At 44.7% G+C, this 55976-nt stretch carries 60 protein-coding genes and 1 pseudogene (2 of these 61 cut by a window edge); 27 read left to right on the top strand and 34 right to left on the bottom strand.

Translation table 11 applies throughout. The features are described from left to right. Positions 1 to 165: the end of an SDR family oxidoreductase gene (locus UJ203_RS08130; RefSeq protein ID WP_322009795.1), read on the top strand. 735 nt of this gene lie to the left of the window's left edge; only the last 165 of its 900 coding nucleotides appear in the window; the start codon falls outside the window, past its left edge; the stop codon is at positions 163 to 165. Positions 166 to 210: 45 nt separating this feature from the next. On the opposite strand, the gene comK is transcribed toward UJ203_RS08130, so the two are convergent. After that, on the bottom strand, positions 211 to 789 hold the full coding sequence (comK, locus tag UJ203_RS08125; protein ID WP_227598301.1) for a competence transcription factor ComK: 579 nt from the start codon (positions 787 to 789) through the stop codon (positions 211 to 213). 292 nt (positions 790 to 1081) lie between these two features. Between comK and UJ203_RS08120 the strand changes: the two genes are divergently transcribed. Further along, entirely contained in the window at positions 1082 to 1315 is a 234-nt protein-coding gene (locus tag UJ203_RS08120; RefSeq protein WP_010333637.1) for an IDEAL domain-containing protein, read from the top strand. A 28-nt stretch (positions 1316 to 1343) separates the two neighbouring features. On the opposite strand, the gene UJ203_RS08115 is transcribed toward UJ203_RS08120, so the two are convergent. Continuing rightward, a complete protein-coding gene (locus UJ203_RS08115) occupies positions 1344 to 2201 on the bottom strand; it encodes an SDR family oxidoreductase (protein WP_059293097.1) in 858 nt (285 codons plus the stop codon). A gap of 111 nt (positions 2202 to 2312) precedes the next feature. On the opposite strand from UJ203_RS08115, the gene UJ203_RS08110 reads away from it, so the two are divergent. The 7 genes and pseudogenes from UJ203_RS08110 to UJ203_RS08085 all read left to right on the top strand — a co-directional run bounded on the left by UJ203_RS08110 (position 2313) and on the right by UJ203_RS08085 (position 9163). Next, the gene (locus UJ203_RS08110; protein WP_322009789.1) at positions 2313 to 3842 is read left to right on the top strand and encodes an FAD-dependent oxidoreductase; all 1530 of its coding nucleotides are present in this window, start codon (positions 2313 to 2315) and stop codon (positions 3840 to 3842) included. Between the two features lie 257 nt (positions 3843 to 4099). After that, positions 4100 to 4477: pseudogene (locus UJ203_RS20895) on the top strand (protoglobin domain-containing protein); the annotation flags it as partial. Between the two features lie 288 nt (positions 4478 to 4765). After that, the gene (locus UJ203_RS20890) at positions 4766 to 5281 is read left to right on the top strand and encodes a methyl-accepting chemotaxis protein (RefSeq protein WP_369810943.1); all 516 of its coding nucleotides are present in this window, start codon (positions 4766 to 4768) and stop codon (positions 5279 to 5281) included. Between the two features lie 135 nt (positions 5282 to 5416). Further along, on the top strand, positions 5417 to 5974 hold the full coding sequence (locus UJ203_RS08100; RefSeq protein ID WP_059293099.1) for a biotin transporter BioY: 558 nt from the start codon (positions 5417 to 5419) through the stop codon (positions 5972 to 5974). 6 nt (positions 5975 to 5980) lie between these two features. Further along, positions 5981 to 7420 carry an acyl-CoA synthetase gene (locus UJ203_RS08095; protein WP_322009784.1) on the top strand — a complete coding sequence of 480 codons (1440 nt, stop codon included), beginning with the start codon at positions 5981 to 5983 and terminating at the stop codon, positions 7418 to 7420. After that, on the top strand, positions 7417 to 8511 hold the full coding sequence (locus tag UJ203_RS08090; RefSeq protein WP_322009782.1) for an acetyl-CoA C-acyltransferase: 1095 nt from the start codon (positions 7417 to 7419) through the stop codon (positions 8509 to 8511). Before UJ203_RS08095 ends, UJ203_RS08090 begins: the two co-directional genes overlap by 4 nt. A 70-nt stretch (positions 8512 to 8581) precedes the next feature. Beyond that, a complete protein-coding gene (locus UJ203_RS08085; protein ID WP_322009780.1) occupies positions 8582 to 9163 on the top strand; it encodes a histidine phosphatase family protein in 582 nt (193 codons plus the stop codon). 28 nt (positions 9164 to 9191) lie between these two features. Here UJ203_RS08085 and UJ203_RS08080 read toward each other — a convergent pair whose 3' ends face one another. From UJ203_RS08080 to UJ203_RS08070, 3 genes are all read right to left on the bottom strand, one after another. Further along, positions 9192 to 10163, bottom strand: coding sequence for an ABC transporter substrate-binding protein (locus UJ203_RS08080; protein WP_322009778.1), 972 nt, complete (start codon positions 10161 to 10163; stop codon positions 9192 to 9194). A gap of 224 nt (positions 10164 to 10387) precedes the next feature. Continuing rightward, on the bottom strand, positions 10388 to 11380 hold the full coding sequence (locus UJ203_RS08075; protein WP_103672343.1) for an NADPH:quinone oxidoreductase family protein: 993 nt from the start codon (positions 11378 to 11380) through the stop codon (positions 10388 to 10390). Between the two features lie 71 nt (positions 11381 to 11451). Next, a complete protein-coding gene (locus UJ203_RS08070; RefSeq protein WP_322009774.1) occupies positions 11452 to 11901 on the bottom strand; it encodes a GNAT family N-acetyltransferase in 450 nt (149 codons plus the stop codon). Positions 11902 to 12342: 441 nt separating this feature from the next. Between UJ203_RS08070 and aprE the strand changes: the two genes are divergently transcribed. Then, entirely contained in the window at positions 12343 to 13488 is a 1146-nt protein-coding gene (gene aprE / locus UJ203_RS08065) for a subtilisin AprE (protein WP_024120806.1), read from the top strand. 40 nt (positions 13489 to 13528) lie between these two features. Here aprE and UJ203_RS08060 read toward each other — a convergent pair whose 3' ends face one another. Then, a complete protein-coding gene (locus UJ203_RS08060; protein WP_322009772.1) occupies positions 13529 to 14821 on the bottom strand; it encodes a M48 family metallopeptidase in 1293 nt (430 codons plus the stop codon). Positions 14822 to 14963: 142 nt separating this feature from the next. Between UJ203_RS08060 and UJ203_RS08055 the strand changes: the two genes are divergently transcribed. Next, positions 14964 to 15359 (top strand): hypothetical protein, encoded by a 396-nt coding sequence (locus UJ203_RS08055; RefSeq protein WP_024120804.1) that lies wholly within the window; start codon positions 14964 to 14966, stop codon positions 15357 to 15359. A gap of 41 nt (positions 15360 to 15400) precedes the next feature. Here UJ203_RS08055 and UJ203_RS08050 read toward each other — a convergent pair whose 3' ends face one another. From UJ203_RS08050 to UJ203_RS08035, 4 genes are all read right to left on the bottom strand, one after another. After that, positions 15401 to 16942 (bottom strand): fatty acid--CoA ligase family protein, encoded by a 1542-nt coding sequence (locus tag UJ203_RS08050; protein ID WP_322009770.1) that lies wholly within the window; start codon positions 16940 to 16942, stop codon positions 15401 to 15403. Between the two features lie 117 nt (positions 16943 to 17059). Further along, positions 17060 to 17704 carry an SDR family oxidoreductase gene (locus UJ203_RS08045; protein WP_322009769.1) on the bottom strand — a complete coding sequence of 215 codons (645 nt, stop codon included), beginning with the start codon at positions 17702 to 17704 and terminating at the stop codon, positions 17060 to 17062. A 63-nt stretch (positions 17705 to 17767) separates the two neighbouring features. Continuing rightward, a complete protein-coding gene (lplJ, locus tag UJ203_RS08040) occupies positions 17768 to 18763 on the bottom strand; it encodes a lipoate--protein ligase LplJ (protein ID WP_322009767.1) in 996 nt (331 codons plus the stop codon). Between the two features lie 12 nt (positions 18764 to 18775). After that, complete coding sequence (locus UJ203_RS08035) at positions 18776 to 19510, bottom strand: MBL fold metallo-hydrolase (RefSeq protein ID WP_322009766.1); 735 nt, start codon at positions 19508 to 19510, stop codon at positions 18776 to 18778. A gap of 157 nt (positions 19511 to 19667) precedes the next feature. Here UJ203_RS08035 and yhfH point away from each other — a divergent pair, with 157 nt between their 5' ends. After that, entirely contained in the window at positions 19668 to 19802 is a 135-nt protein-coding gene (gene yhfH, locus UJ203_RS08030) for a protein YhfH (RefSeq protein WP_024120799.1), read from the top strand. A 270-nt stretch (positions 19803 to 20072) separates the two neighbouring features. After that, positions 20073 to 21362, top strand: a complete 1290-nt coding sequence (gene gltT, locus UJ203_RS08025; RefSeq protein WP_105955326.1) for a glutamate/proton symporter GltT — start codon at positions 20073 to 20075, stop codon at positions 21360 to 21362. A 41-nt stretch (positions 21363 to 21403) separates the two neighbouring features. On the opposite strand, the gene UJ203_RS08020 is transcribed toward gltT, so the two are convergent. From UJ203_RS08020 to UJ203_RS08005, 4 genes are all read right to left on the bottom strand, one after another. Next, a complete protein-coding gene (locus UJ203_RS08020; protein ID WP_322009760.1) occupies positions 21404 to 21811 on the bottom strand; it encodes an ASCH domain-containing protein in 408 nt (135 codons plus the stop codon). A 14-nt stretch (positions 21812 to 21825) separates the two neighbouring features. Next, positions 21826 to 22866 carry a M42 family metallopeptidase gene (locus UJ203_RS08015; protein ID WP_322009757.1) on the bottom strand — a complete coding sequence of 347 codons (1041 nt, stop codon included), beginning with the start codon at positions 22864 to 22866 and terminating at the stop codon, positions 21826 to 21828. 133 nt (positions 22867 to 22999) lie between these two features. Further along, the gene (locus tag UJ203_RS08010; protein ID WP_081638270.1) at positions 23000 to 23182 is read right to left on the bottom strand and encodes a hypothetical protein; all 183 of its coding nucleotides are present in this window, start codon (positions 23180 to 23182) and stop codon (positions 23000 to 23002) included. 97 nt (positions 23183 to 23279) lie between these two features. Next, on the bottom strand, positions 23280 to 24056 hold the full coding sequence (locus UJ203_RS08005; RefSeq protein ID WP_322009755.1) for a YhfC family intramembrane metalloprotease: 777 nt from the start codon (positions 24054 to 24056) through the stop codon (positions 23280 to 23282). A gap of 121 nt (positions 24057 to 24177) precedes the next feature. Between UJ203_RS08005 and fabHB the strand changes: the two genes are divergently transcribed. Further along, positions 24178 to 25155: a beta-ketoacyl-ACP synthase III FabHB gene (gene fabHB, locus UJ203_RS08000; RefSeq protein ID WP_322009753.1), complete on the top strand. Its 978-nt coding sequence runs from the start codon at positions 24178 to 24180 to the stop codon at positions 25153 to 25155. Positions 25156 to 25197: 42 nt separating this feature from the next. On the opposite strand, the gene UJ203_RS07995 is transcribed toward fabHB, so the two are convergent. From UJ203_RS07995 to UJ203_RS07970, 6 genes are all read right to left on the bottom strand, one after another. After that, positions 25198 to 27525: a YhgE/Pip domain-containing protein gene (locus UJ203_RS07995; RefSeq protein ID WP_322009751.1), complete on the bottom strand. Its 2328-nt coding sequence runs from the start codon at positions 27523 to 27525 to the stop codon at positions 25198 to 25200. Between the two features lie 70 nt (positions 27526 to 27595). Next, a complete protein-coding gene (locus UJ203_RS07990; RefSeq protein ID WP_248338398.1) occupies positions 27596 to 28171 on the bottom strand; it encodes a TetR/AcrR family transcriptional regulator in 576 nt (191 codons plus the stop codon). 151 nt (positions 28172 to 28322) lie between these two features. Next, on the bottom strand, positions 28323 to 29735 hold the full coding sequence (hemY, locus tag UJ203_RS07985; protein WP_322009747.1) for a protoporphyrinogen oxidase: 1413 nt from the start codon (positions 29733 to 29735) through the stop codon (positions 28323 to 28325). A 14-nt stretch (positions 29736 to 29749) separates the two neighbouring features. Next, positions 29750 to 30682, bottom strand: a complete 933-nt coding sequence (gene hemH, locus UJ203_RS07980) for a ferrochelatase (protein WP_322009745.1) — start codon at positions 30680 to 30682, stop codon at positions 29750 to 29752. A gap of 74 nt (positions 30683 to 30756) precedes the next feature. Continuing rightward, a complete protein-coding gene (hemE, locus tag UJ203_RS07975) occupies positions 30757 to 31818 on the bottom strand; it encodes a uroporphyrinogen decarboxylase (RefSeq protein WP_322009743.1) in 1062 nt (353 codons plus the stop codon). 120 nt (positions 31819 to 31938) lie between these two features. Next, positions 31939 to 34083 (bottom strand): PBP1A family penicillin-binding protein, encoded by a 2145-nt coding sequence (locus UJ203_RS07970; protein WP_322009741.1) that lies wholly within the window; start codon positions 34081 to 34083, stop codon positions 31939 to 31941. A gap of 121 nt (positions 34084 to 34204) precedes the next feature. Here UJ203_RS07970 and hmoB point away from each other — a divergent pair, with 121 nt between their 5' ends. From hmoB to UJ203_RS07950, 4 genes are all read left to right on the top strand, one after another. Next, positions 34205 to 34705 (top strand): heme-degrading oxygenase HmoB, encoded by a 501-nt coding sequence (gene hmoB, locus UJ203_RS07965; RefSeq protein ID WP_044156545.1) that lies wholly within the window; start codon positions 34205 to 34207, stop codon positions 34703 to 34705. 49 nt (positions 34706 to 34754) lie between these two features. Next, positions 34755 to 35069, top strand: a complete 315-nt coding sequence (locus UJ203_RS07960) for a hypothetical protein (protein WP_322009736.1) — start codon at positions 34755 to 34757, stop codon at positions 35067 to 35069. A 79-nt stretch (positions 35070 to 35148) separates the two neighbouring features. Beyond that, complete coding sequence (locus UJ203_RS07955; protein WP_322009735.1) at positions 35149 to 36537, top strand: hypothetical protein; 1389 nt, start codon at positions 35149 to 35151, stop codon at positions 36535 to 36537. A 72-nt stretch (positions 36538 to 36609) separates the two neighbouring features. Beyond that, entirely contained in the window at positions 36610 to 37800 is a 1191-nt protein-coding gene (locus UJ203_RS07950; protein WP_105990523.1) for a M20 family metallopeptidase, read from the top strand. A gap of 16 nt (positions 37801 to 37816) precedes the next feature. On the opposite strand, the gene UJ203_RS07945 is transcribed toward UJ203_RS07950, so the two are convergent. Genes UJ203_RS07945 through ecsA form a run of 3 tightly spaced genes read right to left on the bottom strand, consistent with a single transcriptional unit; the run spans position 37817 to position 40509 of the window. Next, entirely contained in the window at positions 37817 to 38524 is a 708-nt protein-coding gene (locus UJ203_RS07945) for an EcsC family protein (protein WP_106020623.1), read from the bottom strand. A gap of 22 nt (positions 38525 to 38546) precedes the next feature. After that, complete coding sequence (locus UJ203_RS07940; RefSeq protein WP_322009728.1) at positions 38547 to 39773, bottom strand: ABC transporter permease; 1227 nt, start codon at positions 39771 to 39773, stop codon at positions 38547 to 38549. Next, positions 39766 to 40509 carry an ABC transporter ATP-binding protein EcsA gene (ecsA, locus tag UJ203_RS07935; RefSeq protein ID WP_024120782.1) on the bottom strand — a complete coding sequence of 248 codons (744 nt, stop codon included), beginning with the start codon at positions 40507 to 40509 and terminating at the stop codon, positions 39766 to 39768. The genes UJ203_RS07940 and ecsA overlap by 8 nt, the downstream gene beginning before the upstream one ends. A gap of 491 nt (positions 40510 to 41000) precedes the next feature. Here ecsA and UJ203_RS07930 point away from each other — a divergent pair, with 491 nt between their 5' ends. The 3 genes from UJ203_RS07930 (at position 41001) to trpP (ending at position 43307) form a co-directional block, all read left to right on the top strand. After that, positions 41001 to 41438 (top strand): HIT family protein, encoded by a 438-nt coding sequence (locus UJ203_RS07930; protein WP_003327743.1) that lies wholly within the window; start codon positions 41001 to 41003, stop codon positions 41436 to 41438. A gap of 147 nt (positions 41439 to 41585) precedes the next feature. Next, positions 41586 to 42665: a 3-phosphoserine/phosphohydroxythreonine transaminase gene (gene serC / locus UJ203_RS07925; protein WP_202852698.1), complete on the top strand. Its 1080-nt coding sequence runs from the start codon at positions 41586 to 41588 to the stop codon at positions 42663 to 42665. Between the two features lie 123 nt (positions 42666 to 42788). Beyond that, the gene (trpP, locus tag UJ203_RS07920; protein ID WP_105955310.1) at positions 42789 to 43307 is read left to right on the top strand and encodes a tryptophan transporter TrpP; all 519 of its coding nucleotides are present in this window, start codon (positions 42789 to 42791) and stop codon (positions 43305 to 43307) included. Between the two features lie 74 nt (positions 43308 to 43381). On the opposite strand, the gene UJ203_RS07915 is transcribed toward trpP, so the two are convergent. Further along, positions 43382 to 43573, bottom strand: a complete 192-nt coding sequence (locus UJ203_RS07915) for a hypothetical protein (RefSeq protein WP_024120779.1) — start codon at positions 43571 to 43573, stop codon at positions 43382 to 43384. Between the two features lie 127 nt (positions 43574 to 43700). Between UJ203_RS07915 and UJ203_RS07910 the strand changes: the two genes are divergently transcribed. After that, entirely contained in the window at positions 43701 to 44057 is a 357-nt protein-coding gene (locus UJ203_RS07910; RefSeq protein WP_024120778.1) for a YtxH domain-containing protein, read from the top strand. 177 nt (positions 44058 to 44234) lie between these two features. After that, positions 44235 to 44846 carry an HTH-type transcriptional regulator Hpr gene (locus UJ203_RS07905; protein ID WP_024120777.1) on the top strand — a complete coding sequence of 204 codons (612 nt, stop codon included), beginning with the start codon at positions 44235 to 44237 and terminating at the stop codon, positions 44844 to 44846. Here the strand turns inward: UJ203_RS07905 and UJ203_RS07900 are convergent. Then, positions 44843 to 45184, bottom strand: coding sequence for a YhaI family protein (locus UJ203_RS07900; protein ID WP_305935157.1), 342 nt, complete (start codon positions 45182 to 45184; stop codon positions 44843 to 44845). The two genes, UJ203_RS07905 and UJ203_RS07900, sit on opposite strands and share 4 nt — an antisense overlap. 207 nt (positions 45185 to 45391) lie before the next feature. Here UJ203_RS07900 and UJ203_RS07895 point away from each other — a divergent pair, with 207 nt between their 5' ends. Beyond that, a complete protein-coding gene (locus UJ203_RS07895) occupies positions 45392 to 45910 on the top strand; it encodes a DUF3267 domain-containing protein (RefSeq protein WP_024120775.1) in 519 nt (172 codons plus the stop codon). Positions 45911 to 45981: 71 nt separating this feature from the next. Next, the gene (locus tag UJ203_RS07890) at positions 45982 to 46200 is read left to right on the top strand and encodes a hypothetical protein (RefSeq protein ID WP_081638266.1); all 219 of its coding nucleotides are present in this window, start codon (positions 45982 to 45984) and stop codon (positions 46198 to 46200) included. A gap of 70 nt (positions 46201 to 46270) precedes the next feature. Here the strand turns inward: UJ203_RS07890 and yhzE2 are convergent, their stop codons facing one another. Next, a complete protein-coding gene (yhzE2, locus tag UJ203_RS07885) occupies positions 46271 to 46357 on the bottom strand; it encodes a sporulation protein YhzE2 (protein ID WP_003155248.1) in 87 nt (28 codons plus the stop codon). A 125-nt stretch (positions 46358 to 46482) separates the two neighbouring features. Then, a complete protein-coding gene (yhzE1, locus tag UJ203_RS07880; RefSeq protein ID WP_003327753.1) occupies positions 46483 to 46569 on the bottom strand; it encodes a sporulation protein YhzE1 in 87 nt (28 codons plus the stop codon). Between the two features lie 158 nt (positions 46570 to 46727). On the opposite strand from yhzE1, the gene UJ203_RS07875 reads away from it, so the two are divergent. Further along, on the top strand, positions 46728 to 47603 hold the full coding sequence (locus UJ203_RS07875; RefSeq protein ID WP_322009711.1) for a peptidylprolyl isomerase: 876 nt from the start codon (positions 46728 to 46730) through the stop codon (positions 47601 to 47603). A 44-nt stretch (positions 47604 to 47647) separates the two neighbouring features. Here the strand turns inward: UJ203_RS07875 and UJ203_RS07870 are convergent, their stop codons facing one another. From UJ203_RS07870 to UJ203_RS07845, 6 genes are all read right to left on the bottom strand, one after another. Further along, the gene (locus UJ203_RS07870; RefSeq protein ID WP_010333590.1) at positions 47648 to 47860 is read right to left on the bottom strand and encodes a sporulation YhaL family protein; all 213 of its coding nucleotides are present in this window, start codon (positions 47858 to 47860) and stop codon (positions 47648 to 47650) included. Between the two features lie 124 nt (positions 47861 to 47984). Continuing rightward, a complete protein-coding gene (yhaM, locus tag UJ203_RS07865; protein ID WP_322009708.1) occupies positions 47985 to 48929 on the bottom strand; it encodes a 3'-5' exoribonuclease YhaM in 945 nt (314 codons plus the stop codon). Between the two features lie 73 nt (positions 48930 to 49002). After that, on the bottom strand, positions 49003 to 51900 hold the full coding sequence (locus UJ203_RS07860) for an ATP-binding protein (protein WP_322009706.1): 2898 nt from the start codon (positions 51898 to 51900) through the stop codon (positions 49003 to 49005). A 4-nt stretch (positions 51901 to 51904) separates the two neighbouring features. Continuing rightward, complete coding sequence (locus UJ203_RS07855; RefSeq protein WP_322009703.1) at positions 51905 to 53131, bottom strand: DNA repair exonuclease; 1227 nt, start codon at positions 53129 to 53131, stop codon at positions 51905 to 51907. Between the two features lie 116 nt (positions 53132 to 53247). After that, entirely contained in the window at positions 53248 to 54507 is a 1260-nt protein-coding gene (locus UJ203_RS07850; RefSeq protein ID WP_322009701.1) for an ABC transporter permease, read from the bottom strand. Further along, positions 54500 to 55396, bottom strand: coding sequence for an ABC transporter ATP-binding protein (locus UJ203_RS07845; protein WP_044156564.1), 897 nt, complete (start codon positions 55394 to 55396; stop codon positions 54500 to 54502). The genes UJ203_RS07850 and UJ203_RS07845 overlap by 8 nt, the downstream gene beginning before the upstream one ends. A gap of 127 nt (positions 55397 to 55523) precedes the next feature. Between UJ203_RS07845 and UJ203_RS07840 the strand changes: the two genes are divergently transcribed. Beyond that, on the top strand, positions 55524 to 55709 hold the full coding sequence (locus UJ203_RS07840) for a YhzD family protein (RefSeq protein WP_059336506.1): 186 nt from the start codon (positions 55524 to 55526) through the stop codon (positions 55707 to 55709). Positions 55710 to 55729: 20 nt separating this feature from the next. On the opposite strand, the gene UJ203_RS07835 is transcribed toward UJ203_RS07840, so the two are convergent. Next, positions 55730 to 55976, bottom strand: partial view of an enoyl-CoA hydratase gene (locus UJ203_RS07835; protein WP_322009694.1) — the 3' portion only. 521 nt of this gene lie beyond the right edge of the window; only the last 247 of its 768 coding nucleotides appear in the window; the start codon falls outside the window, past its right edge; it ends in the stop codon at positions 55730 to 55732.

Raw genomic sequence — 55976 nt, 5'->3', positions numbered from 1 at the left:
ACTGAAAACATTCCGAAATTCGGCAAAGGGACGCCGCCGTCATCATTAAACCGCGCGGGACAGCCGGCGGAACTGGCAGATGCTTATGTATTCTTAGCTTCAGAGAATTCAAGCTATGTGACATCTCAAATATACGGCATCACCGGCGGAATTCCGACGGCCTAGCGTTTTAGAAGGAGCTGCCCTGTTTGGTCAGCTCCTTTCTATTTTCTAATACCGCTCCCCGAGCTCACGCAAAATAAAATCATAAATCATCTTCGTCCGCTCTTCCTTCGGATACAGCATAAATTCCTGCCGTTTCGGGACACGGTGTTCGATTCTGTCCTGAAATTTGGTTCTGAGCCAGGCTGTCCGGTATACCTGATTCTCGAACGAATTGCAGGAGACCGGCAGTTCCATCGTTTTTCCGTTTGAAAACGTCACTTCCGTATCGTCGAATTCAGTCGGTTTGAATTCTTTTACATGCACATGGGAAATCCAGCCGCATTGGGGTCTAGTCGAAGAAAGTGTAGGGAATAAAAAGATTTGGTTCGAAGGGTCCACCATGATTGGCGGTTTGTGAGAAATTTTTGTCACTTCATAAGTTCCCGCTTTTCTTCCCGCGTAGCTTGATCCGAAAAATCGGCAGCTTCGGTCGACAATTTGCAGCGGCTTCATACTGACGTAAAACATACAGTCTTTTTCAATGATTTTTGAACAGATTTTGCCGTCGATTTCTTCTGGCAAAATGGCAATTGTTGCGCTGTTTACTTCATACGATTCTAATGGTGCGTCAGTTTTCTGACTCATGTTATGGCCTCCATCCTTTTTCTGCAAAATTTATACTAATAATCTATCATCTGTGTTTATAAAACGACAGGATTTTTTAACAAATGAACTAAAATCATCTTTTATTTATATTTTTTAGTTCTATTTTACTAGTAATAACCCGATTTTATTTTACTGCATGATTTCAGATCACAGCATTTCGCAGGATATGTCGATAGATTGCCAAGTATTAGTTGTCTAAAGATTATAAAAATTTATTGATTTTTTCGACCGTTATCCATATACTATAAAAAAGGCATTGGGGGGATTCTTTATGAAAGAGAAAAAGTCGTACACTGAGCTCATGAAGTCCCGCAACACGCAAAAAACAAAAGAATTTGATGTAACAATGATGGATATTTACATTCAAATGGTGCTCGATGAATCCTTGTTTAAGCGTCGGTTGACCATGCTGACTGACCAAATCAACAAAGCCTTGGACGAAAAAGATAAAGATGCGTTTCTTACGCTCTCTAAAGAATATGCAGCGCTCAAACAGAGCGAATAAGCCAATCCTTAAGGATTGGCTTTTTTAATTACCCATTTACAATCGTTCCCCCGTTGACATGAATGGTCTGGCCGGTGACGTAAGTAGAATCATCGCTGGCAAGATATAAATAGCTCGGCGCCACTTCCACCGGCTGGCCCGGCCGTTCCATCGGCACATCCGAACCAAACACTTCCACATCTTTTGCAGCAAAGCTGGCCGGAATGAGCGGTGTCCAGATTGGCCCCGGCGCAACCGCATTGACTCGAATGCCTTGCTGAACAAGCGATTGGGAAAGGGATCTTGTAAAAGTGACAATGGCTCCTTTTGTCGCTGAGTAATCGATCAGTGTTTTATTGCCTTTGTACGCGGTGATCGATGCTGTATTGATAATACTGCTTCCTTTTTTCAAATGAGGCAGCACAGCCTTCGTTAAATAAAACATAGAGAAAATGTTCGTCTGGAAGGTTCTGATCAGCTGGTGGCTAGTGATTTTTTCAATGCTCGGCTGCACATGCTGCTCAGCGGCATTATTAACCAAAATATCTATGGTTGGAAAAGCCTGACTGGCCTGTCTTACCACTTCATTACAAAAAGCTTCATCGCCGACATCTCCTGCAATCAGCAGGCACTTCACCCCTTCTTTCTCTACATACTCCTTTGTTTCTTCGGCGTCCTGATGTTCATTAAAATACACAATGACCACATTCGCCCCTTCTTTTGCGAATAACACCGATACAGCGCGTCCGATCCCGCTGTCTCCGCCTGTAATAATGGCCGTTTTGCCCGCTAGTTTTTTTGCCTTCTTCGGCTTATCAAATACCGGACGGGGATCCATCAGATATTCGAATCCCGGCTGCTGGTCCTGATGCTGCGGCGGCAATGTTTTCTTTTTCTCATTCGCCAATGCAATCACTCCTTTTCAACCCTATTATGGTATGAACAAAGCCTGCTTCCTATGTATGAAAAGATAGAAAATGGAAAAATTAAGAATAAATGATATTGGAGGTACAATGGTTTGGCTAATCAACCTTTTTCAAAAGAAGCTCCCGAAACATATTGGAGAACATCGGCGGACTTGCCTTCTTTTCCGGCGCTGCAAGAAGATACGGAATGTGATGTCACCATAATTGGAGGAGGCATTACAGGAATCACGACGGCCTATGAGCTGTCCAAAAGAGGCTTCCGTGTCGTTCTGATTGAAGCGAATCAGGTTCTCAATGGCACAACGGCCCACACAACGGCAAAAATTACAGCGCAGCACGACATGATTTATGATGAATTTATCCGCAATTTCGGACTGAACCACGCAAGGCTTTATTATGAAGCGAACCAGAATGCAATTGATTATATAAAAGGAATTGTTGATGAACTTCAGATCGATTGCGAATGGACCGAACAAGACGCTTACCTTTACACAACAAGTGAAGATGCTGTACAAAAAATCCGCACTGAGCATGAGGCATACACAAAACTCGGGATTGAAAGGGATCTCATAAAAGATCTTCCGCTTCCCGTCGGCTCTAAGCTGGCGCTCGTGATGAAGAATCAGGCCCAATTTCACCCGCTTCACTTTTTAACCGGGCTCCTTAATCAGATCGTGCAAAAGGGCGGACGGATTTATGAAGAGACTGTTGCGCTTGATATTAAAAAAGGAGAAATGCCTGAAGTTGTTACAAAAAGCCGGCACGCCATTAAAAGCCGATTTATCATATGCTGCTCCCATTTCCCTTTTTATGACGGGGGCGGATTATATGCAACAAGAATGTATTCTGACAGATCCTATGTCCTCGCCGTCAAGCCAAAGATCGACTATCCTGAGGGCATGTATTTAAGTATAGACCAGCCGTCAGTTGCGCTTCGCTACACCATTGTAAACGGAGAAAAGCTGATTCTCTTCAGCGGAGTAAGCCATAAAACAGGCCAAGGCAAAGACATGTCGACCCATTACGAAACGCTGAGACAATTGGCAGAAAGCACAATTGGAATCGAAAGCATTCCCTATTACTGGTCCACACAGGATCTCGTGACAATCGATAAAATCCCATTCATCGGGCCTATGTCTGAAAACGAAGACAATATTCTCGTTGCGACCGGCTTCAAAAAATGGGGTATGACATCATCAGCTGTCGCAGCTCAGCTTTTGTCAGACCTTGTGGAGAAAAAAGACAATCCATATGAGAGCATTTTTACACCGTCTCGTTTCCATCTGAATCCCGGCTTGCAAAAGGTGATTTCTTACAATGCAGATGTGGCTAAGCATTTCATTAAAGGGAAGCTTGAAAAACCGGACGTCGAGTTTGAAGAGATCGCGCCAGGTGAAGGAAAAGCCGTCACCATTAACGGCAGACGCGCGGGGGCATTCAGAGATGAAACGGGCTGCCTGCATCTTGTTGATACAACCTGCACCCATTTAGGCTGTGAAGTGGAATGGAACGATGGAGAGCACACATGGGATTGTCCGTGCCACGGATCACGCTTTAAACCAACTGGCGAGGTAGTCGAAGGACCGGCCATCAAACCACTAAAACAAATTGACCTTGATTAAACCGTTCATATAACTGAACGGTTTTTTTATGAATAATTTCTATCTGTCGTCTTCATTCGTGCTTCCCTTGACCGATAAAAAAGAAAAAGGCTTAAAAAGCCAAAAGATAAAATTATATTTTCCCAAGGGGGATCACTGTATTGTTATTTAAAAAAGATAGAAAAAAAGAAACGGCTTATTTTTCAGATTCAAACGACCAGCAAAAAAACCGCATTCAGCTCACAAACAAGTTCTCAGATGTGAAAAAACAGCTCAAAATGGTCAGACTGGGAGATCCAGAGCTGCACGTGCTGCAGGAGCTACAGCCCTTAATCCAAGAAAACATTGTTTACATTGTTGACGCTTTCTATAAAAATCTCGATCATGAAAGCTCATTAATGGATATCATTAACGACCACAGCTCAGTTGACCGCTTAAAACAAACGTTAAAACGGCATATTCAAGAAATGTTTGCCGGTGTCATTGATGATGAATTTATTGAAAAACGAAATAAAATTGCTTCTATCCATTTACGAATCGGCCTTCTGCCAAAATGGTACATGGGGGCGTTTCAGGAATTGCTTCTATCAATGATTGACATTTATGAAAAATCAATTACAGATCACCAGGAACTACTGAAAGCAATAAAAGCAACAACTAAAATCTTGAACTTAGAACAGCAGCTTGTCCTTGAAGCGTTTCAGAATGAGTACAACCAAACCCGCGATGAACAAGAAGAAAGAAAAAATCTTCTGCATCAGAGAATCCAAGAAACCTCCGGGTCGATCGCAAATCTGTTCTCAGAAACGAGCCGATCCGTTCAAGAGCTTGTTGACAAATCTGAAGGCATTTCCGAAGCATCCAAAGCCGGCACAGTGACATCCAGCACCGTTGAAGAAAAGTCGATCGGCGGGAAAAAAGAGCTTGAAATTCAGCAAAAACAGATGAACCAGATCGATACAAGCCTCGTCCAAATTGAAAAAGAAATGGTCAAGCTGGATGAAATCGCACAGCAAATTGAAAAAATCTTCGGCATCGTCACAGGCATCGCCGAACAAACGAATCTTCTGTCGCTAAACGCATCTATTGAATCAGCCCGTGCAGGCGAACACGGCAAAGGCTTTGCCGTTGTGGCAAATGAGGTGCGAAAGCTGTCTGAAGATACGAAAAAAACCGTTTCTACAGTGTCCGAGCTTGTGAACAACACCAATACACAAATCAACATCGTGTCGAAGCATATCAAAGACGTGAACGGGCTTGTCAGCGAAAGCAAAGAAAAAATGACACAAATTAACCGTTTATTCGATGAAATCGTTCACAGCATGAAAGTCAGCAAAGAACAATCAGGAAAAATTGACGTCGATCTGCAGGCCTTTCTCGGAGGGCTGCAGGAGGTCAGCCGCGCCGTTTCTCACGTGGCTGCTTCTGTTGATTCGCTTGTCATTCTTACAGAAGAATAATCATCAAAACCGGCCGACCGCAGGGCCGGTTTTTTTGCGCTTCTATTTGTAAACCTTCATTAAAATTAAGTTGACATAAAAGCTGTCTGCATTTATTGTATAACCATATTTTATTCGTTAGTTGGAGGATTTCATATGAAATTACTAGACATGATGCACATTGCAATCTTTACTGCACTGATGGCAGTGCTTGGTTTTATCCCCCCTCTTTTCTTATCCTTTACACCTGTTCCCATTACACTGCAGACGCTCGGTGTCATGCTGGCCGGCAGCATTCTCAGACCCAAAGCCGCTTTTTTAAGCCAGCTTGTCTTTTTGCTGCTCGTCGCCTTTGGAGCGCCGCTATTGCCCGGCGGCCGCGGCGGGTTTGGCGTTTTTTTCGGACCGAGTGCGGGTTTTCTGATTGCTTATCCGTTCGCCTCGTGGCTGATCAGCCTAGCCGTTCACAGACTGCGTAAGGTGACAGTGTTTCGTCTCTTTTTCATTCATATTGTGTTCGGCATCATCTTTATTTACCTGCTTGGCATTCCTGTACAGGCTTTTATCATGCATATTGATCTGTTACAGGCCGGTTTTATAAGTCTTTCATTTGTGCCCGGCGATTTATTAAAAGCGGCAGCATCTGCACTGCTTGCCATTAAGATCACCCAAGCCTTGTCTCTTTCTGATACGATGTATACAAAAGGAGGCTGACATTCTGTGACCATTACACATACATATCTATCCTTTGCCAATAAAAATCCAAGCCGGATTGCGATCCAGACTGAATCTGAACATATTACATATCGGGATTGGAACCGGCTCGTCACCCAAACTTCCAATTGGCTGCGGGCGCAGCCAAACGTTCCAAAACGTGTAGCCATCCTGCTCCCAAACAGCCTTGCCTTTTTACAGCTGTTTGCCGGAGCTGCCGCGGCCGGATGTACGGCGGTTCCCATTGATACACGCTGGAGTGCGGCTGAATGCGGTGAGCGGCTGGCATTAAGCGGTGCTGATTTTGTGGTGGCTTCATCTCTTTTTAAAAACAAACTGACAGATTGTCTGACACCCGTAGTTTGGCTGGAAGACTGTATGGCGCATATCGCTGAGACATCCGCTGCCCCGGCCCCAGCCATTGATCCGGAGCTTCCCTTTTATATGGGTTTTACGTCAGGCTCAACAGGCAAGCCGAAAGCATTTACGCGCTCTCATCGCTCTTGGGTTGAAAGCTTTCATTGTACAAAAACTGATTTTTTGGTCTCTTCAAATGACAAAGTTCTGATTCCAGGAACATTACTGTCCTCTCACTTTTTATACGGTGCTGTCAGCACTCTGTATCTCGGGGGAACCGTTTGTTTGCTTAAAAAATTCATTCCCGCTCAAACGAAGGAGTGGCTAACACAGAAATCCATCAGCGTACTCTATACCGTACCGACAATGACAGATGCCCTCGCCAACATTCACGCTTTCCCTGACAGCTCCGTTAAAATCATTTCTTCGGGAGCGGACTGGCCGGCAGCATCTAAGGAGAAGCTTGCATCCAAATGGCCTCATTTGAAGCTGTACGATTTTTACGGCACATCTGAGCTTAGCTTTGTTGCGTATCTCTCACCAGAAGACAGCAAACGAAAACCTCATTCAGCGGGCCGCCCTTTTCATAATGTCCGCATAGAGATCCGCAGCGCCGCCGGGGACCTCTGTCAGCCAGGGGAAATCGGGAAAATATTCGTCAAAAGCCCGATGAAGTTCTCAGGCTATGTAAACAGCCGCACACCAGATCAACCGGAATGGATGACAGTAGATGACATGGGCTATGTTGATGAAGAGGGATTTCTGTACATAGCAGGACGGGAAAACGGGATGATCGTATATGGCGGATTAAATATTTTCCCTGAAGAAGTTGAGCGCGTGCTTCTCTCCTGCCCAGAGGTTGAAAAAGCAGCTGTGGCGGGCATCCCAGACAAGTATTGGGGAGAAATCCCCGCGGCCGTCATTTGCGGGAATACAGACGCCAAAAAGCTGAAAGCCTGGTGCAAGCAGAAACTGGCATCCTACAAAATCCCGAAAAAATGGGTATTTACAGACAGTATGCCGGAAACAAGCAGCGGCAAAATTGCGCGTTCCAGCGTAAAAAAATGGCTGCGGGGTATGGTGGATTGAACGCGGTTATTACAGATGCAAAACGAACGATTTTCGGAAAAGAAAACGGTCTGCTGAAGCAGTTTTTGCCGGAGGATTTGGCCGCTCCTCTCATCAGCTGTCTCGGCCGAAAGTTAGAGGATCCAATTGACGAGGTGATTTTGGGAAACGCCACTGGCAGAGGCGGCAACCTCGCCCGGCTGTCAGCACTTCAAGCTGGACTTCCTTTATCTGTTCCCGGCATGACGATTGACAGACAATGCGGCTCCGGGCTTGAAGCAGTGCGGTCCGCATGCAATCTTATCAAAGCGGGTGCCGGAAACATTTATATCGCAGGCGGCGCAGAAAGCAGCAGCCGATCGCCTTTTTCAGAAAGAGCCCGCTTTTCGCCGGACACTGTTGGTGACCCCGATATGGGCATGGCGGCCGAATATACAGCAGCACGCTATGCCATCCCAAGAAGCATGCAGGACGAATACGCGCTTCTCAGCTATCACCGCAGCTGGAGTGCTCATACCGAAGGATTGTACCGTGAAGAGATTGTTCCTCTCGGGGAGTTGGAAACAGACGAAGCTTTCTTGAAAAGACGGCCGATGGAAGCGATCATTTCTCGTGCAAAGCCGGTGTTTGACACCAGCTCCGGAACGGTTACAGCCGCCAATAGCAGCGGCATTTCAGATGGAGCGGCTGCACTCCTTGTCATGGAAGAGAAAAAAGCTGCATCCCTCGGCTATAAACCTGTGCTGCGCTTTATCGGAAGCGCCGTTAGCGGCATTCATCCCAACTATCCGTCCGCCGCGCCGGTTGAAGCGATCAAAAAGCTTTTAGCTGCAAACGCGTTGACGACTGATGATATCGGCTTATACGAAATCAACGAAGCCTTTGCCGTTAAAATATGTGTCTGCTCACAAGAACTTGGCATTCCCTATACGAAGATCAATGTGCGGGGCGGCGCATTAGCTCTCGGCCATCCTTACGGCGCTTCCGGGGCGGCACTGGTCACCAGATTGTTTTATGAAGCGCAGAGACGGACAGGCTGTCAATATGCTGTCGCCGCCATCGGAAGCGGCGGCGGAATCGGCTTGGCTTTATTATTTGAGGTGTTGGCATAGGCTTTTTCATAGGATGCATGCCTCTGATTTAGTATAATAGCGATAAGATCAAAGTCAGGAAGGGGATTTTATGACAGCCGTTTGCTTAGTAAGACACGGAGAAACCGATTGGAACCTGCAGCAAAAATGCCAAGGGAAAACAGATATCCCGCTGAACGAGACAGGCGAACGACAAGCAAAGGAAACCGGAGAATATTTAAAAGATTTCTCTTGGGATATCATTGTCACCAGCCCGCTGAAAAGAGCCAGAAGAACCGCGGACATTATTAATGAATACCTCAATCTTCCTATCGTCGAGATGGATGACTTTAAGGAGCGTGATTACGGGGACGCGGAGGGCATGCCGCTTGAAGAACGGACAAAGCGCTATCCGGACAAGAACTATCCAAACATGGAAACGCTAAAAGAGCTCACGGACAGGCTGATGGGCGGATTGGTGAAAGTAAACCGCGCATATCCAAATCAAAAGGTACTGATTGTCGCGCACGGCGCAGCGATTCACGCACTGCTGACAGAGATTTCCGGCGGTGATGCCGAGCTTCAAAATACGCGCCTTGTCAATGCCTGCCTCAGTAACATTGAATTTGCAGAAGAAAAATGGAAAATTAAAGATTATAACATCAATAGCCACTTATCCGGTTTTATTCAATAAGAAAAGACAGGCGTTTGCCTGTCTTTTTTTATTTATTTTCTGCTGTCATATCATTTTGAAGCTCATCTAAAATTGCATTCGCTCCGTCCACACTGCGGCGCAGAGACCATACCTGACGGTCAACATGGTACACATGTCCGTTTTTCACTGCCTTCAGCTTCTTCCACAGAACATTTTTTTCGATCGGGCGTTTGCCGTCCGCGTCAATGTCGTCTGTTTTTCCTGTCATCAGTATGATTACATCCGGGTCTGTTTTCAGCAGCTGCTCAAGTGTCATTTTCATGTTCACAGAGTCGCCGCCATTACCGGTTTTTTTGTTATCGGACGTGCTGATTGCATATTGATAGCCGACTTGTGTTAAAAGTCTCGATGTGAAGAAATTTTCATCTCTGGCCATAATCGTATCATTTGTATTTCCAATCAAAAGCACAGATTGACTGTTCGCACTGATCTTTCTCTTTGTTTCATTTACTTTTTCCTCATGCGCTGTCAGCTTTTTCTCCATTTCCTTCTCTTTGCCGACTGCTTTGGCAATGGTAAGAGAAGCGTCAATTGTATCCTGATAATCAGCATTTAAATTATTAAGCGCGATCGTCGGCGCGATGTTTTTCAGCTGATCATATATCTTCTTATGACGGGTCGTGTCTGCAATAATCAAATCCGGTTTTAGCGAAGCGATTTTTTCCATGCTTGGCTGTGACCGTGTGCCGACAGAGGTGTAGCCGTCAACTTTTTTCAGTACACCCTTGTTGATCAGCTGCTTCGCTTTATTGTCATCCGCCACTCCAACAGGCGTAATGCCGAGATCAAGCAAAGTGTCGATAAAGCCAAGCTCAAGCACAACGACCCGCTTCGGATGCACAGGCACGTTCGTTTTCCCTAAATCATGTGTTACCGCTGCTTTATTTTCTTCACTGTTTTGATGGCCGGCTGAAGAAGAACAAGCCGCAGTCAAAACAGAAAGAAGTAAAACTGTAAGAATAATCAGTGTTTTTTTCATAACATTCCAGTCTCTCCTGTATGTAGTTTCTCAATTAAGATGTCCAAAAGATAGTATAACACGGAATGATAATCATTATCACTATTATTATTGAAAATCAGTATAGAAAGTTTCACATCGAAGGAACGTTTCTCTGTTGCTATGAGATGCACTTGCATATTCTAGAATCAAACAAAAAAGCTTGCAGAAAAAGCATCGTGTTTTCTGCAAGCTGAACTTCAATTTTACAGTTTTACAAGGACTCTTCCTTGAATGTGATTTTGCAAAATGTCTTTTAGCGCATCAGGTGCTTCTGTTAATGAGACTTCCTTGTCTATGATTGTCAGAAGCTGTTCAGGCTTAAGATCGGATGCCATGCGCTCCCAAACCGCCGCTCTAAGATCCATTGGACAATAGACTGAGTCTATCCCCAGCAGGCTGACTCCGCGAAGAATAAACGGATACACCGTTGCAGGAACCTCTCCCCCGCCCGTTAGACCGCTCACCGCGACAGATCCGCCGTATTGGATTTTGCTTAATAGCGAGGCAAGCTGCTTCCCGCCGACAGGATCGACAGCTCCTTGCCATTGCTGCTTGGACAGCGCCTTACGTTTACCGTCATAGACATCTTCCCTGCTGATTACTTCATCAGCGCCGAGCTGCTTCAAATAGTCAGCCGCCTCCCGGTTTCCTGTGCTTGCGACCACGTTGTAGCCGCGTTTGCTGAGCATCGTTATTGCAATTCCGCCGACACCGCCGGTTGCTCCGGTGACAAGCACGCTCCCTTTTTCAGGAGAGAGTCCGTTCTGTTCAAGACGATGCACAGATAACGCCGCTGTAAACCCCGCCGTTCCGTACGCCATCGCTTCCTGCAGCGAAAGGTTCTTTGGCAAAGGCACCAGCCAGTCGCCAGGCACTGAAACATATTCGCTTAATCCGCCATGACGTGAGACACCAAGCTCATAGCTTGTCGCAATGACTTCATCCCCTTCGGCAAAACGCGGATCATTTGAAGAGACAACCGTACCTGCAGCATCAATGCCTAAAATAAGCGGATATTCTCTGACAATATTGCCGCCCGCTTTTCCGGCCAAGCCGTCTTTGTAGTTGATGCCTGAATATGCTGTTTTAATCAGCACGCCGTCTTTCGGCAAATCCTCTGTTGATATGGTTTTGATATTGACTGAAACATCATCTGCATTTTTTTCTGCCAGCAATGCTTGAAATAACGTTGACATTCGGCACACTCCTTTTCATCTTTATCGTAACCGAACATCGGCCAAAAAACCAAATCATGAGGCTTCTATTTTCACTTCTCCGGCACATTAAGGCTGTAATGCACAAATGCGGTTTCCTCTTCATAGCCGTTTTGCTCATATAAACTTCTTGCCGTCCGGTTGTGATGTTCCGTCTGCAGCTTTAAACATTTCGCTCCGTTTTCCGCGGCATAATCCTTTGCAGCGGAAAGCAGCCGCCGGCCAACTCCCTTTTTTCGTACAGAAGAAGCGACGAATACATCATTTAATATGTAGATTCTTTTCATAGCCACGGAAGAAAAGGCTGGATAAAGCTGTGTAAAACCTATGAATCCCCCATTTTCTTCTGCGATAAAAATAACAGACTCTTCATTTTCCAGGCGTGCTTTCAAAAAAGCCTCCGCTCCTTCCAGATCCGACGCCTGCTTATAAAATTCCCGATACTGATTAAACAGCGGTGCTATAGCCGCCGCATCTGCTGGTAAAGCTTGACGAATGTTCATCTCGTTCCCTTCTCTCTATATGCTGTTAAGAATTACATTTTATATTTAATAGAATTTTCTGTAAACCATATTGATCAGAATACTTTTTTCAGCATAAATGGAAAAAATATCACGATAATATCCATTGATCTCATAGAAAAACATGCAGGTCAATGGAACTGATTTATTCGACAGGGTTTTTTCTGGTCGCGGGAGGATTTAACCTGAAAAAACATGAAATTTCAACATAATGATTATTTACTCATGTCTATTTTCGTTCTTTTCTGTATGATTGCAGTTATTTCGAGTCTCTATAGAAATAACGAGAGATGATATACCTAAATAGAAATAAAACAATCTCAAAAAAATGGGTCTACTAAAATAGTATCCAATCTATTACAATAAATTCACAGAATAGTCTATTAATAGGCTGCTCTGAAATTGTAAAGGAGAGGGTAAAGAGTGAGAAGCAAAAAATTGTGGATCAGCTTGTTGTTTGCGTTCACGCTAATCTTCACGATGGCATTCAGCAACATGTCTGCACAGGCTGCCGGAAAAAACAGTGAAGAAAAGAAGTACATTGTCGGGTTTAAACAGACAATGGGAGCTATGAGCACCGCCAAGAAAAAAGATGTTATTTCTGAAAAAGGCGGGAAAGTTCAAAAGCAATTTAAGTATGTAAATGCAGCCACAGCAACATTGGATGAAAAAGCTGTAAAAGAACTGAAAAAAGATCCGAGTGTTGCTTATGTGGAAGAAGATCATGTTGCACATGAATATGCGCAATCTGTTCCTTACGGCATTTCTCAAATTAAAGCGCCGGCTCTTCACTCTCAAGGCTACACAGGCTCTAATGTTAAAGTAGCTGTCATCGACAGCGGAATTGACTCTTCTCATCCTGACTTAAACGTTCGAGGCGGAGCAAGCTTCGTACCTTCTGAAACAAACCCATACCAAGACGGCAGTTCTCACGGCACGCATGTAGCCGGTACTGTTGCCGCTCTTAATAACACAATTGGTGTTCTGGGCGTAGCCCCTAGCGCATCGTTATATGCAGTAAAAGTGCTTGATTCTACTGGAAGCGGCCAATACAGCTGGATTATTAACGGTATTGAATGGGCGATTTCTAACAACATGGATGTCATCAACATGAGTCTTGGCGGACCTACTGGGTCTACAGCGTTGAAAACAGTAGTCGATAAAGCGGTTGCAAGCGGTATCGTCGTTGTTGCTGCAGCCGGAAACGAAGGAAGTTCAGGCAGCTCAAGCACAGTCGGCTACCCTGCAAAATATCCTTCTACTATTGCAGTAGGCGCAGTAAACAGCAGCAACCAAAGAGCTTCCTTCTCAAGCGCAGGTTCTGAGCTTGACGTTATGGCTCCAGGCGTGTCGATCCAAAGCACACTTCCTGGCGGCACATACGGCTCTTACAACGGAACCTCAATGGCGACTCCTCACGTTGCCGGAGCAGCAGCTTTAATCCTTTCTAAACATCCGACTTGGTCCAATGCACAAGTCCGTGATCGTTTAGAAAGCACTGCGACAAACCTTGGCAGCTCTTTCTACTATGGAAAAGGGTTAATCAACGTTCAAGCAGCTGCACAATAAGATAAAAGAGAAGCAGGTCACTCCATACCTGCTTCTTTTTTTATTGGTCGTCCCCCTGTTCTGAGGCCGGGTGTTCTGAGGTATTTTCTTCGGTTTCCGCATGTTGAATCCGTTCCATGATCGAGGGATGGCTCCCCCTGAAAAGTTTCACGAGAAAAGGCGGATCAACCTGGCTCAGCCCCGTCACAGCCAAATCTTGAAACGTTCTGACTGCGGCTTCGCTGTCCCCTGTCAGCTCAATCCCATATTGGTCAGCCTTATTCTCCTGATAGCGGGAAACAGCATTAGAAAAAGGCGTAACAGCAAAGCTCAAAACAGATACGATAAGCAATAACAGCGGCAATGCCGCAAGATCACGCCGGCCCTCTACATGAAACAGATTGCGTGCAAAGCGTACCCCCCGCTTGTAAAGCTTATCAACCACATAAAATCCAGCTAGCGACACAATTAAATAGCCAGCCAATCCGATATATACGTGCTTCATGACATAATGGCCCATTTCGTGCCCCATAATAAAGAGAATTTCCGAATCGTCGAGTTTATTCAGCGTCGTATCCCATAGAACAATCCGCTTATTAGCCCCAATTCCTGTCACATAGGCATTAAGCGCGTTTGTTTTCTCGGACATATTCACTTCATACACATGATCAGCCGGAATATCTGCTTCTTCGGCCAGTGCTAAAATTTGGCTTTCCAGCTCTTTGTTTTTCAGCGGATAAAAATCATTGTATAAAGGATCAATAATCACCGGCTGAATAAAAAACAGAAACAGCGAAAGCGGCACTGTTAACAGCCAGGCGTAAAACCACCATTTTTTTTCATGCTTTTTGATCAGCCAATAAAACACCAGCACGCAAAGTGTAAAGATCGGAAAACTGATCCAAAAATCAATGACTTGATCTTTAGCCCAGCTGGAGGCTGTCTGCGTCGAAATATTGTAATCAAGTGATACCTGATAGCCTATCCAATCCAAAGGCAGTGTCACCAGAGCCGTGATGAGCGAAAGCACAAACACGAAACCGATGATCTGCAAAAAACGAAAACGCACAGCCGCTTCCATCCATTGCTTGATTTTCTTTGAAACACCGCTGATCAGCAATACAAAAAACAGAAACCAATCAAGAGGAATACTGATAAAAAATAAAAAGTTCTTCACGTCAGAATACTGTTCGGCGACAGCTAATTGAGACGGCTTCATGAAAGAAGCCGGGTCAGCCTGTGTTCCTTTCACGGCCTCCGGCACAGCGGAATCGCCGGACATAAAGAAATACCAATAGAAAAAAAGCCCATACAGCACATATGCAAGCCCTGCACCCGCAATCCACTTGCGCATAACGCCTCACTCCTCACATCTAGACCCATTACTTCTATTGTAATCATAAATTCAATTTCTTAGAACCAAGCTGTGAGTTCGGACTTTTTCGCATGGAATCGCCCATTGCTGGAGAAACTAGCAAATGTTTGGAGTGATGCAGATGAAAAAAATAGTAGCAGCCATCGTGGTTATCGGTCTTGTGTTTATTGCATTTTTCTACCTTTACAGCCGGTCAGGCGATGTATATCAATCGGTTGATGCGGAATTGATCACCCTGTCTTCAGACGGGCGGGAAAAGATTGAAATCGAAAAAAGACAGCACGTCAAAGATATGCTGGACATTATGAATCAGGGAAAGCAGCTGAAAACTGAAAAAACATCAGCTCCTGATTACGAAGGCACGATTAAATTTCATAAAGACAGATTTGACTCATTCAGATTATGGATTGACGACAGCCAGCAGGCCATTTTTTTGAAAGACGGCACGTATTACAAATTAACGCGAAACGATACCAAAGCGCTGCAAACTATCATTAAAAAAGAAGCAAAGGATTAACAATGAAAAAAGCGAAGCTCACTGGCTTCGCTTTTTTCACATTAATGAGGCAGCATATCTTTGAGCGCCCGTCTGAGCATTTTGCCTGTCGCATTTTTCGGAATCTCATCAAGAAAGATGATCTCGGCAGGCCGTTTGTATTTTGCCAGATGCTTTTCGCAATGCGCCATCATTTCTTCTTCTGTGACACCAGACCGTTTCGGTACGATATATCCCTTTACCGCTTCGCCGCTTTCAGCATCAGGCACGCCGATGACAACAGCCTCCTTTACGTCCGGGTGGCTGTACAGTACCTCTTCCACTTCACGCGGATACACATTGTAGCCGCCTACAATAATCATGTCTTTCTTCCGGTCAACAATGTAAAAATAACCGTCCTCATCCCGCCTTGCCAGGTCTCCCGTATAAAGCCACCCGTCCTTTAAAGCGTGCTCCGTTTCCATCGGCATATTATAATAGCCCTTCATCACATTGGGCCCTTTTACGATCAATTCGCCCACCTGATGATCAGGGACCTCTTGGCCGAGCGGATCGACGACCTTGTTTTCGACATGCAAAATACTTGTCCCGATGGAGCCTGGTTTTCTCCCTCTGTCAAATGGGTTAAAGCACGTGACAGGCGATGCTTCCGAAAGCCCGTAGCCCTCCAAAATGGTGACGCCGAATTTCTCTTCAAATGCCGTAAGCAGCGCGACCGGCATGGCCGCACCACCCGAGATGCACAGGCGAATAGAAGAAAAATCATCTGCCTTTCCTTCTTCATGCTGGAATAAATAGTTATACATCGTAGGCACGCCGGCAAAAATGGTTGCCTGCCGCTGCTTTACAAGTTTAAAAACAGAAGCGGGGCTGAACTGCGGTTCAATCAGCACGCATGCGCCGCTCATCAGCGGAGCGTTCATGCAGACAGTTAAGCAAAAAACATGAAACATCGGAAGAGCGCAAACCACATTGTCTTTCTCATCCATTCCCAAATACCCGGCGACATCGTTTGCATTGCTGAACAAATTCTGGTGGGTCAGCATCGCGCCTTTCGGTCTTCCCGTTGTTCCTGACGTATATAAAATGACCGCAGTATCATCAGGCACAACCTCTGGATGGCGTGCAGCACCGGGTGTCGGACGCAACATTTTTGTAAACGTTGTCATTTTCATTCTGACCTCGGGATCTGAAGCTTCCGGCTCAGTTTCTCCCGTCCGGCATAAAATGACGAGTTCGACCTTTGGCAAAGATTCGTGCATGCTTTCATAAATCGGCAAAAGCTGATCTACTCCTACGATTGCTTTGACATCACCGTTTGTCAGCATATAGCCGATTTCTGTCGGCGTGTACGTCGGATTGATCGGCACCACCACAATACCGGCCTTTAATGCGCCGAAAAATGCGATGACAAAATCAGGCGAATTGCCAAGCAGCAAAGCAAGGTGATCCCCTTTTTCCATACCCGCTTCCTGAAGGCCGTCCGCAAAACGCTGAATATTGTCATTCAGATCCTTGTAAGTAATCACTTGATCCCTAAACCTGCATGCGATGCTGTCCGGCTTCTCAGATGCTGTCTCTTCTAATTTTGAAACCAGATTCATTCTCCCACCCCTTAAAGTGAATGAGTAGTCATTCATTATTGAAGATAAGCTTTCCTTTTCATTATAGAGAAACACAAAAAAACACTCAAGAGCAAAAAGCCCCGAGTGTCAGTAGTGTTATAGATTCTTCAAAGCTTCGGCAATCGGTGTATCTCCTACAGTGAGATCAAAAGCCCGATTTTCCGTGTTGGTTTCATCTAAAGAGGCAATGACTGCTGCCGCAACGTCATCACGTGATATATCACCCCGCTCTAGATCTGGAGCTGCGGAAACCGTTCCTGTTCCCGGTTCATTGCGAAGGCCTCCCGGACGTATAATCGTATAGGCTAAGCCGCTGGATTCCAGAATTTTATCAGCATAATGCTTGGCCACGTAATAAGGTTTAAGTGCCTCATTCCAATTTTCACGGCGGTGGGCCTGCAGGGCGCTGACCATAATAAAACGTTTGATTCCCGCGATTTCCGCAGCCTCTATTGCTTTTGCCGCTCCGTCAAGATCCACCAGCAGCGTTTTATCATAGCCTGTGCTGCCCCCGGAGCCCGCTGTAAAAATAATCGCGTCACAGCCTTTTGCCGCGGCTGCGATTTCTTCCGGGCTTCCTTCTAGATTTGCTAGCACAGCTTCCGCGCCGGCCGCTTCCAAAGATGCTTTCTGTTCTTCTTTTCTGACCATCGCTCTGACGGAATGATCAGCATTCTCTTTGAATAAAGAAACAAGTCTTTGTCCGATTTGTCCGTTCGCTCCGATTAAAAACACTTTCATGTGAATCCCTCCTGCCTCCATTATTTCAAAACACAAATTTCCTTTCAAACAATGTGTTTCACATTAATAAATCAGATCAAGAAAATCTTCTTTCGTAATGTTCCCAAAATAATGCTTCAGATTCACATCAGCCAGCGCATCAGCGATCACACTGCGCTCATATTGCTTTCCAATCAGCAGGTTTTCGATTTCCGACACATCGCCCACACCGAAGAAATCGCCGAAAATTTTGCAGTCTTCAATTTTCCCTTTTTTTACTTCCAAACGCAAATCAATGGACCCGACAGGATAACGCTTTGAATGGTTCAGGTTAAATTTAGGTGAGCGGCCGTAGTTCCAGTCCCAATTTTGATAGCGTTCTTCCGAGATTTTGCGAATGACTTCCCAATCTTTTTCAGTCAGCTTATACTCCGGCACATCTTGAATGTGATTTGTATTGAAAATATGTTTGAGCAAATGACCGCGGAAATCTTCGGTCGTCATTTTATCATCAAGAAACTCACTGATGTTTGCCACACGGCTTCTGATTGATTTGATGCCCTTTGATTCAATTTTATCCTTTTTGACTTTTAAAGCGGACACGACATGATCAATGGCTGAATCAAACATGAGGGTGCCATGGCTGAAGATGCGGCCTCTTGTGGCAAATTGGGCGTTCCCTGATATTTTGCGGCCATTTACCACAATATCATTCCGGCCGCTTAATTCCGCTTCAACTCCGAGCTGATGTAGCGCTTGAATCACCGGCTCAGTGAATTTTTTGAAGTTATGAAAGCTGTCACCGTCATCCTTCGTGATAAAACTGAAATTTAAATTCCCTAAATCATGATACACAGCCCCGCCGCCAGATAAACGGCGGACGACGATAATTCCGTTTTCCTCTACATACTTTGTATTGATTTCTTCTATTGTATTTTGGTTTTTTCCGATGATGATAGACGGCTGATTCACGTAAAAAAGCAAATACGGCTGTTCAGGGTCTAAATATTTAAGGCAATACTCCTCGATAGCAAGATTGATCCGCGGATCATTGATATTTTGATTGTCAATAAATAACATGGTGCTCCTCCTTTATCCTTCCCACACAAAACCAGATTTCGCAATGTTCACTTTCCCGTTAAAAACGGTCTTGGCTTCTTTGCGAAGATTCTCATGCACGCCGAAATGAGGCAGATGGGTCAGCAGCAGCCCGCCCGCTCCCGCTTCTTCTACAATTCGCCCTGCTTCCAAGCTGTTCATATGGCCTGCGCTTGTCCCGTCTTGATCAGCATAAAAATTACATTCTGAGATCAATAAATCAGCGTTTTCCGAAAACGGAATAAATGAATCCTGATAGCTGGAATCAGCAGTATACACAACAGTATGGCTGCCGTCAGTAATCCGCATCGCATAACAAGTCACCGGGTGAACCGTCTTTAAAAAGGTGATCGTAAACGGACCGACAGTCAGCTGCTGATCAGGCTGATAGGCAATCCCTTTCGTATGCGTTTTATATGTAAGCTTTTGAAACTGTTCTATATCAGCATCATGTCCGTAAATCGGAAGCGAGTGCTCTCCTTTGCCGAGGAATGATCCGACTTGCTTCGCAAATTGCAGCGGCCCGATGTCCGCAATATGGTCATGGTGATAATGAGACAGAACCACCGCGTCCAGCTTTTCCGCCGGGACATATCCAAACAGCTTAGATAACACGGCACTTCCGCAGTCCACTAACAATGAAAAATCCCCCGATTGAAACAAGTAACCCGACGTCGCTTCATTTGCGGCCGGAAAACCGCCGTAGCATCCGATAACTGTAACTTTCATAATGTCCTCCTTCTTTTCAAAGAAAATTGATCCTCCTTCAATATACCCATTTTTCTAAAAAAAAGCATGTTTTAAACATTGTATCAAAACAGATGTTGAATTTTACTTTCTGTTATATTACAATGAAAACATTACAAAGGGGAAAGAGGGATTGGTTATGCTAGGGAAAATTACTGAATTTTTTAGAAACCTGCCTTCGAAAAAGTGCGCGGAATGCGGAAAAAAGATTGATGAGCAGCATGAGTGTTATGGTAATATTTGCAACGACTGTATAAAAGTAAGCGATATGTAAAGAGGCGAAAATCTCACGCATACAGTGTGAGATTTTCTTATTCTTCTAACTTCTCTTTATATTGAAATAATAGTCAGGTTAGGTCAAAGCTCACCTGTTTTTAGATAATTCTGGTGATTCACTTTCTATTTTTGAATATTCTATATTTTCAAAATATAATTTACTATAGACGAACCTATTTCTTATCTATTATAATTTGATCTAATAGTGAGATTAAATATATGTCTATTCATGATATATGTTGATACTTTGTTTTTTGGGAGGTAATCTATGAAAAGAATTAGGTTTGGATTAGCTACGCAAATATTCGTTGGACTTATTCTAGGTGTTATTGCTGGCGTTATTTGGTACGGCAACCCAGCATTGCCTACTTATCTGCAGCCAATCGGGGATCTCTTTTTACGCTTAATCAAAATGATAGTGATTCCTATTGTTGTCTCCAGTTTAATCATCGGTGTAGCCGGAGCCGGAAATGGAAAGCAAGTTGGTAAATTAGGCTTCAGAACAATTCTGTACTTTGAGATCATTACGACCTTTGCCATCATTCTCGGACTAGCCCTTGCAAACATCTTCCACCCGGGTACAGGAGTTAATATACACGAAGCTCAAAAAACAGACATCAGTCAATATGTTGAAACAGAAAAAGAACAAAGCAATAAATCAGTGGCAGAGACATTCCTGCACATTGTGCCGACAAACTTCTTCCAATCCTTGGTCGAAGGGGATCTTCTTGCCATCATCTTCTTTACCGTACTATTTGCATTGGGAATTTCTGCGATCGGTGAAAGAGGCAAGCCAGTATTAGCCTTTTTTGAAGGCGTTTCCCATTCGATGTTCCATGTGGTAAACCTTGTGATGAAAGTAGCGCCATTCGGGGTTTTTGCTCTAATCGGAGTTACTGTCTCTAAATTCGGACTCGGTTCTCTTCTATCTCTCGGAAAGCTTGTCGGATTGGTATATGTCGCACTTGCTTTCTTCTTAATCGTCATTTTTGGGATTGTCGCAAAAATTGCCGGTATCAGCATCTTCAAATTCCTGGCTTACATGAAGGACGAAATTTTATTGGCGTTCAGTACGTCCAGCTCTGAAACCGTTCTTCCGCGCATCATGGAAAAAATGGAGAAAATCGGCTGTCCGAAAGGTATTGTGTCTTTCGTTATCCCGATTGGATATACGTTTAACTTAGACGGCTCCGTTCTCTATCAATCTATTGCAGCGCTGTTTCTTGCGCAAGTATACGGCATTGATTTAACAATTTGGCACCAAATTACGCTTGTATTAGTTTTGATGGTGACATCTAAAGGAATGGCTGCCGTTCCGGGAACTTCTTTTGTCGTCTTGCTTGCAACACTGGGCACGATTGGTGTTCCGGCAGAAGGACTTGCCTTTATTGCCGGTGTAGACCGCATTATGGACATGGCACGTACAGTTGTAAACCTGACTGGTAACGCACTTGCTGCCGTTGTCATGTCTAAATGGGAAGGCATGTTTAATCCTGCAAAAGCGGAAGCTGTCATGACCCAATCTAAAGCAGATCAAAACGCAACCATTTCCGGTTAATCAAAAAGCCTGCGGGGTTCTCAACGCCCCGCAGGCTTTTTTTAATCTTGGACAAGCTCAAACAGCTCTGTAATCAAAACAGTGTCTTCATTCAGTTCCATTTCGCCATTTTTGATCAGCTCGGCCCATGCTCTCCGATGGTCCTCTTGAAATTCATCAATTCGTTCTCCGTTGCCCTCTCCTTTGACTAACCTCATATCAGGCGCTCCAAAGGTCGTTTCAAACACATCTGTCACTTTTATATTGCATCTCGGATGATCATGTTTATCATAAACGGTTACAAGCTGTCCCGCTGTTTGATATACATCACTCAGTTCATCTTTTGAATATAATGATTTCGGCGCGCAGGTGGCCGTTTTTTCTCCAGCAAGGATTTGCTGGATCAGCTTTTCTCCAAGACCTTCATCGCCTTCCCAGCCGAAAGTGCTTTTCAGTTCATAGATTTTCATTTATTTTCTCCCTCTTATACCATCGGTGATTGCACATAATAATACAGGAGCTTCGCTGTATGGCGGAGAGAAGACTTATGCGTGCGCTCAAAAGCGTGCGAAGCATCAATTCCCGGCCCGATCAGGCCGTGCACAATATCATGCCCGGATTTGATCGCTGCTGAGGCGTCCGACCCGTAATACGGGTAAATATCAAGCTTATAGTCAATATGGTGCTTTTCAGCTAAATCGACCAAATGCTTTCTCAGCTGATAATGATACGGACCGCTCGAATCCTTCACGCAAATCGAAACCGAATATTCGTCTGTCGCCTGGCCGTCGCCGATAGCCCCCATATCCACCGCCAAGTATTCAACAGTTTCAGCAGGAATATTAGAGTTCCCGCCGTATCCGATTTCTTCATTATTAGAAATCAGAAAATGAGTCGTATACGGCAGTTCAATTTCTTCTGTTTGAATTTGATGGATTAAGCGAAGCAGCAAGGCCACACTTGCTTTGTCATCTAAATGGCGTGATTTAATGAATCCGCTTGATGTGATCTCAACACGGGGATCAAACGAAACAAAATCTCCGACGCCAATGCCAAGCTCTTCCGTATCCTTACGGCAGTGTACAGGCTCATCCAGGCGGATTTCCATATTCTCTTGATTGCGCTCCGCTTTTCCCGCGTCTTTGTACACGTGCACAGACGTTTGATGCATTAAAATGGTGCCCGTATACGTTTTCCCTGAAGCCGTTTCAATTTGGCAATACTCCCCTTCGATCGAGTTATAGCGGAAACCGCCGATCAAATCGATTTTCAGCCAGCCGTCTGCTTTAATTTCTTTCACCATCGCGCCCAAGGTGTCAACGTGCGCCGTCAGCATTCGGTGACGGGATGTATCGCGGCCCGGAAGCGTGGCGATCAAACCGCCCTTATGGTTCAGAACCGTTTCGACCTTCCATTCTTTTAAAAGGTGTTCAACGTATTTAATCACCTCATATGTATTCCCTGTCGGACTTGGAATAGAAACGAGTTCTTTAATCAGCTCCATTGTTTTACGAACGGACGTCATAGGACATTCCTCCTTTTATTTTCTATTTAAAATATACTCTTTTCCCGCTGAACCCGTCCAATCTTTTCCTATCAATCTAGCATATGCTGTAGAGAGCATGGGAAGAGGAGGGATATCTATGTGCTGTCGTCATTCACATGAACGGAAACATCATTGTAATTTTTGGTTTGATGATTTTTGGTTCTTTGACGAGTGGTTCGATAAGGATTTCCACGACCATTGCAAGAAAGAGAAAGAATGCCATGACCCTTGCGAGAAAAAGAAGAAAAAGAAAAGACATTGCTCTTGCAAAAAACGCTGCCACTCTTGCTGTCATTGCTAAAGACTGAATCAGAAATATTCTGATACCCATGCCTAAACGAATATTTCCATTCATATTTTTCCAAGCGGGCTGTTACTGCTGCTTGGATTTTTTATTGAAACAGCCTTTTTGCCTTTACAATCCAAACCACTGATGCCGCGGCTATCCCAGCAACGATGAGTTCAACAGCCGCCGCATGTTCTATCACTCCTTTTTGGTATAAAACCGCCGGTACATTAAACAGCCCGTGTAAGAGAATCGAATACAGCAAAAACAGCGGCCGGCGGCTTTTAACCGCATACAGCACAAGCAGTGACAGACCGATTTGAACAGAGATGGCGCTGATTCTTTCAATTCCGCCGAGCAGCCATTCATACGAAGGTGTATTCAGCAGCTGCGCCTGAATCGGCATAAGTGCCTGCTTCACATCTTGATTAATCAAAAGCTGTTCAAAAGTACCGCTATTGATCGCAAAAGCGTACACGATAAGCGTAATGCTGGACAAGCCGGTTATTAATATCGCCTCCAGACCGCCGTGGCCCGCTCCGAAGGCCAGACCGTCCGCCCAAGAAAGACGGCGCTTCATAAAGAAACGCATCATGATATACCTTCCGCATTCCTCAAAAATCCCGGCCATCAAGCATCCGTAAATGGCATACCAGACTGGATGCTTCATCACTTCTTTCGTCGTTTCATTCATTTGCAGCACATAAACATGAACGCCGCCCTCCAACAGCTGAGCAAAGACAAAAAACGTAAGAGCGCCAATAAAAAACACCTTAAGCGGAGCATGATACTTTCGCCTAAACCATATCATCAGTCCGATCGGCAATAAAAACGCAATAACCCCGGAAATAATCATAGAGGCTATCGCTCCTTGACTGACCATTTTTTTCCTCCTTTTCTGGTTTTCTACTGACAGTTTCTCTTTTTTTATTAAAAATCCTCTTTTTAGTACCAGATACTAATATCTAGTGTTATAATCTGATAATAAAAGGAGTTGTGTTATTATGTCAAAAGCAAACATTACAGCAATCGGCACCTATGCGCCGAGCCGGCGTTTAACCAATGCGGATCTGGAAAAAATCGTAGATACATCTGATGAATGGATTGTTCAGCGCACAGGAATGAGAGAACGGCGGATTGCCGATGAGCAGCAGTTCACTTCAGACCTATGCATTGAAGCAGTCAAAGATCTCAAGAGCCGTTACGAAGGAACACTTGAAGATGTGGATATGATTCTCGTCGCCACAACAACAGCAGATTATGCCTTTCCGAGTACGGCTTGCCGGGTGCAGGAATATTTCGGCTGGGAGAACACCGGCGCGTTAGATATCAATGCGACATGCGCAGGACTGACATACGGTCTCCATTTGGCAAACGGATTGATTACATCCGGGCTTCATCAAAAAATTCTCGTCATCGCCGGAGAAACATTGTCAAAAGTGACTGATTATACAGATCGAACGACATGCGTTCTGTTCGGCGATGCTGCGGGCGCACTATTGATTGAACGAACTGAAGAGGCACCGGGATTCCTCGCCTCCGTCCAAGGAACATATGGAAAAGGCGCAGATATTTTGTACCGGGCAGGACTGCGGAGCGAACTCAACGGCATGCCGCTTGCGGATTCCGGGAAAATGGTCCAAAACGGACGCGAAGTGTATAAGTGGGCCGCAAGAACCATTCCCCGTGAATTTGAACATCTTTTACACAAAGCAGGGCTCAGCCGTGATGATCTTGATTGGTTTGTTCCCCACAGCGCCAACCTGCGCATGATCGAATCGATTTGTGAAAAAACACCGTTTCCGATTGAACAAACACTCACCAGTGTTGAATACTACGGAAATACATCCTCAGTCTCTATTGTTTTGGCCCTTGATCTGGCAGTGAAAGCCGGGAAGCTGAAAAAAGACCAAACCTTGATGCTTTTCGGCTTCGGCGGAGGATTAACGTATACCGGACTTCTGATCAAATGGGGATGTTAAATCAAAAAAGACCTTGTTTCCTGAGAAACAAGGTCTTTTTCATTAGGAAGCCGGCTGTTCTTCTGAAGTGTCTTCCTTCCGGCTTAAAATCGTAAAGTAAGTAATGCTCAGCGCGATCATGACCAGAGCAATGCCGATTAAGACACCGGCCATCTGCCACATGTAGCCGAAATCTCCGTTTGAAATCACCGCTCTGAACCCGTTTATGCTGTAGGTCATCGGCAGCGCGCCATGGATCACCTGATAGAAATTCGGAAGCAATTCTAACGGGAAGGTTCCTCCGCTGGCCCCGAGCTGCAGCACTAAAATAATGACTGCAATAAACCGGCCCGGATTGCCCATCGTCGTGGCCAAAAATTGAATCATTGCAAGGAAAGCGAGACTCGTAATGATCGTAAACACGTAAAATCTCCATGTGCTCTCCACCTCAAGCCCGATTCCCAGAAGAAGAACTGTCGCCACAATAAGCGATTGAATGATTCCCACCAGCATCATGACATTAAATTTACTGAAGAACCACTCAAATCCGTTTCTCGGACGGCCTGATGCTTCTTTCAGCGGGAATACGACCGTCAGCATAATGCCGCCGACATACAAGCCCATTGATAGGATATAAGGCGTCAGCCCTGTTCCGTAGTTAGGGACGGAATGAATCGCGTCGTCATTAGTTTTGACCGGATCCGCAAACATACCGTATGTTTTATCATCAGCACTGATATCTCCTGTTTGATCAGCCGCATCATTCAGCTTATTAGACAGCTGTCCTGTGCCGTCCAACAGCTTGCCTAAACCTGTATCAAGCGATTTAGATCCGTCTGCAAGTTTTGATGATCCGCTTTGGACCTGTTTAGACCCGTCTAACAGCTTAAACAATCCGCCGGATACTTGGCTGCTTCCTGTCACCAATTGCTCTGAGCCCGCTTTTGCTTTTGCGAACTGCTTATTATATTCACCGATGCCGGCTGTCAGTTTAGTTTGGCCATCTGTCACCTGCTGTGACGCATTGTATATTTTCTCAGATCCAGCAGTTAATTTGTCAATCGCGTCTTGAGTGGCTTTTGCGCCGTTATAAAGCTTAGAGGTAGCTTCCGGCAATGCCTTCACCTGGGCAACCTCCGCTTTCACATCTTCCAATGAGCTTTTTATCGTTGCGATGTCAGGCAGCTGATCAGCTGCAGGAAGCCCACTTAAAATTTCATCAAAATCAGGCGCATCAACTTTCGGAAGCTGCTTTTCAACAGAATTGATCAACTGGTTTTTTTGCTCCGCTGTTAAGAAATCACTCGAGTTGATGAGATTTTTGAATGCCTGATCACGGTTTTTTAAGCTGTTTTCAAAGTCAGACAGCTGTTTTTTAAATTCCTTCATCGCAGTTTCTGACTTTTCCAGGTTGTTCACAGCTGTTTCAAGCTGTGTTAAATCGAGCGCATTTATGAGTTTTTCCGCTTTTGCTGCTTTTTCCGACTCTTCTTGCGCTTTACTGTTGAGCTGATCCAGCCCGTTTGTCAGATTAGGCAAGCCCTGCTGCACCTTTTGAAGGCCGGCATTCAGTTCATTTAGCTTGCCCGTTATCTTGCCTGATCCTGCTGCAAGCTGACCAGATTTATCATAAATCTGGTTGCTGCTGTCCTGGAATTTACCGAGCGAGCTGTCAAGCGATTGGATGCCGCTCGTCACCTGAGCCGCTCCATCTGCAAGCTGCGCTGTTTTGTCACTGATGGTAGCGGTGCTTTCCTTCAGCTTCGCCAGATTTTCTTTCAGCTGGGCGCTTCCGTTTTTCGCATCCTTTGTGCCGTCATCAATTTTTTTCGCGCCGCTGCTCGCGTCGCTGAGACCTTTGGCAATATCTTTAAAGTTATCAAAAATCACTTTCGTATATTGCTCGGTCACTTCTTTAGAAACAGAAGCTTTCAGTTTATCAATCGCTTTTTCGCCGATCGTTGCTCCTACATAGTTTGAACCGGCATTCGTATGGTATTTCAAATCCAGTTTTTTCGGATTTTTGTCCATTACAGTGCTGGCGTTTTTAGAAAAGTCTTCTGGAATCTCGACTACTAAATAGTATTTTTGATTTAATAAGTCCTTTAACGATTGGTCGAGATCATTGGAAAAATGCCAGTCAAAGCTTTTATTATCCTTTAATTCTTTTACCAGATCATCACCGATTTGAAGCTTTTCTCCCTCATATGTCGTTCCTTTGTCCTGGTTGACGACAACGACAGGCAGCTGGTCAACTGTGCCGTACGGGTCCCAATAGGCCTTTAAGAAAACACCGCTGTAAATAAGCGGGACAAACAAAATGGCGATGATGGGAATCAATAATTTTTTACTCGTTACGATGTCTTTCCATTGACTTCGTATTGTGTTCATCCTGATGCCTCCATTCTAAAACTGACTCATCATGAAAAATGGTCATTTTCTTGTAAAGAGAAAGGATTATCTAGTTGGCTGACAATCCTTTGACAACATACAACTCAAGCAGTTCCGCAATCGTTTCTTTATCAAGCGGGGGATGCTGTTTTTCCCAATCAAAAATGAGCGCGATATAAAGCTTCAGCATGACAAAAGCCGTCAGCTCAGGATCACATGGCTTGATATCTCCGTTTGCGACACCCTCTTCTATCTTATTTTTAATATAAGAAAGAATGGAACGCTCCATTTTCTGAATCACGTCCTGAACTGCCATTGTACCAATCTCAGCATTTTCTTGAAAAATTTTAATCGTCAGCTGATGTGTTTTCCTGAATTCAAGAATGGCAAACAGCGCCCTGTGAACATTTTCATGGAACGGGAGATCAGGCTCCATCGCTTCATCGGCTTTTTGCTTCATTTCTTTTAATAACGTAGAGAAAATATCGTCAAACAGCTCTTCTTTATTTTTGAAAAACGTATAGATGGTTCCTTTTCCCACGTTCGCAAGCTTCGCCACCAAATCCATTGTCGTCGCTTTATAGCCAAACTGTGTGAAAGACTTTGTGGCAGCCTCCAAAATGAGCTTTTTTCGATCTATTGACATTGTATATCACCTCAAAACTGACCATTTGAACATTTTAGTCAATAAGTACATATGCAAATGTATCATACCATGCTGAACAATTCAAACATTTTTTACACAATATTGCCATCATCTAGACACAAAAAACCTCCGTACCGGGTACGGAGGTTTTTTAGTCGAATAAATATTTCAGCGCGTCTGACACAGCTGCTTTTCCTTGATCGATACAGTCCGGGATTCCAACACCCTCGAAGGATGCGCCAGTCATGTACACACCAGGATATGAGGAAGCCAGCGCTTCACGGAGCTCATTGATACGGCGTTTATGGCCGACATGGTACTGAGGCATGCTTTCATGCCAGCGCGTAACACATGTCATTTCCGGCTCACCGTTGATTTTCATTACTTTCTTTAGGTCTTCCAGCACAATGTTGATAATGTCGTTATCTGAGAGGTCGACGATGGATTCGTCTCCGGCTTTTCCGACATATGCCCGAAGCAGTGTTTTGCCTTCCGGCGCTGCGTGCGGCCATTTTTTGTTCGTCCACGTACAAGCTGTGATCGCGAAATCACTGTTTCTTGAGATGACAAAGCCCGTGCCCTCATGTTCCATTTGGACGGCGCCTTCCGGGAAACCCAAGGCGACATTCGCCACAGATGTGGAATGCATGTTTTTCAGATTTGCAACAGCCGGCAAATCTGAAAGCATTCCCGCGGCAGCTTTATGCGGTGCTGTTACAATCACTGATTCGGCATCAAGTGATACGCCGTTATCAAGATCAAGCGAGTAGCCCGTGCCCTCTCGGCTAATCTTGGTAACCTTTGTGCCTTTGTATACCTTTGTCAGCTTTAGTTGATTTTCAATCTCTTCGACAAGCGTCTGCAGGCCTGTTGTCAGCGTCTGAAACTGCCCTTGTTTTTTGGCTGTCAGCTGCTGGCCGGAGCCTTGAGGTCTTGTTTTTTTCATCCCCAGGATCAGGCTTCTGTGCTTTTGTTCCGTCTGATAGAATTGCGGGAATGTTGACATCAGGCTGAGTTTGTCGATATCACCTGCATAGATGCCTGATAAAAGCGGCTCGATTAAATTCTCGACAACTTCATCCCCGACACGTCTGCGGAAAAATTCTCCCAGTGACTGATCCTCTTTTGATTTACTTGCGGGCAGGATGAAATCCATTGCAGCTCGCGCCTTCCCTGACAGAGAAAACAGCCCCGTTGACACGAACGGCGCAATTTTTGTCGGTATTCCCATTACAGCCCCCTTCGGCATCGGATGCAAAGTGCGGTTGACAAGCACGTAAGATTGTCCGGTCGCATTGTTCACAAGCAGATGGTCAAGACCTAAGTCTTTGACAAGCTGCGGAGCGCTTTTTTTCCGTTCCAGGAATGAATCAGGCCCTCTTTCGATGATATAGCCGTCCTTCTTGACTGTCTGGATTTTTCCGCCTACTCTCGGACTTGCCTCAATAAGCGTCAGCTCAAGCTGCAAATCTTTGTCTCTGATTTCTTTTTCCATGTAGAAGGCGGCGGCTAAACCGGTAATGCCGCCGCCGATGATGACTACATGTTTTTTGCCGTCACTCATGTTCATCGCCTTCTTTAACGTCCTAATTTTTTCAAAACGACTGTTGCTAAAGCACCAATAAATGCCGGCTTAGCGTTTGGCATTTCCGGCCGGTAATAGCTGGCGCCGATATCGTCAGTCACCACTTTGCATTCATAGTCATTGTCATAAAGCACTTCTAGATGGTCCGCGACAAATCCGACAGGCACATATACAAATGCTTGATAGCCTTTTTGTTCAAATAAATCACGTGTCAGATCTTGCACGTCAGGTCCGAGCCACGGATCAGGCGTGTTGCCTTCACTTTGCCAGCCGACAGCGTATTCAGATACGCCTGCGCCTTCAGCGATCAGCTTCGCGGATTCATGAAGCTGATCCGGGTACGGATCTCCGTACTCTTTAATTTTTTCCGGAAGGCTGTGCGCGGAAACGATGAGCATCGCGTTTTCTCTTTCTTCCTTCGGCATTGACGCATACGTGTCCTTCACTTGGTCAACCCAATATTTCACAAACTTCGGTTCATCGTACCAGCTTTCGACAGACGTAATTGTTAAGCCGCCGAGTTTTTCAGCCTCTTCTTTCGCACGTTTGTTGTATGACTGCACGCTGAATGTGGAGAAGTGCGGTGCCAATACAAGGCTGACCGCCTCTGTAATGCCGTCCTTATGCATCTCTGCCACAGCGTCTTCAATAAACGGCTCGATATGCTTCAGCCCGATATACGCTTTAAACGTAATCTCATCCTGAATCTCGTTTAAGTGCTGTTCAAGCTTATAAGCCTGTTCTTCTGTGATTTTGGCAAGCGGCGAAATGCCCCCGATTGCTTCATATCTGTCTTTCAGATCCTGAAGCATTTCAGGATCAGGCTTTCTGCCTCTTCTGATATGTGTATAATAACGCTCTATATCTTCTTCTTTGTAAGGCGTGCCGTACGCCATAATGAGAAGCCCCATTTTCTTTTTACCCACTGTTTACACCCTCTTTAGATGATCTATCACAAAACAATTTTGACAGGCTTTTATCCTGATACCAAAAAATATGCTCAGGAGTATTGGCCTATTTTCTTTGATTGAGAATATTCATGTACAAATGCAGTCAGCTTTTTCAGCACTTCCGGACTGACATCAGGAAATACGCCATGTCCGAGGTTAAAAATGAAGCTGTCCGATTGTAAGCCTTGATCAAGAATCTCTTTTGTTCTCTTCTCGATCACTTCCCACGGAGCAAGCAAAATAGACGGGTCCAGGTTGCCTTGCACCGTTTTGGTGATGCCTTTTGATCTGGCTTCATCAATGCCGAGTCTCCAATCGAGCCCCACAACATCGAGAGGCAGGTCATGCCAATCCGTTGCTAAATGGCTGGCACCTACACCAAACATGATAAGCGGCACATTTTCCGATGCCAGCTCAGAAAAAATCCGATTCATTACCGGTTTGATGTACGTTCTGTAATCCGCTTGATTCAGCGCGCCAACCCATGAATCAAAGATTTGAATGGCTTTTGCGCCCGCCTTAATTTGCGCTTTCGCGTACACGATAATCATGTCGGCAAGCTTTGTCATCAGCAGGTTCCAGGCATCCGGCATGCTGTACATAAAGGCTTTTGTTTTATTGTAGTTTTTCGAAGGCCCGCCTTCGATCATATAGCTGGCAAGCGTAAAAGGCGCACCAGAGAAACCGATTAGCGGGACGTCAAGCTGTTCATTGACAAGCAGTTTGATCGTTTCGAGCACGTACGGCACGTCCTGTTCCGGCTCAAGCTTGCCGAGCTTTTCAATGTCCTGCAGTGAACGAATCGGCTGATCAATCACCGGCCCGATTCCATTTTTAATTTCAACATCCACACCGATCGACGGAAGCGGCGTCATAATATCTTTGTAAAGGATTGCAGCATCGACTCCGTATTGCTCGACCGGAAGTCTTGTGACGTACGCACACAATTCGGGCTGATGTGTAATTTCGAACAATCCGTATTTTTCCTTCAGCTTACGGTATTCCGGCTGTGAGCGCCCGGCTTGTCTCATGTACCAAACAGGCGTGTGATCCGCTTTTTCTCCCCGCGCAGCTTTTAAAAACGTCTCGTTAAACGTTTCTCGTTTCCTCATCTGATTTCCACCTTTCATACTGCAACCATACGTTCGTGTTCCTTGACCATTACACTATACCTCGTTTTGGGCAAATGGTATAGAAATGCGGCTCAAAGTTCAAAAAATCGCCGAATTCCATTAAGAGGAAAACAGTTTCGGCTGAACGTAATCGGTTCCTTCTCCTTCTATTTTTGTCTGTGTATTATAAGGCACCACTTTATAGGAAGCGCCCGAAAACAAATTAGCATATGGGATCTCATAGCTTCCCTTTCCTTCAACAGAATCAAGAAGCGTTTCCTTGCCGTCCTTATTTACATAAATTCTGTACACTGCCCGATCATCCTCTTGCGCATCCCATTTTAATTCAATCGTAAACAGCCCCGCTGCCCTAAATGTATAGTCAGCCGTCAGCGTTTTGACAGGCTCAAGCTCAATTGGGCTTTCAAGTTCTTTTACTTTTTTAGGCTTCGCAAACGCAGAACCCGTTTCTCCAGCCTGTGTCAAAATATCCTTAAACATTCTGGTCGGATATGCGCTTCCGCCTTTTAAGTAATGGTTTTGATCTGTTTTGTCATAGCCCATCCAGACAGCTCCCGTTATGTTCGGCGTATAGCCTGCAAACCAGGCATCCTTTGTTGCGCCGGAAACGCCTGTATATGAAGTAGAACCGGTTTTCCCGGCAAGATCGCCGTGATAGGCGCCGGACGTTGCTGTTCCCTTCTTAACCACCTGCTGAAGCATTCTCGTCATGTTCCAAGACGTCTGTTTGCTGAATACTCGTTTTCCTTCTTCTTTATGATCGGCTATTGTTTCCCCGTCTTCATCTGTTATGTTTGAAATAAAGTACGGCTCGGTGTATGTTCCATTCGCGGCAAACGTATGAAAAGCGCCGGCAAGCTGGAGGGGTGATACGCCTTTTTCCAAACCGCCGAGAGCCAGAGCAAGCCCTTCATCCGGTATATCAATGCCGTTTGCCTTCAAATAAGATTTCCCCGTTTCCACACCGATCTCATTCAGTGTCCACACTGCCGGCGCGTTTTTGCTGTAAGTGATGGCATCAGACATCGTGACTTCCCCTTCATAACGGCCGTCATAGTTTTTCGGTGTGTAATCTCCATAGGATTGTAATTCATCCTTTAACAGAGAGTACGGCTTAAATTTCTTTTCCTGCATCGCCGGTCCGTATACGGCCAGCGGCTTAAACGTTGACCCCGGCTGGCGCACGGCTGTCACACGATTATATCCTTTAGCCGTGTAATCTCTTCCGCCGATCGCCGCTTCCACACCGCCCGTTTTATTGTTGATAAAGACTGCGCTTCCTTCAGCATCTTGATCTGTTCCGGGGTAATAGCTGCCTTCCTTCATGACTTGATATGCCGTTTTTTGCAGTTTTGAATCAAGCGGCACCTTAATCGTGTACCCGCCTTGAAGCAGCTGCTCTCCGGAAATGGAATACTTGTCCTCCGCTTCTTGGATCACAAGGTCAATATAGCTGTCAAACCAAGGTGTTTCCGACTGTTTTTTCACGTTCAGCCCGAGCGTCCTCCCCTGCGCGCTGACAGCCTCTTTCGCACTGATATAGCCTTGGTCATTCATCATGCCGAGAATCGTATCACGCCGCTCCTTGCTTTTATCAGGATGCAAAACAGGAGAATACGTAGAAGGCGCCTTCGGAATAGCAGCCAAGACCGCGCCTTCTGACACGGTTAAATCTTTAACTTCCTTATTAAAATAATAATGGGATGCAGCTTGAATTCCATAAACCCCGTGTCCGAAGTATAGCTGGTTCAGATACATTTCCAGCAGCTTGTCCTTGCTGTAATCCCGTTCAAGGTTGATCGCTATGATCACTTCTTTCGTTTTTCTTAAAAACGTTTTGTCATGTGTCAGAAAAATATTTTTGGCAAGCTGCTGTGTGATCGTGCTCGCGCCTTCTACTTTTCCTCCTGCTAATATATCGCGGTACACCGCTCTTCCGACAGATTTCACATCGATACCGTGGTGTTCATAAAATCTCTTATCTTCCACTGAGATAAACGCTTCTCTGACCTCTTTCGGAATTTCATTGATAGAGACCGGTTCACGATTTTCTGTATACAGACTTGCGACCTCATCCCCGTTTTGGTCAACAATTTTTGAAGATGCGTGAAGGATCAGCTTCTTTTCATCTATGACATAATGACCGAGAAAAATGATTGAAATATATCCTATTAAAGCGAGAAAAGCAGTTAACACTAAAATAATGATGGGAATGAAAAGTTTCTTTTTCTTTATCTTAAACATGAACTCACCTCGCCTTTCTAAAGGTAGTATGGGAAAAATTGTTTGGATTTATGTTTGAAGCAGTCGCCAATAGAAACTTATACCATTGTTTTGATATACTAGCAAGCAGGAGGTGGCTGATATGAAGGTTTATATTACATATGGGACAGCCGATTTTTTGAAAAACATCGTGCAAAAACATTCCTCGGAAAATATGCTTTTGATGCAGGGACAGGAAAATGCGATTTTAATTCACGAAACAAACGGAGAAACGGTTTTTCAGGCCCCCCATTCCTATGAAGTCATTGACCAAGTCGGGGACATGAAGCATCCCGGTTTCGCAGTATTGAACAATATAGCCGTCACACAGGAAGGACGGCCGCTGTTTGAAAACAGATTTAAAAACAGAGCGGGAAAAGTCGAAAACGAGCCCGGTTTTGAAGCCATTCGTGTCCTGCGTCCGCTTGACAGCGACACGTACGTCATTCTCACCTTGTGGGAAACAGAAAGAGCCTTCCAAGACTGGCAGCAGTCAGGCTCATACAAAGAAGCCCACAAAAAACGCGGCACGTCTGCCGGAGTTGACACAACGTCTATTTTCTCCCGGCCTTCGTATGTCACCACATATGTTGCTGTCGAATAGCTGCCGGAATGTCCGGCAGCTTTTTTTTGGCGAAAGGGAGGGAAGCAAGATGAAGTATATTTGCCCAGTCTGCGGGTTTAAAGGGCTGACAGAACTGGCATATGATGATCAAGGGAATCACTCCTATGAAATCTGCTCGTGCTGCGGCTTCCAATTCGGATACGACGATTTTGAAATGACGCGTGAGGACGGTTCATATGTAGAGCCTTTGGAAAGCATAATCGCCTACCGAAAAAACTGGCTTGCTGCCGGTGCCGTTATTTTTTCACCCGAATGCTACCCGCAGCATCAGCAGCAGGCTAAAAAAGTATTGAAGCACGAGTTGATCGAGCAGCTAAAACATATTCATGTCTATCTGAAGTAATATCTGCGGTCAGATGCTATCTGTCCCGGCACCTTCCGCCCGCCTATGAATAATCTGTAGGAAGCGGAAGGAGTGATCAATGATGGAAATCGGGATTATGTCTGTTCATGTTCTTTATGTGTTTTTTATTGGAGCGATCATTCTTTTTATGCTGCTGCGAAAAGATACAACCTTTATTTCGTTATTTGGGATTTTCATCATTTCGTTATGGGCCAGCCATTCGCTTTCAGCTTCGGTCAGCAGTTTATTCCACAGCTTCATCTATGCGGCATCTGAGCTGCTTCCTACGATTTTCATCATTTGTTTTATCGTGTCTATGAGTGATGTGTTAACGAAAACAGGAATAAATGAAGCGATGATTTCTCCTTTTGTCCGTCTTGTGAAAGGTCCTGTAATTGCATACTGGCTGATTGGCGGACTGATGTTTGCCATTTCTCTATTCTTCTGGCCTTCGCCGGGTGTCGCTTTAATCGGCGCCGTTCTGCTTCCGGCAGCCGCCCGTGCCGGCCTGCCGCCTATTGCTGCCGCTATGGCAATGAATTTATTCGGGCACGGCTTTGCTCTTTCAGGAGACTTTGTCATTCAGGCAGCGCCAAAACTGACAGCTGATGCAGCAGGCATCCCTGTCGGTGATGTCATTTCAGCAAGCATTCCGCTCGTTCTGATTATGGGCGTGACCACAACAACTGCCGCTTTCTTTATGATTCAGCGTGAACGCAAAAAACAATTGCGGCCCGCTTCTTTTTCCCCGATGTCAGAAGAACATGACACTTCAATGTATTTGCCGAAACGTCTTCGGTCAATGCTGGCTCTTTTGATTCCTCTTGTATTTGCAGCTGATATCGCGTGCATGGTCATATTCAACCTTCAAGGAAATGATGCAACCGCGTTAATTGGCGGATCGGCCATTTGCATCCTGCTGATCGTCCATTTCCTTGTGTATAAACAGAAAGGGCTTGAAAAAATTAATGGATATTTTATCGAGGGGTTTCAATTCGGCTTTAAGGTTTTCGGTCCCGTCATTCCAATTGCCGCTTTCTTTTATCTTGGTGATTCCGGCTATGAGAGCATATTGGGTACTGAACTCCCTAAACATTCACACGGCATTGTCAATGATCTCGGCATCGCCTTATCTCACGCGATGCCTATGTCTAAGGAGCTTGCCGCCGCAGCCTTGACTGCCGCTGGAGCCGTAACCGGACTCGATGGTTCAGGTTTTTCAGGCATTTCCCTCGCCGGCTCCATCGCCAAGCTCTTTTCATCCGCTCTCCATGCTGACCCAGCCGTCCTGACAGCACTCGGGCAAATATCAGCCATCTGGGTGGGCGGCGGTACGCTTATTCCATGGGCGCTCATTCCCGCCGCAGCCATTTGCAAGGTCGATCCATTTGAGCTTGCCAGAAAGAACTTCCTCCCCGTTGTGATCGGGCTTTCGGTGACAACCATTGCAGCGATGATCATGCTTTGAAACCCGACCAGTTGAAATATTCAGACTTTTTCTATACAATCATGGAAAAGCTTAGAAAAGGGGGAAGCGGCTATGTCCATAAAGACGCTGCAAAAAGAGATAAACAAACAGCTCGACAGCTGTTTCGATGAAATGGTGGAAATCAGGCGCCATTTCCATATGTACCCTGAACTTTCCAATCAGGAAGAAAAAACTGCCGCTTTTATTGCTTCCTATTACGAATCGTTAGGAGTCCCGATCCGCACCAAAGTCGGCGGCAATGGGGTTCTGGCTTATATTGAAGGCAGCGAACCCGGTCCTGCTGTCGCATTGCGGGCCGATTTTGACGCCCTTCCCATCCAGGATGAAAAAGATGTTCCTTACGCCTCCAAAGTGCCCGGTGTCATGCATGCATGCGGCCATGACGGCCATACAGCAGCTCTGCTTGCCGTCGGAAAGGTGCTTTTTCAGAACAGGCATGATCTGAAAGGAACGTTTATTATGATCCACCAGCACGCTGAGGAGTACGCGCCAGGGGGCGCAAAACCGATGATTGAGGACGGCTGTCTTGAAAACGCAGACGTCATATTCGGCACCCATCTTTGGGCGACTGAGCCGATCGGTACCATTCTCTGCCGCTCCGGCGCCGTAATGGCCGCAGCTGACAGATTTACAATCAGCATTCACGGAAAGGGCGGCCATGGCGCTCACCCCCATGATACAAAAGACGCCGTCCTGATCGGCTCGCAAATCGTTTCCTCGCTGCAGCATATTGTCAGCCGCAAAGTCAATCCGATTCACTCCGCTGTCATATCGACAGGCTCTTTCATGGCTGATAACCCGTTTAATGTGATTGCAGACCATGCAACTCTCATTGGCACAGCTCGTTCGTTTAATGAAAATGTCCGCGACACTCTGGAAAAAGAAATCGAAGCTGTTGTAAAAGGTGTGTGCAGCATGCACGGCGCTTCCTATGACTACAACTATGAACGCGGCTACCCGGCGGTAGTCAATCACCCTGCGGAGACCGACCATCTGGTAAACGTCGCAAAAACCACAGACGGCGTTCAACAGGTTCTTCAAGGTGAACCGCAAATGGGCGGCGAAGATTTTTCTTATTACTTACAGCATGTCAAAGGAACCTTTTTCTTTACCGGCGCCGCTCCTGAACAGCCTGAGCGTATCTTTTCCCACCACCATCCGAAATTTGATATCAATGAAAAAGCGATGCTGACTGCTGCCAAAGTGCTTGCGGGCGCTGCAATCACTTACCATTTATCATAAAAAAACAGCCGGAGTTTTACTCTCCGGCTGTTTCCTTTAATATTCTCAGATGAAAAACATGTCTTGCTGTATCTCCAAGCTGAGCAAGCAGTTTATAATTGGCAATTCCGCCGACTGCGGCCCCTACCCCTGGTAAAAGCTGAAAAAGCTTGACGACATCAATATAATCGCGATACTCCTGCTGAAACACTCTCCAGTCAATATCCTTTTTCTCCGTCTCCCAGTTTTCAATGACAGAAAAAAGCGATTTGCGGCAGTCATCACTTGAAAAAGCAAGCTGAAATACAAGAAGCAAAAACATCCTTTCTTCTGCATTCTTCACATCAAAACCGTATATCGAGGACAAAGTGAATAAACATTTCATCTTAATGGAAAGCAGCAGCGGGAAATCGGCAATACCTAAAAAAATGCCGCCCGCCCCGGTGCCGACTCCTTCAGCAGCCGCCACTTTCTGATAAGAAGCAATCGTTTTTTTCGCAAGCTCGTTTTTTTCACTGAGTGAAAGCGTGCTTGTATCCTTCTTATAAGTGATGATATTAGATCCTGCCATCGTGGCTTCCACCATTTTTTTCACGCTTTCAGTTACCGCTGCATGAATTTTTTCAGGTATCCGTTCATTCACCTTTGTTTGCACACGCTTTGAGAAGCGTTCAAACATGGAATCCTTTCGCAAAAAATGCATTTTCCATTGAAGAGCTTCCTGCATCAGCAGATTCTCGCTCATTTGACCTACCCCTTTTTTCAGCTCACAGCTTTCCGTGTTTTTTTAATCTGGCGGTCATGTAAGACGGCAGAACGCCAAAGATCAAGACGGCAGAGCCGATCAGCGCATACAGAAAACCTGCAGCGCCCGCAGCATATGCAGAGGCCGCTGCCATGAGCAGAGCCTGCACGCTAAGCGCAGTTTTTAATAGAGAGAAATAGCTTTTCAGCTTCGCTTCCTTTTTGACAGGATATAGCTCTTGAAGCGCCAGATGGTCAAAGTGGCCAAACAGCGGCAGAAGCTGAATGCCTGTGATAAAGACGGTAAACACAGTCAAAATCCCTGCGATCATCGGGCTTGCAGACGCATACATAATAATCAGCGCGAAAATAACGGTTAATCTGACTTGAATGCCCAGATAATCACTTGAACGCAAAAACGCGCGGGCAAACATATAGGCAAACGTTTTACGCTGTTCAAACGGGACAAACCGCAGCAAAAAGTCGAGATACGCTCTCCGTTTCGCTTGTTTCTTTAAATGCGGCACATCCGTAAACAGGTTGGCAATTCGGTAAAAACGCTGCTTGCGTCTCAATTCGTATTCAATATGGCTTTCCCATTTAAATGTTTTTCCTTTTGCAGCGGAAGACACATAAAGATAAAGAGCCGCCATAATGATATAGATCACAAGCGCATACACATAAACAGACTGAAAAACAAAATACAGAACGAGTGTATTAGCGGCAAAACGAATGACAAGATCCATCTGTTTCATGCTTCGGTCATTTTGAAACGTCATACGCCATTCCAAGGCCTGATTCCACGCTTTCAGCAGCAGAAGCTGTACAAATACCGCCGCGTACGACACGAGCGATGCCCCCGGCATGACAGCGAAATAAAGCGGCATCGCTACAAGGCTCAGTGCAATCAGCGGAAACAGCTGGGACACATAGCTGTAAACAAACGCCTGTCTCAAATACGGCTCCATCTTAGCCTCAAGCGGCAATAAGAAGACTAGGTCAGCCTCCTTTAAAAGCGTCCGCACATAAGATCCTGTCAGAACGAGTGAAAACAGAACGGCTATCACCCAAAAGGACGGAAAGTGAGCGGGAATGTCCCGTATCCATTTGCTGTACCAGCTCGCCGCACCTGCGATAAAAAAGATCAAAACGATAACGAGGTGATCGTTGAGCATATATTTCATGTACATTCTTGTTTCTTTAATATGCTCCTGCAGCCGTGACTGCCAAATATCCAGCATGTTATTCATGGCCAGCGTCTTCCTTTGTGAGCTCTAGATACAAATCATCCAGCGCCGCGTCCTTCATTCCAAACTGCTCTCTGAGCTCGGACAGCGTGCCGCGCGCCCGCACTTCGCCGTTATGTAAAATGATAAACGAATCACAATACCGCTCCGCCGTTGCCAGGATGTGCGTTGACATCAGCACGCTCGCCCCGCTTTTCTTCGCTTCATTCATCCGCTCAAGCAGAGCATTGATTGCCAGCGGATCAAGTCCCAGAAACGGCTCATCAATGATGTAGAGCGCAGGCTCTGCCAAAAACGCACACATGATCATAACCTTCTGCTTCATTCCTTTAGAAAAATGAGCCGGGAACCATTTCAGCCTTTTTTCCATTCGGAATTCCTTTAACAGCGGCGGCAATCTTTTTTCCATGGTTTCTTTTGAAAGGCCGTATGCCATCGCCGTCAATTCAAGGTGTTCCATCAGCGTCAGTTCTTCATATAAGACGGGTGTCTCAGGAATATAAGTGAATTGGGACCGATAGCCTTCCCGATCCTCAGCAAAGGTTTTCCCGTTTAACTCAATAGATCCTTTATGCGGGTCCATCAGCCCGATGATATGTCTGATTGTTGTACTTTTACCTGCACCATTTAAACCGATTAAACCGACAATTTGGTTCGGTTCAAGGGTGAATGACACGTTTTTCAAAACCGGATTTCTCGTATAACCGCCGGTTAAGTCTTTTACCGATAGCAGAGACATAGTTTCTCCCCTTATATTGTTTTTCTTCATAGTACCAAAAACAAAGCCTGATTTGAAACAATTCCCTTTTAACAAATGATGAATTTGCTGTAATAAAGAGACAGGTTTCTGGACAATATAATCGTTGTAGAGGAAAAAGCATATCAACTGAAAAATGAGGTGTTTGTCAAAGACGTCTTAGGCACAGTTGGATAGAAAATAAACATGTCCTATGCTCCAAACCTTTTTGCATTCACTGAATTGATGAATCTTCATTTCTGAAGCTGACTATCAAATGAGGTGTTTATCGCAGGAATCGTTAGGCATTAAACAAGTCTTCATTTTATTGACAAATGAGGTGCTTACCAAAGGCATATCACATTTTCTTCATAAAGCTGATTCCTCTGCATTCAGGGTGAACGCTCCGCCGTTCATCCTGTTTTCTATTTTCTTCATTTCTGTGGTACGATGAGTTTATACATAAAAAAACAATTTTATAAGGAGGAACCCTCATGCATAGTGCAGAGAATTGTATTTTTTGTAAAATTATCGCCGGCGAAATCCCGTCAGCAAAGGTTTATGAAGATGAACATGTGCTGGCATTTCTCGATATCAGCCAAGTGACGAAAGGCCACACCCTCGTTATCCCGAAAACACATATTGAAAATGTTTACGAATTTACAGACGAATTAGCGAAACAATATTTTCACGCCGTTCCGAAAATTGCCCGCGCCATCAGGGATGAATTTGAACCGATCGGCTTAAATACGTTAAACAACAACGGCGAAAAAGCAGGACAATCTGTTTTCCATTACCATATGCATATTATCCCGCGCTACGGAAAAGGAGACGGATTCGGAGCAGTGTGGAAAACACATGCAGATGATTACAAACCGGAAGATCTCCAAGACATTTCTTCATCCATTGCCAAACGCCTGGCCTCATCATAAAGATGAGGTTTTTTTATTTGTGAACAATTCGCAAATATTCGTCATTTTCTTTTGATAATTCTAATTTTTTATCAAAAAAACTTAATTTTTGTGATAGGATAATTGTATTATTTATTACATTAACGTGGAAAACAGGGAGAGATCATGATGGAACGTACAACGAATTTTAACGCAGGTCCTGCAGCGCTGCCATTAGAAGTTCTGCAAACAGCACAGAAAGAGTTTATTGATTTTAATGAATCCGGCATGTCCGTAATGGAGCTTTCCCACCGCAGCAAAGAATATGAAGCGGTGCATCAAAAAGCGAAAAGCTTGCTGATTGAACTGATGGGCATCCCGGAAGACTATGACATTCTGTTTCTTCAAGGCGGGGCAAGCCTTCAATTCTCAATGCTTCCGATGAACTTTTTAACACCTGAAAAAACCGCTCATTTTGTGATGACAGGCGCTTGGTCTGAAAAAGCGCTCGCTGAAGCGAAACTGTTCGGAAACACATCTGTGACGGCGACAAGCGAATCAGACAATTACAGCTACATTCCTAAGGTTGACCTTACAGATGTAAAAGACGGCGCATATTTACATATTACATCTAACAATACGATTTTCGGCACACAGTGGCAGGAATTCCCGAATTCTCCAATTCCGCTCGTCGCTGACATGTCCAGCGATATTTTAAGCCGAAAAATTGATGTATCCAAATTTGACGTCATTTACGGCGGTGCCCAAAAAAACCTTGGCCCTTCAGGTGTTACCGTTGTCGTAATGAAAAAATCATGGCTGCAAAATGAAAATGACAACGTCCCGAAAATCCTTAAATATTCAACACATGTCAAAGCGGATTCTCTTTACAACACTCCGCCTACATTTGCCATTTATATGCTGAGCCTCGTCCTTGAGTGGCTGAAGAAAAACGGCGGAGTTGAAGCGGCTGAACAGCGCAACGAACAAAAAGCACAGGTTCTTTACAGCTGCATTGACGAAAGCAATGGCTTCTATAAAGGCCATGCCAGAAAGGACAGCCGTTCACGCATGAACGTTACCTTTACGCTCCGTGATGACGGTTTAACGAAAAAGTTCGTTCAGGAGGCAAAAGAAACAAAAATGGTAGGCCTTGGCGGACACCGTTCAGTAGGAGGCTGCCGTGCTTCCATTTATAATGCGGTGTCACTGGAAGACTGTGAAAAATTAGCTGCGTTCATGAAGAAATTCCAGCAGGAAAATGAGTAAAAAGTCTGGCTGTGCAAACCATTCGTTTGGTATACTGTTTGCATAACAAATTCTTTAAGCCTTCGCAATAAATGATGAGCATATTATTGGAGGGCAAAAAGCTTAGCAGAGGAGAGCATAGTTATGAAAACAAAAGAGTTAGTCATTATGGCTCTGTTTGCCGCAATCGGCGCAGCGCTCCATTCCATTATTCCGCCCTTTTTAGGCGGGATGAAACCAGATATGATGCTGATCATGATGTTTATGGGCATCCTTCTGTTCCCGCGGGTGCAAAATGTACTCGTTATCGGGATTGTGACCGGAATCATTTCAGCTCTTACAACCGCATTTCCGGCCGGACAGATTCCGAATATCATTGACAAACCTGTATCAGCGTTTCTGTTTTTCTTCCTGTTCCTTCTGGTCAGAAAGAGCCAGAAAACAGCTGCAGCCGCAGTGCTGACAGTCATCGGCACCATCTTATCAGGAACTGTATTTTTAACGTCAGCTTTATTTATCGTCGGTTTGCCTGGCGGTTTCGCCGCATTATTCGCCGCAGTCGTTCTGCCGGCAGCTGTATTGAATACAATTGCCATGATCATGATGTATCCGATTGTGCAAACCATTTTAAGACGCTCAAGTTTTATGGAAGCTGCAAAATAAATGTGACACAAAACCTCTTCCGCTTGGCGGGAGAGGTTTTTTTTTAAAAAGAGCCCGCAGCATGTCAGCATGTTTTAAGCGAGGAGTTTTGTGAAAAAGATAAGACATAGTGTAAAGGCGGTTCCGGTTGAACAAACAAGCGCTTTCTGCCGGATGACTTTCTTCGGCGGATAAGAAGCAGCCTGGCTGAGAAGTCTGATATAGTAAATGGCGCCTGTTGCAAAGGCAAGGGTGATGCAGGATAACACAATCATAAAGACAGACAACCTTCTCCCTCCTTTTCACTTAAAAAATATGCTAAAATAAAGCAAGCTATGTATAGAAGTTCATTCTTCGAACAAAATTGAAAAAGCTGCATGTATCATATTTCAAGAAAAAAACGGGGTGATTTTAATGGCGGACGGACGTTCTCTATTAACAGGACTATTCGTGGGCGGCATCATCGGAGGTGCTGCAGTTCTTCTATCAGCACCTTCTTCAGGTAAACAGCTGCGTGAAAAAATCAAAACCAATTGCGATTCTTTTGAAGAAACGATCAAGCGCTTAAAATCAGACGGCTTAACTTTAAAGGACCAGCTAGTGAAAGCGGCAAAAGAAAGTGCTGATGTCATTAAAGACGTGAGCGGTGAACTGCAAACCTCAATTAAAAAATGGCAGGAAGAGATCAAACCTCATCAGCAGGATCTTCAAAAAGAAATCGCCGATATTGAAGAGAAAATCAAACAGCTGGAGAAAACCTTACAAAACTAATATCCTATTCAAAGGAAAAAAGTGCGGGTCAAAACATGACCTGCACTTTTTTTATACGCAAAAGCCTTTCCTAGCAACGGCTCAAGAATTTATTAAAAAATTCTTACATTTTCATCTTTATTAATCTTTATTTTATTGGCATAATAGAGAAAAAGATAAAGAGAAGCAGGTGACGTAATGAATCAAGTGGAACCGCCTTATGATGTGAAAGAGGCTCTGGTCTTCACCCAGAAAATGGCTCAGCTTAGCAAAGCTCTTTGGAAATCGATTGAGAAGGACTGGCAGCAATGGCTCAAACCGTATGACCTGAATATTAATGAGCACCATATTTTATGGATTGCTTATCAGCTGAATGGAGCTTCCATTTCTGAAATTGCAAAGTTCGGAGTCATGCACGTTTCAACGGCATTTAACTTTTCAAAAAAGCTTGAGGAACGCGGGTATTTAAGGTTTTCAAAACGGCTGAACGATAAACGAAACACATATGTTCAGCTGACTGAGGAAGGAACTGAGGTATTCTGGAGCTTGCTTGAAGAATTTGATCCGACGCGCAACGCGGTTTTTAAAGGGTCACAGCCTCTGTATCATTTATTCGGAAAGTTCCCTGAAGTGGCAGAAATGATGTGTATGATCCGCCATATATACGGCGATGATTTTATGGAAATCTTTGAAACATCACTCACAAATATCGACAACGACTTTGAAAGCGTAAACGGAAAACTGAAGAAAAAAGCAACGGACACTGCTGCGGATGAATCAGCCGAAGAACTTGAACCTGTAAACAGTTAATCAAAGTGTCTGATAATGTCTATAAAAACTTCCATCAGTTCTTTATAAAGCCCCTGCTCATACAGGGCAAAAATCGTTTCATGAACATCTAATTTTTCGTTCAGCTGTCCGGCAAAAAGCGCAAGGAGCTTATCAAAGGTTACAAATCCTTGCGCTTTTTGTGCTGCCAGCTCCTCCGACAATTCACCGCATATGCGCACAACCTCTTCCCCTTCTTCTCTGCTCAGCCCTTTATCAATCAGCAGCGCATAGAAGGGGTACTTGTCCATATCCACTGTTTTCACTAATAATTGTATGTAATATTCCAATCGCTCAATGCGATGATCCATCGAATCCATCCACACCACTTCTTTCTATCTTTAATCTTATTTTAGCTGATAATTCACTGAGAAGAAAGTTCTAACCCCATATTTCATAGATTGTTTGCTCCTTTCAAAAAAATACCTATTGAAAGATATTTTTTCTTAAAAAAGCATTGATTTTTTTTCTTGGGAGGAGTAAATTATTTTGAGATTCTATTCAAGATGTACGGAAGGATGACTTTGATGAATTGCTGGAAAACCATAAATCTGATGAAAGATTATGGTGCCGTTCGCATAATATTGATTGCTGTGTGTTTCATGATTATGGTTTTTATATCTAACTTCTTAGCATTTGAGCTGTTGCGGCCTAAAACAAGCTTGAGCGATGAATATGTACCGCTGTTCGGCGTTTTGCTCGTCGTTATTTTATTTGTACATAAAGTCATCCATGTCCTGCCGATCATCTGCAAAAAAAGAAAAATAGAAAAAAAGATTTATATATGGCGTATGCGAACGTGGAAACGGATACCAAAAACGACGATGCTGATTTCACTGTTAAGCCCTTTTATGCTGATAACACCTGTATTATTTTACGCCGCGCTGGCGTTTCCGAATCACGCCCATTACTTCTGCATGATTTCAGGCATTCATGCAGGCTACTGTCTGCCTGACTTTTTGCTGGCTCTGAAGCTGATGCAAGCACCGAAAGCATGCTTTATCGATCAGGAAGCAGACGGCTTGGATATTTTGGTCGAAAAGTAGCGGACGCTTGGCGCTGTGCCGATTTTTCAGTTTACATTCTATCTTTTTTGATAAATATTTGGTAATGTAATATGGGAGCAGTTCAGAGAGAGGGGGAATCTCCCATCATTTTATTCTATTTTATCGTGACTGCCTTGTTTATTGTTTACTTTATAAACAGGCTCACCAATACATTATGCCTTGTCAGAGAGATTCCTGAAGAGCGCCAGGATAAGGTATTTCGATTTATCAATGTATGTATATTAATTTTACTGATCTCTTCATTTGTGGAGATATCCTTTACTGTTTAAATATGAAGGAAGTAAAGAAAGCATAGCTGCCGGTCTCGCTAGAACCGGCAGCTATGCTTTTTTGCATTGATTAGTAAAGCCAAGAAGCGCCGATGATAATCAACAAGATAAATAAGACGACCAATAAAGCGAAACCGCCTGCAAATACTTCACCCATCTTAAAAAGCACCTCCTGTAAAAAGCTTTATTTTCCAATTACATCTTATGCAGTTAATTGATGAAACGATTAGGCGCTTGTGAAAGTAAAGGATCGCTTATTCAACAAGCGATCCCTTTTGCTGCTTAGTAGATGTAAGCTGCACCTACAATGATAAGCAAAATGAACAGTACAACAAGCAAAGCGAAACCGTTTGAATATCCTCCGCTCATGTTACATACCTCCTTTTCTTGATCAATATATTTGTATGTCATCAGGAAAAGTTTGACTAGACGAATGCCCTTTATTTAAAATCTTTTTACAGAAAGCCACAATATGTTATGATACGCATAGGCAATTCAATTTGGAATGATTAGGAGTGTTTGAAACAATGAAGAAAATCGCAATAGCAGCTATCACTGCTACAAGCATCCTCGCTCTCAGTGCTTGCAGCAGCGGCGACAAAGAAGTCATCGCAAAAACAGACGCAGGCGATGTAACAAAAGGCGAACTTTACACTTACATGAAAAAAACTGCTGGTGCAAGTGCATTGACACAGCTTGCACAAGAAAAAGTATTAGACAAAAAGTATAAAGTAACTGATAAAGAAGTGGAGAATAAACTTCAAGAATACAAAACACAGCTCGGTGATCAATATTCAACCATCAAAAAACAATATGGTGAAGATTTTTTGAAGGAAACAGTTAAAATGGAATTACTTACTGAAAAAGCGGCAAAAGATAATATCAAAGTAACGGATGAAGAAGTAAAAGAATATTGGGAAAACTTAAAAGGCCAAATTCGCGCAAGCCACATCCTTGTCGCTGACAAAAAAACAGCTGAGGAAGTAGAGAAAAAGCTGAAAAAAGGCAACAAATTTGAAGACCTTGCAAAGGAATACTCTACAGACACAAGCTCAGCTACAAATGGTGGCGAACTTGGCTGGATTTCAAAAGATAACGAACAACTGGATTCCACATTCAGAAAAGCTGCATTCAAGCTGAAAACAAACGAAGTCAGCGACCCTGTGAAAACACAATTCGGCTACCATATCATCAAAAAGACTGAAGAACGCGGAAAATATGAAGATATGAAAAAAGAGCTGAAATCTGACGTTCTCGAGCAAAAACTTAATGACAACACAGCTGTGCAGGCAGCCGTTCAAAAAGTAATGAAGAAAGCTGACATCGATGTAAAGGATAAAGATTTGAAGGATACATTCAACACTTCTGCTTCTACTGGCAGTTCTTCAAACAGCTCTAAATAATAAAAAAAAGCTGTGCAGGCTCACCGGAGCTGCGCAGCTTTTTTTTATGCGATGGAATGATTTTGGTTTTCTTCCTCACGCTGCTGGGACGTGCGGCGTTCTTTTTCTTTTTCCATCCTTTCAATATAAATCTGACCTTCTTTTTCAATAAAAGACTGGTCTAACTTATCTTCCTCTTTGGCTGCTGACACCAGCTTATATGCACTGAAAATAATACCCACAATACAAAGATATACCCACCATGGAAAAAACAACACGGGCTTCTCCCCCTTTTGCATAGATTCTTTATTTTTAACCTTATGCAGGAATGAGACAGGTTATGAGCGGGAAAAGCATATCAAAAAGGACTGAGCTGAACATGTCAGCATCAGTCCTTTTTGATTATTGATGAAAAGTCGGTTTATAAAAGGAACGGTTTTCAAGTGCAAATACACGTTCAGTGTACTCACCCGGCTTCACGCGCTCCAGCGCTCTGTCCATCATATTCATTTTCGCATCCAGATTATCAATATAGTGCAAAATTTCCGCTTCTTTTACCATCGGCGGTTTTGGGCTGCCCCACTCTGCTTTGCCGTGATGGCTCAGGATCAAGTGCTGAAGGATCAACACCTCTTCAGCATCGATTTGAAGCTCCTCAGCCGCTTTTGACAGCTCTGTGACCATAATGGAAATATGGCCGAGCAGATTGCCTTCTACTGTATAGGAAGTGGAAACGGGCCCGGACAGCTCTTTCACTTTTCCGAGATCGTGAAGGATAACTCCTGCATAAAGAAGATCACGGTCAAGAGACGGATATAAATCAGCAATGGCTTTTGCCAGATCCAGCATAGAGACGACGTGATACGCTAAACCTGAGACAAACTCGTGATGATTTTTCGTAGCCGCCGGGTAATCCATAAATTCTGCTTCGTGCTTTTTGACCAAATATCTTGTTATCCGCTGGATATTTGGATTTTTCATTTCAAATATATATTGAGTGATGGTATCCAGCATTTCATTTTTCGGAATCGGCGCAGTTTCCAAAAAATCATCAATATTGACGTTTTCATTCTCGCTCACCGGTCTGATATTTCTCAGCTTCAGCTGGGTGCGTCCGCGGTAATGGTGGACATCCCCCACAACCTTAACGATCGTCTGCGGCGCATAGGTTACTTCATCACTTTGCTTGGCATCCCACAGCTTGGCTTCAATATCACCCGACTGGTCTTGAAGCATCAGCGTTAAAAACGGTTTTCCATTGCTTGCAATCCCTTTTGTTAAGGATTTGATCAATAGATATTGGTCAACCTGTTCGCCAACCTCATGTAGCATAATCCCTTTAGCCATACTATTAAAGCTCCCTCCATATCTTACATAATATCAGTATATCACATACCGATTTTCAGCTATATTACCTCATTTATGATACTAAATGGATGATTTGATCACTTTGAAACGCATTTTTTACATGTTCATGGCATGTAAAATAGAAAATCTGCCGTTCTCCTCCTGATAAAACAGCAAGCATTTCCAGCACGCGGTTCAGACGTTTCTGATCGAAATGTACAAAGCTGTCGTCGAGCTGGAATGGCAGCATTGCCCCATCCTGACGAGTAACGGCCAGAGCGAAACGAATTGCTGTATACAGCTGTTCACACGTGCCCTGAGACAGCTCTTCCGCCTGAAATACCGTTCCAGCGCTGTTCATAACCATGATGGAATCATCTGTTTCGGAAAAATAAATCGATTGATAGCTGCCGTCAGTCAGCGGGCGGAAGAATTCTCCAGCCGTCTCCAAAAGACGCGGCAGGCCGACTTTTTTATGCCGCTCCATTTTGTTTCTGATCACATGTCTGACCATTTGAATCGATGCCCATTTTTTTGCAGCTTCTTTTACACGCTCTTTTTGCATTTCAGTTTGCAATTTGAGATCTGAGACCAATCCCGAAGCCTCTAACTGTTCCTGTTTGACCAAAAGCATTGCGATTTGAGCGCGCAGCTGTTTCAGCTCCTCATCGAGCCGTTCTTTTTTTTCATGTTCCTGCAGTCGTTTTTGTTCCAATTCAGAAAGAGTGCCGGAGTCCGCCAGATGAAGTTCTGCTGAGCTGACACCTTGAAGCTGTGCATTAATGTTATACAGCCTTATTTCAGTATCCTTCAATTTCTTGCTGATGTCGGCTATGGCGAAAAACTCATTTCTGTTTTTTGCACCCGCCTCAGTGAATAATTGTTCGATCTGCGCTTGGAAATACCGTATTTCTTGCTCCAGCTCCAGTACCTGTTCTTCGTGAAATTGGATATCTGTTTCAATTTCTCTTTTTTGCTTCTCGATCTCTTTTTCACGTTCCGCATTTTTCCGCAGTGCGTGAATGACATCAGCCACGGGGGTTTGAGAATCGTTTTTGTCAGGATGCAGCATTCTGACGCGTTCCTCAAATGTCCGCCGATGCTTTTGAAGTCTCCCGGCTTCGATCGTCAGCTCATGTTTTTTCTTCACTTCTTTTTTTACATCCTTCATTACATGGTAAGCATCCAGCAAGAAGGAAGGGTCTTCCTTAAATCCGAGTTCATTCATGAATTGCTCAGCTTGGCTGAAGGAGGGAGCCATATCGGCCTCCCACTGTTCGAATTGCTGGATGATCCTTTCGTAGGCTGCCTCTTTCGGCTGGAGCTCTGCCCGCAACGATGTGAGGTGCTGTTTATTGCGGTCATCCTCCCATAACGCTTCTCTAATCGCTTCGGCTTCTCGCGGAGAAATATCCGTCTCTGGCTCTTTCCTCTCCCTTACTTCTTCAGAAGACAGCGGCTTTCTGCCAGTTGTAAAGGCATACAGCATGAGTGCAGCGCCGACGCATATGGCTGGAATCCATTGCCCCAGCAGCAGAAAGAGAACCATGAAGAGAATGCCTGCTGCAATCACGATCTTCTTTTGTTTCGCCTGCTGCCTTTCGAAGAACTTCAGCTGTTCCCTCAGTTTCATCTGCTCTTGATGCTGTCCCTGTGCTTCATCATATGCTTTAAGAGCGGCTTCTTTATCTTTTCTTTGGCTGTCTTCAAGTATAGCGGAAGATACGTCACGAACTGCCCTTTCAGCGTCTTCCAGCTCGCGCCGCGCCGCTTCAAACGCTTCATCAAGCTGTCTTTTTCTGTCTCTTGCCTGCACGTAATGCCGCACCGCCTGCTGGAGCTGCCATTCATAGTCATAGGACGTGTTCATATTCAGCAGTTCATTTTCATCTGTTTTATTCAGCTGCTCCAGCCCGGCCGCTGCCTGTGAAGAGGACTGGCGCAGCTGAGCCTGGATGGCGGCAAGCTGTTCCCCGTAGGATTGGTACATATGATACGCTGATGATAGCTCTAGGATAAGCGCTTGATTCGCCAATATATCCTCATTCGGGTTAAGCTTTTGCAGCTGTTTGTCCAACTCTGCAAGCTTTACCCGAAGCGCCTCCAGCTGTGCGGATTTCGGATGAAGATGGGATTCATACTTTTCTAAACGATGTAACCCGTCAGCAGGGAATTGCCCCGCATGCTCCGGATATTGTTCAATCTCCTGTTCCAGCGCAGTTTTTTCGATTAGCACCGGCTTCAGTTCAATGGCTCTGTCGATGTTTCGAATGTGTTCCGCAGTCTCTTTCAGCTCTGTTTCAGCAGCAGCAAGACGGGATTCGAGCGTTCTTTTCTCCTCAAGTAGCTGATGATAGCCCGCCTCCTCCGCTTCAGCCTGCTTCAGCTTTGCTGCCAGCTGCTTCAGCGTTTCCAGCTCCTGATTCAAATGAGGGTTTCGGCCGTTTGGTTTAAAGAGCCTTTCGCTTTCCTTCATCAGTCTTGAATCAAGCTTTGATACGGCTTCAGCGCCAAACAGGCTGGAAAACAGCAGGAATTCTCCAATCTTGTCCCGATTAAAGGCGTGAATTTCCTGCAACCCGAATACGTCAAACGAATAAATGGCTTTGTACAGCGCCCTGTCCGTACCCTGGAACAGCTGCTTCAGAAAGTCTTCCTGCTTTACTTCTCCGGTTTCTGTGTACACCCTTACCTTCTCAGCGGTTCCTTTCGTCCGTTCAATCTTCATCACGCCGTATTCAGGGTGCTCAGCCTCAAGAACACCGCCATACACACCGCCTGATTTCGGTTCATATTTTTTCGATTTCGGAAAACCAAACAGCATGCTTTCGATAAATGACATCATCGTCGTTTTTCCTGCCTCATTTAATCCGTAGATTAATTGGACAGGCGAGGCGGAAAAGTGAAAGGTCCGATTTGAAAATTTTCCGTATTGGTAGATATGTATTGATATGATTCGCATAGCTTTCACCGCCTCATGACTCAAGCACCTTAAGCTGTCTTTTCAATAAAACCTGTGCCTGCTCTCTTATTTCCTTTATTTCCCCTTGACTAAACCGGTCTGCGTGTCTCCTATATACAGGATGCCGCTCAAGTCCTTCCAGCACGCCTGCAAGATCAGTCTGTTCAATGTCTTCCAATAAACCGCCGAAAAAAGGATCAAGGCTCTTAAGCTCTGCTTCATTTTCCGTCTCATCTTCTAATGAGAGCGGCCAAATAAAATTATCCTCGTCCACCTCTTGCTCCTGAAAGGCTTCAAGGAGCTCGTCCAGTGAACCTCTCGGCGCATCCGATAACCATTCTGGCGCGGTCCCCTGTAATACGAGCTTCACACAAGCAGGAGTCCCTTTTTTCCGCAGCTTTGAAAACGTGTCCTCGACACTTTGAAAGAGCGCGGTCATATTCTCTATCGCTGACACATCAACTTCTGCTTTCTCCCACAGGACGTCATGCGCTTTCTTAAATTCATAGGAAATATCTCCGCGCTCCACACGGACAAGATAAAAGCCTTTATCTCCTGTCTCTTTCATATGGCGCGCTTGAGGATTTCCCGGATATATCACGGCCGGATTCCCGGCAGAAAGAACCTGGCGTTTGTGAATATGGCCAAGCGCCCAATAATCCATCCCGCTTTTCACAAGATCATCCTGAGTAAACGGGCAATATGGATCGTGTCCTTCAGATCCTGATAACGTGCCGTGGAGCATCCCGATATGAAAGGGCGCGTCAGTTGATCTCCGGTAGCGGGCGGCTTGGTTTTCCGTCGCGGCTCTGGTCTGATAGCTAAAACCGTAAATGCTTGCTGCGCGCCTGCCATCCTTATAAAACGATTTTTCTTCAGGGACTGGGGATGTAAACATGTGAACATTCTCCGGCCATTCAATCGGCGTCCATTCTCCGCCGAGATGATCATGGTTCCCAAAAATCACATAGACTGAAATCCCGTACTCTCTAAGTCTATCGAACTGTTTTTTCAAAAAGAGCTGCGCCTTTAAACTTCGATTGGCCTCATCAAACAAATCCCCCGCCAGCAAAACGAAATCAACGTTCTCTGTGATTGCAGCGTCTATAATATGTCTCACGCTTGAAAACGTGCTTTCTTTGATCCGGGCAAAAATGGGTTCCGGCAGATGCGATATCCCGTAAAACGGGCTGTCGAGATGAAGATCTGCCGCATGAATAAAGGTTAGATCAGTCAACATTCTGCTCCTTTCCAGGATGAAGTACCCTTATTTTAGCACCGATTTCTTGCGAATGCACGTTCTGTCAAAACGAATACAATCAAAAACAGCCTGAGCATCCCCAGGCTGTTTTCCAATCAGCTTTTTGACAAACGCAGCGCTTGTTTGATTGCTTTAAACGCGCTTGAGTTGCCGTAAATCAAGACGCCGCCTTTATAAATTCTGGCGCCAATGACGGCAAGTATGATAATGGTGAGCAGTGTTATCCCGATGCCGGCAGCCGCCTGCCAAAACGGAATATCAAGCATGCCGACGCGCAAGAACATAATCATCGGCGTAAAGAACGGGATAAACGATGTGACCGTAATAAATCCTGCGTCCGGAGCGTTTAGTCCGAACATGGCAATCATAAAACCGGCAACCACCAAAAGCGTCATCGGTGTGATCGTTTGCTGCACGTCCTCTATTCTGCTGACGACGCTGCCAAGAAACGCGGCCAGTGTCGCATATAAAAAGTAACCGAGCAAAAAGAAAATAACAGCATATATCACGGTAGAAACAGGAACATCGGTCAGGTTAAGAAAACCGCCTACAGATGAAGCCGTTTCACTCGTTTTGTTCAGCTTCAGCGATAGATATCCGGCAGAAATAATGACAGCAAGCTGTGTTATTCCGACGAGCCCGATGCCTAACAGCTTTGCAAACATTTGCTGGATCGGCGGCATGCTTGAGATGAGGATTTCCATGACACGCGAAGATTTTTCGGTCGCAACCTCCATCGCAATCATACTGGCATACATAATAACGGAGAAATATATGACAAACAGCATAATGTAAACAAGCCCCATCGCCTGCCCCAGTTCTTCCTCAGACTTTGCACCCTCTTTCAGCGCCTCCTGCCCGACAGTGACAGGCGCATAGAGGCTGCTGATGGTTTCCTGCGAAACGCCGAGCTCCTCTGTTCCAACTGCGGTCTTTGTTTGTGTTAACGCCTGCTGCAGTGTTTGGTACGTGCTTTCATCCGAAATCGTTAACGCTTTGTACGTCCCTGAAATCGTCCCTTTGTCAACTCTTTTGATAATGAGCATCCCATCAAGCGTTTCCTCTTTGACTTGCTTTATAACCTTTTCCTCTGATTGCTTAGACTGCTTCACATCAAGATCGCTGTCTGTATCGACTGCTTTCAGCTGCTTTGAGAAAATCGGATATAATTCGTTTGTTTCATCAATAACAGCAATTTTCTCTTTTGTATCTTCTCCTTGAAACATAGAAATAATCGATTCTAAATTGGTGACAGCCAATACAAGCAGAACCGTGATGACAGTAGAAATAATAAAAGACTTTGCCATAATCTTATTTTTGTATGTATGAGAAAGCATGATCAAAAATTTATTCATAGACGGCCCCCACCTTTTCTATAAAAATATCATGGAGTGACGGCTCTTCAAGCTCAAACTTTCGAATAAATCCTTTTCCTTGGAGCATGGCGAAGATCTCTTGAGAGATGTCTTCATTGGCAATTTGCAGCTTTACGCCGCCGGCCGTTTCTTTCCATTGCGTAATTCCTTCATGCCCCTGTAAAAAATGCAGATCGTCATCGGAATGAATGGTCACATTCTTTTTGCCGAATGAACGTTTAATTTCCTTCAGTCTGCCTTGCACAACAGGCTTCCCTTTTTGCAAAATACAAAGGTGCTCACACAGCTCTTCGACATGCTCCATCCTATGGCTGGAAAATAAAATCGAGACACCGCTGTTTTTCAAAGAGATAACAGCCTCCTTCAACAGCTCGACATTGACAGGGTCCAGCCCGCTGAATGGCTCATCGAGAATCAGCAGCTCAGGCTTATGCAAAACCGACGAAATAAACTGGATTTTCTGCTGGTTTCCTTTTGAAAGCTCTTCTACTTTTTTATTCTCGTATTCTGTTATATTGAAGCGTTCAAGCCATGTTCCGAGCTCTTTTACGGCTTCGCGTTTCTCCATGCCTTTTAATCTTGCCAGATAGACAAGCTGGTCCTTTACCTTCATTTTCGGATATAGTCCGCGCTCTTCCGGCAAATATCCGATTTTGTTGCTCATACTGTAGTTGACGGGACGGCCTTTCCAGCTGATCGTACCCTCCGTAATGCTTAATAAGCCGAGAATCATGCGAAAGGTCGTCGTTTTTCCCGCTCCGTTTGCGCCTAAGAGGCCAAACATTTGCTGTTCCGGAATTTCCAAATTCAAACCGTCAACCGCTTTATAATCTCCAAATGTCTTCGTTACGTGATCAATCGTCAGCACCGAATCTCCTCCTTCCCTGACCCATTATATACTATATTTGGTTAAAACATAATAAAGGATTTTGGTTTGCTATTTAGAATATAAATGAAGAAAGAACGATAAATGATGAAGTTGGAGGCGAAATATGATGGCGGAGTATTTTCTTACGGCTTTTGATCCTTCGGGAGAAACACTGATAAACGAGCGATTTGAGGCGGAAAACGAAGATGCGGCAAAACAGCAGGGTGAAGCCCTGTTAAAGGAAAAAGAGCTACATAGTCATACCCATCGTTTAGTGAATGCAGCCGGAAAGCTGATTTTGTTTCAGAGATGATCAGCTTCCCGGCTGATCTGTTATGCTTGAAACTTTGGCTCCCGTTTCTCTAAAAATGCACGGATTCCTTCCTGGTGATCTTTAGTCCTCCTCATTCTCTCCTGGGCACTTCGTTCAAGAGCCAGCACCTTCTTCAATTCATCAATATGGAGGCTTTGAAAAATGGCTTTCGTTTCAATCATTGCCAATAGGGGCGAGGCTGAAAGCGTTTCAACATAAGGTCTTGCACCATCCGCAGGATCTCCGTTAAATGTTCCATCCAAGAGA

The organism is Bacillus sp. V26 (genome assembly GCF_034296245.1).
GTDB classification, from domain to species: Bacteria; Bacillota; Bacilli; order Bacillales; family Bacillaceae; genus Bacillus; species Bacillus halotolerans.
Note: the sequence above shows the minus strand (reverse complement) of the source record. Positions and strands in the feature narration are given on the sequence as shown.

Excerpts from the sequence above, each read along its gene's own strand:
- yhaM (WP_322009708.1), bottom strand. The coding sequence starts at position 48,929 with ATGGCTAAAGGGATTATGCTACATGAGGTTGGCGAACAGGTTGACCAA.
- UJ203_RS08045 (WP_322009769.1), bottom strand. The coding sequence starts at position 17,704 with ATGAAAGTGTTTTTAATCGGAGCGAACGGACAAATCGGACAAAGACTT.
- fabHB (WP_322009753.1), top strand. The coding sequence starts at position 24,178 with ATGTCAAAAGCAAACATTACAGCAATCGGCACCTATGCGCCGAGCCGG.
- UJ203_RS20890 (WP_369810943.1), top strand. The coding sequence starts at position 4,766 with ATGAACCAGATCGATACAAGCCTCGTCCAAATTGAAAAAGAAATGGTC.
- UJ203_RS07990 (WP_248338398.1), bottom strand. The coding sequence starts at position 28,171 with ATGTCAATAGATCGAAAAAAGCTCATTTTGGAGGCTGCCACAAAGTCT.
- gltT (WP_105955326.1), top strand. The coding sequence starts at position 20,073 with ATGAAAAGAATTAGGTTTGGATTAGCTACGCAAATATTCGTTGGACTT.
- UJ203_RS07855 (WP_322009703.1), bottom strand. The coding sequence starts at position 53,131 with ATGTTGACTGATCTAACCTTTATTCATGCGGCAGATCTTCATCTCGAC.
- UJ203_RS07970 (WP_322009741.1), bottom strand. The coding sequence starts at position 34,083 with ATGTTTAAGATAAAGAAAAAGAAACTTTTCATTCCCATCATTATTTTA.
- UJ203_RS08055 (WP_024120804.1), top strand. The coding sequence starts at position 14,964 with ATGAAAAAAATAGTAGCAGCCATCGTGGTTATCGGTCTTGTGTTTATT.
- UJ203_RS07950 (WP_105990523.1), top strand. The coding sequence starts at position 36,610 with ATGTCCATAAAGACGCTGCAAAAAGAGATAAACAAACAGCTCGACAGC.
- trpP (WP_105955310.1), top strand. The coding sequence starts at position 42,789 with ATGAAAACAAAAGAGTTAGTCATTATGGCTCTGTTTGCCGCAATCGGC.
- UJ203_RS07940 (WP_322009728.1), bottom strand. The coding sequence starts at position 39,773 with ATGAATAACATGCTGGATATTTGGCAGTCACGGCTGCAGGAGCATATT.
- UJ203_RS07895 (WP_024120775.1), top strand. The coding sequence starts at position 45,392 with ATGAATTGCTGGAAAACCATAAATCTGATGAAAGATTATGGTGCCGTT.
- hemE (WP_322009743.1), bottom strand. The coding sequence starts at position 31,818 with ATGAGGAAACGAGAAACGTTTAACGAGACGTTTTTAAAAGCTGCGCGG.
- yhzE2 (WP_003155248.1), bottom strand. The coding sequence starts at position 46,357 with ATGGGTGAAGTATTTGCAGGCGGTTTCGCTTTATTGGTCGTCTTATTT.
- UJ203_RS08085 (WP_322009780.1), top strand. The coding sequence starts at position 8,582 with ATGACAGCCGTTTGCTTAGTAAGACACGGAGAAACCGATTGGAACCTG.
- serC (WP_202852698.1), top strand. The coding sequence starts at position 41,586 with ATGGAACGTACAACGAATTTTAACGCAGGTCCTGCAGCGCTGCCATTA.
- UJ203_RS07900 (WP_305935157.1), bottom strand. The coding sequence starts at position 45,184 with ATGGATTCGATGGATCATCGCATTGAGCGATTGGAATATTACATACAA.
- UJ203_RS08020 (WP_322009760.1), bottom strand. The coding sequence starts at position 21,811 with ATGAAAATCTATGAACTGAAAAGCACTTTCGGCTGGGAAGGCGATGAA.
- UJ203_RS07945 (WP_106020623.1), bottom strand. The coding sequence starts at position 38,524 with ATGAGCGAGAATCTGCTGATGCAGGAAGCTCTTCAATGGAAAATGCAT.
- UJ203_RS08080 (WP_322009778.1), bottom strand. The coding sequence starts at position 10,163 with ATGAAAAAAACACTGATTATTCTTACAGTTTTACTTCTTTCTGTTTTG.
- hemY (WP_322009747.1), bottom strand. The coding sequence starts at position 29,735 with ATGAGTGACGGCAAAAAACATGTAGTCATCATCGGCGGCGGCATTACC.
- comK (WP_227598301.1), bottom strand. The coding sequence starts at position 789 with ATGAGTCAGAAAACTGACGCACCATTAGAATCGTATGAAGTAAACAGC.
- UJ203_RS08005 (WP_322009755.1), bottom strand. The coding sequence starts at position 24,056 with ATGGTCAGTCAAGGAGCGATAGCCTCTATGATTATTTCCGGGGTTATT.
- ecsA (WP_024120782.1), bottom strand. The coding sequence starts at position 40,509 with ATGTCTCTGCTATCGGTAAAAGACTTAACCGGCGGTTATACGAGAAAT.
- UJ203_RS07905 (WP_024120777.1), top strand. The coding sequence starts at position 44,235 with ATGAATCAAGTGGAACCGCCTTATGATGTGAAAGAGGCTCTGGTCTTC.
- UJ203_RS07960 (WP_322009736.1), top strand. The coding sequence starts at position 34,755 with ATGAAGTATATTTGCCCAGTCTGCGGGTTTAAAGGGCTGACAGAACTG.
- UJ203_RS07840 (WP_059336506.1), top strand. The coding sequence starts at position 55,524 with ATGGCGGAGTATTTTCTTACGGCTTTTGATCCTTCGGGAGAAACACTG.
- yhzE1 (WP_003327753.1), bottom strand. The coding sequence starts at position 46,569 with ATGAGCGGAGGATATTCAAACGGTTTCGCTTTGCTTGTTGTACTGTTC.
- UJ203_RS08120 (WP_010333637.1), top strand. The coding sequence starts at position 1,082 with ATGAAAGAGAAAAAGTCGTACACTGAGCTCATGAAGTCCCGCAACACG.
- UJ203_RS07930 (WP_003327743.1), top strand. The coding sequence starts at position 41,001 with ATGCATAGTGCAGAGAATTGTATTTTTTGTAAAATTATCGCCGGCGAA.
- UJ203_RS07955 (WP_322009735.1), top strand. The coding sequence starts at position 35,149 with ATGATGGAAATCGGGATTATGTCTGTTCATGTTCTTTATGTGTTTTTT.
- UJ203_RS07910 (WP_024120778.1), top strand. The coding sequence starts at position 43,701 with ATGGCGGACGGACGTTCTCTATTAACAGGACTATTCGTGGGCGGCATC.
- UJ203_RS08070 (WP_322009774.1), bottom strand. The coding sequence starts at position 11,901 with ATGAACATTCGTCAAGCTTTACCAGCAGATGCGGCGGCTATAGCACCG.
- yhfH (WP_024120799.1), top strand. The coding sequence starts at position 19,668 with ATGCTAGGGAAAATTACTGAATTTTTTAGAAACCTGCCTTCGAAAAAG.
- UJ203_RS08060 (WP_322009772.1), bottom strand. The coding sequence starts at position 14,821 with ATGCGCAAGTGGATTGCGGGTGCAGGGCTTGCATATGTGCTGTATGGG.
- UJ203_RS07875 (WP_322009711.1), top strand. The coding sequence starts at position 46,728 with ATGAAGAAAATCGCAATAGCAGCTATCACTGCTACAAGCATCCTCGCT.
- UJ203_RS08075 (WP_103672343.1), bottom strand. The coding sequence starts at position 11,380 with ATGTCAACGTTATTTCAAGCATTGCTGGCAGAAAAAAATGCAGATGAT.
- UJ203_RS08015 (WP_322009757.1), bottom strand. The coding sequence starts at position 22,866 with ATGACGTCCGTTCGTAAAACAATGGAGCTGATTAAAGAACTCGTTTCT.
- lplJ (WP_322009767.1), bottom strand. The coding sequence starts at position 18,763 with ATGTTATTTATTGACAATCAAAATATCAATGATCCGCGGATCAATCTT.
- UJ203_RS08050 (WP_322009770.1), bottom strand. The coding sequence starts at position 16,942 with ATGAATCTGGTTTCAAAATTAGAAGAGACAGCATCTGAGAAGCCGGAC.
- UJ203_RS08035 (WP_322009766.1), bottom strand. The coding sequence starts at position 19,510 with ATGAAAGTTACAGTTATCGGATGCTACGGCGGTTTTCCGGCCGCAAAT.
- UJ203_RS07995 (WP_322009751.1), bottom strand. The coding sequence starts at position 27,525 with ATGAACACAATACGAAGTCAATGGAAAGACATCGTAACGAGTAAAAAA.
- UJ203_RS08010 (WP_081638270.1), bottom strand. The coding sequence starts at position 23,182 with ATGACAGCAAGAGTGGCAGCGTTTTTTGCAAGAGCAATGTCTTTTCTT.
- UJ203_RS07890 (WP_081638266.1), top strand. The coding sequence starts at position 45,982 with ATGGGAGCAGTTCAGAGAGAGGGGGAATCTCCCATCATTTTATTCTAT.
- UJ203_RS08100 (WP_059293099.1), top strand. The coding sequence starts at position 5,417 with ATGAAATTACTAGACATGATGCACATTGCAATCTTTACTGCACTGATG.
- UJ203_RS07850 (WP_322009701.1), bottom strand. The coding sequence starts at position 54,507 with ATGAATAAATTTTTGATCATGCTTTCTCATACATACAAAAATAAGATT.
- hmoB (WP_044156545.1), top strand. The coding sequence starts at position 34,205 with ATGAAGGTTTATATTACATATGGGACAGCCGATTTTTTGAAAAACATC.